Below are 57671 nucleotides of genomic sequence, written 5' to 3'. Positions count from 1 at the left end.
CAGTAGCCTCAAGAAAAAGAAGAAAAAAAATCTTGAAGGCAGCAAAAGGTTACTTTGGACGTAGAAAAAACGTTTATACAGTAGCAAAAAATGCGGTTGAAAAAGGTATGCTTTATGCATATAGAGACCGTAAAAACAATAAGAGAAACTTCCGTTCTTTATGGATTGTACGTATTAACGCCGCAGCTCGTTTAAATGGAATGTCTTACTCTCAGTTTATGGGAAAAGTTAAAGCTAACAACATCGAATTAAACCGTAAGGTTTTAGCTGATTTAGCTGTAAACAGCCCAGACGCTTTTAAGGCAGTTGTAGAAAAGATTAAATAATTATTAATTACTTGCTTATAATTAAAACCCAAACATTTTGTTTGGGTTTTTTTATTATATTTACTATTATAATAAACACACTAAGTAAAACTTAAAAATAACTTTTAACAATCATGAAGTTTAACTTATTCCTTGCCGTTCTTTTACTTATCAAACTTCAACTTTTTGGACAGCTAACTGCAGAAATAAAACAAGATAGTTCTTTAAATGGTCAATTTAATAATATTTATAAAACGTCTACAACTTACCAAAGATATAAAGTAATAAATAAAGAAAAATATCTACAACTTAAACAGAATGTTCTAGATTCCATAAAAACATCAAAAAAAATTATTCTTGAAAAAGAAAACTTATTAAGTATTGAAAAAGAAAACATAAAAAAGACGAAGACAATATTAGCAGAAACACAAAAAGCACTAGCAGAATCTAATTTAAAGGAAGACAACATTTCTCTATTTGGCATACAATTAAGTAAAGTAAGTTACAACTTAATTCTTTGGAGCATTATTTTATTACTGTTTTCAGGTTTCTGTATTTTTATTTCTAAATTTTCTAGAAGTAAAATTTTAACAAAAGAAGCTAAAGAAAATTTAGAACATGTTACTAATGAATTTGAAGAACACCGAAAGAAATCTTTAAAAAGAGAACAAAAATTAAGAAGGCAATTGCAAGATGAGATTAACAAACAAAGAAATGGTTAATTAAAATGAATTAGAATTTTGATTTTTTAGCTAAAACATTGTACTTTGTAAAGCCTGAAGTTCAGAAAGGTTTTAGAGCTTATAAATATTTAACACCCCCAATATATTAATTATGAATATAGTACATATAAGCGCAGAATGTTTTCCTATCGCAAAGGTTGGTGGTTTAGCAGACGTTGTAGGTGCGCTACCTAAGTACCAAAAAGAATTGGGCGTAGAAAGTAGCGTAATAATGCCTTTTTACAACAATAAGTTTACCAATAGTAATTCTTTTGATATTATTTATGAAAATTCCATTGCACTAGGCCATAGTTACCATAATTTTAAAATTTTAAAATTAAAAGATAGCTTAATTGGTTTTGATCTGTTTTGTGTTGATATAGCTGATTTAATTTATAAAGATTACGTTTATTCTTATAATGACACCGAACGCTTTTTAGCTTTTCAAATTGCTGCCTTAGATTGGATTATGACATTTGAATACAAGCCGAATATCATTCATGTGCATGATCATCACACTGGTTTAATCCCTTTTATGACAAAAGAATGTTATCAGTATACTAAACTAAAAGATATTCCTACGGTTTTAACCATACATAACGCACAATATCAGGGTTGGTTTTCACATGATAATATGCATTTAATTCCTCCATTTGACTTTAGTAAGGTAGGTTTACTAGATTGGAGTGGTGAAATAAATCCGCTTGCTGCAGCAATTAAATGTGCTTGGCGTGTTACTACAGTTTCTCCATCTTATATGGAAGAACTAAAACAGAAAGCAAATGGTTTAGAGAGTTTGCTAAGTAACGAAAGCGAAAAGTGTGTTGGTATTTTAAATGGCATTGATTGGAATGTTTGGAATCCTGAAACGGATAAAACATTAGTAAAGAATTTTAACAGTGATAACGTAATATCTGGTAAAAAAGGAAATAAGAAATATTTGTGTGAAAAATTCAATTTAGATATTTCTAAACCTCTTTTTGCATTTATAGGAAGACTGGTTGGCGAAAAAGGAGCTGACTTATTTCCCGAAATATTTGAGAAAGCTTTAGAAGAGAATGAGATATCTATATTATTATTGGGTTCTGGTCATAAAGAGACTGAAGAGCGCCTTTCAAAAATCAATAATAAAAATTACAATTCCTTTATTGGTTATGATGAAAGTTTGGCGCACAAAATATATGCTGGTACAGACTTTTTATTGATGCCTTCTCGTGTAGAACCTTGTGGATTAAACCAAATGTATTCTTTAAGATATGGTACAATACCTGTTGTGAATAGTATTGGCGGTTTAAAAGATACAATTATAGATATTGATAACGAAGGTTTTGGGATTTGTCATGAAGGAGTAACAGTAACACAAGTTACTGAGGCAATTTCTAGAGCTGTAGTATATTACAAGAATAAAAAAGTATTTAAAAAAAATGTGAAAGAAGTAATGAAAATTAATTACTCCTGGGGCAACTCTGCCAAAGTCTATGTAGATTTATATCAATCAATAAGTAAAAAAAAGAAATAATATTATGATTAACGATAACGTATTAGGAATTATTTTAGGAGGAGGACAAGGATCTAGACTTTACCCTTTAACTGCAGATAGATCTAAACCTGCGGTTCCCATAGCTGGTAAGTACAGATTGGTAGATATTCCTATTTCTAATTGTATAAATGCAGACATTAAAAGAATGTATGTGTTAACACAATTTAATTCTGCATCGTTAAATCAGCATATAAAAAACACCTATCATTTTAGTTTTTTTAGTGCTGCCTTTGTAGATGTTTTGGCCGCAGAACAAACTATGAAAAGTGATAAATGGTTTCAAGGAACAGCAGATGCTGTAAGGCAAAGTATGCATCATTTTTTAGAAAATGACTTTAAATATGCACTAATATTATCCGGAGATCAGTTGTATAATATGGATTTTCAAGATATGATAGATAAGCACGAACAAAGTGGTGCAAAAATATCTATTGCTACGTACCCAGTAAATAGCAAAGATGCCACTTCTTTTGGTATTTTAAAGACTGATGATAATAATCAAATTACATCATTTATAGAAAAGCCAGATGCTAGTTTATTACCAGAATGGACTTCTGAGGTGAGTGCAGAAATGAAAAAGGAAGACAGAAACTATTTAGCTTCTATGGGAATTTATATTTTTAATAGAGCGTTATTGGTAGAACTAATGGCCAATCCTGATACCATAGATTTTGGTAAAGAAATTATACCACAAGCCATTAATGACCATAAAACCATGAGCTATCCTTATGAGGGATATTGGACAGATATTGGAACAATAGATTCTTTTTTTGAAGCAAATATTGGGTTAACAGAAGATATTCCAAAATTTAATTTATATGATGCAAACCGGGTTTTTACAAGACCTCGTATCTTACCAACATCTAAATTTAATGGCACTATTTTAAATAAAACAGTTATTGCAGATGGTTGTCTTATTAATGCAGAAAAAATAGAAAAATCTGTAATTGGTATTCGATCTAAAATAGGAGAAAAAGCTATAGTAACCAATACTTATATGATGGGTAATGATAGCTACGAATCTTTAGCAGAAATAGAAAAAAATAATATAGAGATACAACTTGGTATTGGAGACAGATGTGTTATAAACAATTGTATAATCGATAAAAATGTAAGAATTGGAGATGACTGTAAAATTTCTGGCGGATCACATTTAAAAGATATAGAAACAGCTCTTTATCAAGTTAAAAACGGTATCATTGTTATAAAAAAAGGAGCAGTAATTCCAAAAGGAACAGTAATATAAATATCATTTTCTAATTTAAAACTTTTATATGTCTAAAGTAATAGCACATAGTTTATTTTCAGAATTTGATATAAACCTATTTAAAACTGGTAAACACTACAAATTATACGAGAAATTTGGCTCACACATTACTACCATAGATGGTATAGAAGGTACGTATTTTGCAGTTTGGGCACCAAGCGCAAAAGAAGTTTCTGTTGTTGGCGATTTTAATTATTGGAACGATCAAGAACATCCACTAAATGTTAGATGGGATGCTAGTGGAATTTGGGAAGGCTTTATACCTTATGTAGGTAAAGGTAATTTATACAAATACAAAATTTTTAGCAGCAATAATGGCATCGTTACAGAAAAAGCAGATCCTTATGCTCGTAGAAACGAACATCCACCAAAAACTGCTTCTATAGTTTGGGAAGACAATTACAGCTGGAAAGATAAAAAATGGATGAACGAGCGCAAGAAGCACAACGCCTTAGATGCTCCTTACGCCGTTTACGAAGTACATTTAGGCTCTTGGAAACAAAAAATCTCTGAAAACAGATTTATGAGCTATACAGAACTAGCTGATGAATTGGTAAATTATGTTGCAGACATGAATTTTACACACGTAGAATTTATGCCAATTATGGAGTTTCCTTATGACCCAAGTTGGGGATACCAATTAACAGGTTACTTTGCTCCTACTTCTCGTTTTGGTTATCCTGATGAATTTAAATTTTTAGTAGATAAATTTCACGAAAAAGGTATTGGCGTTTTATTAGATTGGGTACCTTCTCACTTTCCTTCAGATGCGCATGGTTTAGGTAATTTTGATGGAACCTGTGTTTATGAACATCCAGATCCTAGAAAAGGGTATCACCAAGATTGGAAAAGTTTAATTTTTAATTATGGAAGAGCAGAAGTTAAATCTTTTTTAATTAGTAATGCTTTATTTTGGTTAGATCAATATCATGCAGATGGCCTAAGGGTAGATGCTGTTGCCTCTATGCTTTTCTTAGATTATTCTAGAGAAGATGGAGAATGGGAAGCAAATGAATTTGGTGGAAGAGAGAATTTAGAAGCCATTAGTTTCTTAAAAGAAATGAATGAAGCTGTTTATAAATTTTATCCAGATGTACAAACCATTGCAGAAGAGTCTACCTCTTTCCCACAAGTTTCTAGTCCCGTTTTTTCTGGCGGATTAGGCTTTGGTATGAAATGGATGATGGGTTGGATGCACGATACTTTAGACTATTTTGCTAAAGAACCTATTTATAGAAAACATCACCAAAACGATTTAACCTTTAGCTTAAATTATGCGTTTACAGAAAATTTTATGCTACCACTTTCTCATGATGAAGTTGTATATGGCAAAAAATCTATTTTAGACAAAATGCCTGGTGATGAATGGCAACGCTTTGCTAATTTGCGCTTATTGTATAGTTTTATGTTTACACACCCAGGAACAAAACTATTGTTTCAAGGAAGTGAATTTGGACAAGTTTCTGAATGGGATTTTGAAAAAAGTTTAGATTGGTTTGTTTTAGAATATGATGTACATAAAGGTGCACAAAACCTTGTAAGAGATTTAAATAAATTTTATGCAACTGAAAAAGCATTGCATCAAAAACAATTTTCTCCAGATGGTTTTGAATGGATAGATCATGGTGACCATGAAAACTCTGTAATGTCTTACATAAGAAAAGGAAAAAACAAGAAAGATGATGTAATTATTGTTTTAAATCTAACACCACAACCAAGAGAAAATTACAGAATAGGTTTACCAAACAAAGGAAACTTAGTAGAAGTTTTTAATACAGATATAGCCAAATATAATGGCACCACCAATTTTAAAAATACTGCACTTACTTCAGAAGAAAAACAATGGAATGGCAGAGCCCATTCAGTAGCACTACAACTACCACCATTAGGAATGATTGCTTTTAAATATAAATAAACTTCAATACATAAGTTCCTTTTTTTTGTTTGACTAAGAAAACAATAAAAAAAAGGAACTTATTTTTATTATTTCTTAATAAATCCGCTTTTTTTTAATCCTTTCAGAATATTAAAAAAAGAAAAAGTAATGACTTCATTTTTAAATAAATAAATAATATTTTAGCTACAGTAATTACCGAAATTAGTTCTGCGGAACAAACCAAACTTTGTAGATTTTTAATAAAAAACAACCGTTTATGATTGTTAATACAGAATTAGAACAAAAAGGAAATTTGTTTCCTACTCACATAATAAATTACAAAAAAGACGTAGATACACTCTATTTTACAACTGCAAATAACGTAGTCTTACAACTAACCGTTGTTAGAGATAGTGTAATTCGTTTTAGATATGCCACTTCAGGTAAATTCGAAAAAGACTTTTCTTACGGTATCACTATTCACGCTAGCAGAGGTTATAGTTTTTTAGAAGTTTCAGAAGATGACACCCATTATATTGTTACTACTTCTAAATTAATTTGTAAAGTAGAAAAGAAAAGTCTGCAAATAAAAATTTATGATGCAGTAGATCTTACACTTATTAATGAAGATGAAATTGGTTTTCATTGGGAAGAAAGTTATGAGTATGGAGGAGACATTGTAAAAATGAGTAAAAATTGCCAAAAAGCAGAAAGTTTTTATGGCTTAGGAGACAAACCCGTAGATGTAAATCTAAAAGGTAAGCGCTTTGAGAATTGGGCTACAGATTCTTACGCATTTGGTAAAAATACAGATCCTATTTATAAAGCTATTCCATTTTACACCGCTATACAAGACAATAAATCTTACGGTATTTTCTTTGACAATACTTTTAAAACACATTTTGATTTTGCGCATGAAAGAAGAAATGTAACTAGTTTTTGGGCACATGGTGGTGAAATGAATTATTATTTTATTTATGGCCCACAAATGGAAGATGTTGTTGCCAACTACACAGATTTAACAGGCAAACCTCATGCTTTACCTCCACTTTGGGCACTAGGGTTTCACCAATGTAAATGGAGTTATTATCCAGAAAGCAACGTAAAAGAAGTAACCAAAACCTTTAGAGATTTACAAATACCATGTGATGCTATATATTTAGATATTGATTATATGGATGGTTTTAGATGCTTTACCTGGGATAAAAATTATTTTCCAGATCCAAAAAGAATGGTTAAAGAGTTAGAAGATGATGGCTTTAAAACTGTTGTAATTATAGATCCAGGAATTAAAATAGACTTAGAATATGATGTTTTTAAAGAAGCATTAGATAAAGATTATTTCTGTAAACGTGCAGATGGCCCATATATGAAAGGGAAAGTTTGGCCAGGAGAATGTTATTTTCCTGATTATACCAAACCAGAAGTTAGAAAATGGTGGTCTACACTTTTTAAAGAACTTATAGAAGATATTGGTGTAAAAGGTGTTTGGAATGACATGAATGAGCCTGCTGTAATGGACGTACCTAATAAATCTTTTCCAGATGATGTACGTCATGATTATGATGGAAACCCTTGTTCACATAGAAAAGCGCATAATATTTATGGTACGCAAATGGCACGTGCAACTTACCATGGACTAAAAAAATATGCATATCCAAAAAGACCTTTTGTAATTACTAGGTCTGCTTACTCTGGGGCACAAAGATATACCTCTACTTGGTTTGGAGATAATGTTGCTACTTGGGAACATTTAGCAGTTGCTAATAACCAAGCGCAAAGAATGGCCATGTCTGGTTTTTCTTTTGCAGGATCTGATATTGGTGGATTTGCAGAACAACCACAAGGCGAATTATTTGCAAGATGGATACAATTAGGCGTTTTTCATGTATTCTGTAGAGTACATTCTTCTGGAGATCATGGAGATCAAGAGCCTTGGGTGTTTGGCAGTGAAATTACAGACATTGTAAGAAAATTTGTAGAATTAAGATACCAACTTTTACCGTATTTATACACCGCATTTTGGGAGCATATAAACAATGGTACACCTATTTTAAAATCTTTGGTTTTATATGATCAAGAAGATACACAAACACATTATAGAAGTGACGAATTTATTTATGGTGAAAAAATACTAGTTTGTCCAATACAAGAACCTAATGCTAAAGGAAGAAGAATGTATGTGCCAAGAGGTATGTGGTACAACTTCTGGACCAATGAAATTGTAGAAGGTGGGAAAGAAGTATGGGTAGATGCTGATTTAGATAGTATGCCAATATTTATAAAAGAAGGTGCTGTTATACCTAAATACCCAGTACAACAATATGTTGGAGAAAAAGATTTTAAAGAAATAACTTTAGATGTTTATTATAAGCAAGGTAAAGAAACGTCTAAATTGTATGATGATGCACATGATGGTTACGATTACAAAAAAGGTAGATTTAGCTTAAGAACATTTAAAGTAACTGGTAAAAAGAAAGAGTTTATTTTACAACAACATAAGGAAGGAGATTACAATGCACCCTACAGCAAATTTAATATTGTAATACATAATTTACCTTTTACAATAACCTCTGTACAGGTAGATAATGTAGAAATCTCTTTAGATGCTATAAATTTAGAAACACAGACAATAACTATAGAAAAAGAGTTTACAGAATTGCACTTTTTTGGCAAGTAATTTCTATTAAAATGGTTTAAACTAAAAAAAGCAAGTATTCATAAATACTTGCTTTTTTTTTATATAAAAACCTCAGAAAATTATAAGGTTTCGTATTTTAAAATTAAAATACTAAATTCCATCTCCCAATTCTTTTAATTTTTCAGTATTTTCTGCCAACATTAATTCATCTATTATTTTTTGAATATCTCCATTCATAATGTTAGGTAAATCATATAAAGACAAACCAATTCTATGGTCTGTAACTCTACCCTGTGCATAATTATATGTTCTAATTTTTGCACTTCTATCTCCAGAAGATACCATAGAACCACGTTTTAATGCATCTTCCGCTTGCTTTTTAGCCAACTCCATATCGTATAAACGAGAACGTAGTACTTTAAATGCTTTCTCTTTATTTTTATGCTGACTCTTTTGATCTTGACATTGTGCCACCAAGCCAGTTGGAATATGCGTTAAACGTACAGCAGAATACGTTGTGTTTACAGACTGACCACCAGGACCAGAAGAACAGAAAAAATCTATTCTTACATCTTTTGGGTTTATTTCTACATCAAATTCTTCTGCTTCTGGAAAAACCATACAAGTAGCTGCAGAAGTATGCACACGTCCTTGTGTTTCTGTTTGTGGTACTCTTTGCACACGATGTACACCAGCTTCAAACTTTAAAATACCGTAAACATCTGCCCCATTTACCTCAAACTGAATTTCTTTAAATCCTCCATTTGTACCTTCAGAATAATCTACTGTAGAAACCTTCCAACCTTTACTTTCACAGTATTTAGAGTACATTCTAAATAAATCTCCTGCAAAAATACTGGCTTCATCACCACCAGTTCCTGCACGTAATTCTACCACAGCATTTTTAGAATCTTCTGGGTCTTTAGGAATTAATAAAAACTTAATTTCGTCTTCTAACTGCGGAATTCTAGTATTGGCTTCATCCAATTGCATTTTAGCCATTTCTGTCATTTCTGCATCAGAACCATCTGCTATTATTTCTTTGGCCTCTTCTATATTTTCGGTAAGCTGTTGATACTCGTCTCCTTTTTTAACAACATCACCTAAATCTTTATATTCTTTCATCAATTGCGCATAACGCTTCTGATCCATAATAATTTCTGGCTGAATAATTAAATCAGAAACCTCATCATAACGTTGCTTAACAATTCTTAACTTATCTATCATTTTTACTTACTATTCTAGATTTGCGAATTTACAATTTTTATCGGAATTATATTTTAAATTCAATAGAGTAAATTTAAACAGGCGCAAATTATACCTGTAATACGAACGTAATAATAGTTGTAATACTTTTTTGTATAGAGTTTAAATAAAGATATCTGACTTTTAAGTTTCTAAAATTAGTTTCGACTAACTATTTTTTAGCGACATTTACTATCTTTTAACGTAAAAAAAGAAAACAATACCTTTTGAAACTAAATTAGATTTTTAAAGTTCAATTCAACATAAAACATAGAAATTAAACAACCAATACCACCATTTACCTTAACTGCTGCAAAACAAAAAATACAAGCTGCAGAAGATGCTTGGAATAATAAAGACCCAGAAAAAGTATCTATGGCCTATACTATAGATAGCGAATGGCGCAATAGAAATCAATTTATAAACGGAAGAGAAGCAATTGTAAAATTTCTAACAGATAAATGGAAATTGGGAATTTAACGCGAACGGATTAATGCAAAAACGTTTTGCGAGTATAAATGATTTAGAAATTCAGGAATCTGAAAGGAAGTTATAGGTATTTTTGAATAACTTAAAAAAAACAAAAACGGTTTTAGCATAAACTAAGACCGTTTTTGTTCTACAAAATTATTTTATCTTTCTAAAAGTTTCACTTTAAAAGTTCAAAAATCACTTTTAATATTCAAAAGTACCAAACTCGCTTTTAATAGTAAGCTTTTTGGTTGATGCCTCTTCTACTCTACCCACAATTTTAGCAGCTACATTAAAAGATTTTGATATTTTAATAATGTCTTCTGCTATTTCTGGTGTAACATAAATTTCCATTCTATGGCCACAGTTAAAAACTTGGTACATCTCTTTCCAATCTGTATTGGATTGTTCTTGAATTAATTTAAATAATGGTGGCACATTAAACATATTGTCTTTTACAATATGCAGATTATCTACAAAATGTAAAATTTTAGTTTGTGCACCTCCAGAACAATGTATCATTCCGTGAACTTTGTCTGAAGTGTAATTATTTAAGATTTCTTTTATAATTGGTGCGTATGTTCTTGTTGGTGATAATACTAATTTACCTGCGTCTATTGGAGAATTTTCTACTTTGTCTGTTAATTTGGTATTTCCAGAATATACCAATTCTTCTGGCACAGCAGCATCAAAACTTTCTGGGTACTTTTCTGCCAAGTATTTATGAAAAACATCATGTCTTGCAGAGGTTAACCCATTAGAACCCATACCTCCATTATATTCAGTTTCGTAAGTGGCTTGCCCAAAAGATTCTAAACCCACAATTACATCTCCTGCTTTTATATTTGCATTATCTATAACATCTGTACGTTTCATTCTGGCTGCTACTGTAGAATCTACAATTATGGTTCTTACCAAATCTCCAACATCTGCAGTTTCGCCACCTGTTGAATGGATGGTTACACCAAAGCCTTTTAAACCTTCTATAAGTTCTTCTGTACCGTTTATAATTGCTGATAAAACTTCTCCTGGAATTTTACTTTTGTTTCTACCAATGGTAGACGATAACATAATATTATCTGTAGCTCCAACACACAAAAGGTCATCAATATTCATGATTAAGGCGTCTTGTGCAATACCTTTCCATACAGAAATGTCTCCGGTTTCTTTCCAATACATGTAAGCCAAAGAAGATTTTGTACCTGCTCCATCTGCATGCATTATTAAACAATAATCATTATCATTGGTTAAATAATCTGGCACAATTTTACAAAATGCTTTGGGAAAAAGGCCTTTGTCTATATTTTTAATGGCGTTATGTACATCTTCTTTTGATGCGGAAACTCCTCTTTGTGCGTATCTTTTAGAAACTTCTTGACTCATAATTATGGTATTGTAAGTTGCAAATTTAATCTTTTGATTAAAACAAACCCTAGAAAATATAATGAATTTAGTTTTAAGAGTATTTAATGCAAAGTAGCACAGGAAATATAGTTTTTGATGTTAAAAAAGACCTCACAAGTTTATTTACTAAATAATGTTTAGTACCAAAATCTGTGAGGTCTGAAATTTCTATCTGTTATTTTGAACAACTAACTTTTTTAACTGGCACTATGCGTTAGGGATTGAACGGCCTGTTTGAGCTCTCACGCTTTTTGGCGTGAAGCGAGTAGTGAAAGCCTGTTAAAACGCCCAAATTTAAACAATTCATATGCACATTTTATTTAGTGAATAACAATTCTCTGTACTTTGTAAGCGGCCATAAATTGTCATCTACCATAGTTTCTAGGGCATCACAATGGTTACGTATCTGGTTAAAAAATGGTTTTACCTTATTGCAATAATGCTCCGCTAATTTTAATCCTTCAAAATCATATGCTTTTTTTCGTGCTTCAATCATTTTTAGGGTTAGCGCATTAATTTGGGTAATATGGTTAGAAATTACCATGATAAGCTCTATCTGTTCTTTGGCAATGTTCTTAAAATCGGCACCAAATATTTCTTTTAAATTTTTAGTGTTTTCTAATAATGTATTTTGATAAATAATAGCGGTTGGCACTACATGATTTCTAGCAATATCGCCTAAAACTCTGCTTTCTATTTGTAGTTTCTTAGTGTACTCTTGCAATTTTATTTCGTAACGCGCTTGTATTTCTACTTCGTTCATTACTTCCATTTCTTTGTACAGCGCTATTACGTTTTTATCTATTTTTATTTTTAAGGCTTCTGGTGTGTTTTTATTGTTACTTAAACCTCTTTTTTTAGCTTCTTTTTCCCAAACTGTTCCATAACTATCGCCTTCAAAACGGATATTTTTACTTTCTTTGATGTATTCTCTTAAAACGTTAAAAATAGCTTCGTCTTTTTTAAGTTTTTTAGTTTCAATTAAATGGTCTACAGCTACTTTAAAATCTTTTAATTGTTTGGCTACAATGGTGTTTAGCGCCGTCATTGCACTTGCGCAATTAGAAAAAGCGCCTACTGCTCTAAACTCGAATTTATTACCTGTAAAAGCAAATGGAGAGGTTCTGTTTCTGTCTGTATTGTCTAATAATATTTCTGGAATTTTACCAATGATATTTAGTTTTAAATCTGTTTTTTCTTGTGGTGATAATTTTCCTATGGTTACATTTTCTAGCTCGTCTAAAACGGCAGATAGTTGTGAGCCAATAAATATAGAAATAATGTTTGGTGGTGCTTCACTTGCGCCCAATCTACAATCGTTACTAGCAGAGGCCACAGCAGATCTTAACAATTCTTCATTTTGATAAACGGCTTTTATTGTGTTTATAAAAAAGGTTAAAAATTGTAAGTTTTTCATTGGTGTTTTACCAGGGCTTAGCAAATTGATTTTATTGTCTAAAGACAGAGACCAATTGTTGTGTTTACCAGAGCCATTGATACCAGAAAAGGGTTTTTCATGAAACAATACTTTAAAATGATGTCTTTTAGATACTTTTTGCATTACATCCATTAACAAAGAATTGTGGTCTACTGCTAAATTTGCTTCTTCAAAAATTGGGGCAATTTCAAACTGATTGGGTGCTACCTCATTATGCCTTGTTTTTACAGGAATGCCTAAAACCATACATTCTTCTTCTAAATCTTGCATAAAAGCCATGGCTCTTGCAGGAATTATCCCAAAATAATGATCATCTAATTGCTGCCCTTTTGCTGGCAAATGCCCTAATAGTGTTCTACCTGTTAATTGTAAATCTGGTCTTGAGTTTGCCAAAGCATCATCAATTAGAAAAAATTCTTGCTCCCAACCTAAGGTTGCTGAAACTTTATTGGCGTTTTTATCAAAATACTTACAAATTGCAGTTGCGTGTGTATCTAAAGCTTGTAAGGCTCTAAGCAAAGGTGTTTTATTATCTAAAGCCTCACCAGTATATGCTACAAAAATTGTAGGTATACATAATGTTGTGTCGTAAATAAAGGCTGGCGATGTTGGGTCCCATGCTGTGTAACCTCTTGCCTCAAAAGTGTTTCTAATTCCGCCGTTTGGAAAACTAGAAGCATCTGGTTCTTGTTGCACTAGTTGCTCACCATCAAATTTTTCCATGGCTAAACTACCGTTTATAGATTCAAAAAAAGCATCATGCTTTTCTGCAGTTGCTCCTGTAAGTGGTTGAAACCAATGTGTATAATGTGTTGCACCTTTAGACATTGCCCAATCTTTCATACTTACTGCCACTTGATCTGCAATTTTACGATCTATTCTTGTACCATGTTCTTTGGCATTCATTACACTCTCATAAGCAGCGCGTGTTAGGTATTGCTGCATTGCATATTTATTAAACACATTCTTTCCAAAAAGAGCAGAGCGTTTTTCGTTCTGTTCTACCTTAAGGGCACTTCTTTTTAAAGTTTCTTGCAAAGCATTAAATCTAATAATTGACATATTGGTAATTTTTACAGTATTTTTTTTTCTTTTAAATAAATGACCCCTAAAAAAATTAGGGATAAAATTATTTTTGCGCAAATTTAGACATTTAACCCCTATTTTTTTTGATATCTAATCAAAAAATTTCATTTTTGTGGAGTAATTATTATTCATTAAACAAAATTATGGCAAAAATTAAATTAGAATACATTTGGTTAGATGGTTACTTTCCAACTCAAAACATGAGAAGTAAAACCAAAGTTGAAGAACATGAAAACTTTCAAGGAACTGTAGAAGAGTTAGGAAATTGGTCTTTTGACGGTTCATCTACAAAACAAGCATCTGGTGGTGCTTCTGATTGTATTTTAAAGCCAGTAGCAATTTATCCAGATCCTGCAAGAATTAATGGATACTTAGTGATGACAGAAGTTTTAAATGCAGATGGTACCCCACACGTATCTAATGGTAGAGCTACAATAGAAGATGATGATAATGATTTCTGGTTTGGTTTTGAGCAAGAATACTTTATTATGGATTCTAAAACACAATTACCTTTAGGTTTCCCTGTTGGTGGTTATCCTGGACCACAAGGTATGTACTACTGTTCCGTAGGTGGTAGAAATACTTTTGGTAGAGATTTTGTTGAAGAGCATGCTGATTTATGTATAGACGCTGGTTTAAACTTTGAAGGTATTAACCAAGAAGTTGCATCTGGACAATGGGAATTCCAATTGTTTGCAAAAGGAGCTAAAAAAGCTGGTGACGAAATTTGGATTGCACGTTACTTATTAGACAGATTAACAGAAAAATATGGTTGGTATATTGAGTATCATCCAAAACCAGTAAAAGGAGATTGGAATGGTTCTGGTATGCACGCTAACTTCTCTAATTCAATCTTAAGAACTTGTGGTTCTAAAGAAAAGTATGCAGAAATTTGTGAAGCTTTTAGACCTTACACTAAAGAACATATTGCTGTTTATGGAGAGTTTAACGACCAACGTTTAACAGGTTTACACGAAACTGCTTCTATTGACGATTTCTCTTGGGGAGTTTCAGATAGAGGTGCATCTATTAGAATACCAATTATAGCTGTAGAAAAAGGTTATAAAGGTTGGTTAGAAGATAGAAGACCTTCTTCTAATGGAGATCCATATAAAATTGCAGCAAGAATTATTAAAACGGTTAAGCCTATTAAATAATTTTAGTTTATAATACATATTTAAAAACCCATTTTCTAGCACAGGAAATGGGTTTTTCTTTTGGATAAACTTTAAAAATTGCCTTAAAAACAGGTGAATTTTTAACAATAAATGTTTAACTTTAGTTCCTAGAATAAAGATAACGAAAATAGAATTACATTGTAATGAAAGTTAAAACTTGGATTGTACTAATTATAAACTCTTTAGTCTTATTTGCTGTTTTAGCCGTTTCTTTTATTTTTTATACTGAATTTTCTAGAGCCTTAGACCAACGTATCTTACTACAGTTAAACTCTATTAGAACCCTAAAACAAAATCAGCTTACAAAATTAATAGAAAAAGAATTTACGTCTTTTAAAGAAAATATCTCGCCAGATACCACAGCTTCTTTTCCAATACCCGCCAACAAATTTTTAACCACAGGTATTTTCGATTTAACCTACCTTAATCCTAAAAAAGAAACAGCGGTTACCTTTATTAAAATAGTAAATGGCCAGCGTTTTATAAAAACATTAGACTATACTAAAATTAAAAATATTCTAACAGAAAGAGCAGGTATGGGTGCTAGTGGCGAATCTTACATTGTAGGTGAAGATTATAGACTGCGTACACCGTCTCGTTTTTATCCTGAAAAAACGCCTTATACTATCATAGCCAAAACAGAAGGTGTTGCCACTAGCATGTTAAACAAAAGTGGCACAAAAGTAATTAAAGATTATAGAAATATACCCGTTTACAGTGCCTTTACTCCTATTCATATAAGAAATTTAAATTGGGTAATACTGTCTGAAATAGATGTGAAAGAAATTACAATACCTTTGCAAAAACTACGCTTAAAACTATGTATACTTACCTTATTTATACTGTCTATATCTGTTACATTATCTTTATTTTTAACTAAAATAATTACAAATCCACTAAAAAAACTAGAACGCCATATAGATTTTATGGCAAAAGGGAATTACACGCAAAGAATTAAACTTAAAAAAAGTCCGAAAGAAATAAAACAAATGAATTTTGCACTAGACAATTTAAGTGCTGCAATTGCTAGTGCTGTTACTTTTTCCAGTGAAATAGGAAATATGAACTTAAAGAGTGCTTACAAACCTAAAAGTAAGGCGGATATTTTAGGCGAAAGTTTACTAAAAATGCGCAATAAACTAGAAGCTTACCGTACTTTAGAAAGTGAGCTAAACACTGCTAACAAGCGTTTTTTAATTCAGAATTTAGAAGCTGAAAGAACCAGGTTGGCTAGAGAATTACACGATGGTTTAGGACCTTTACTAACCACTTTAAAAATTTATATTCAGAATAAAATTACAGACAAAGACAAAAAAGACATCATAAAAACATATATAGATGACGCCATAGCAGAAGTAAGGCAAATGACCAATATTCTAATGCCTACAAGTTTAAGTAAATTTGGTATTGGAACAACGCTAGAAAAATACGTTGCTAACATTAAAAAATCGACGCCAATTCTTATTTGTTTTGATGATGCAACAAAAGAGGAAAACTCTAAAATAAGCGTAGAACAAGCTATTAACCTATACAGAATTACTCAAGAATTAATTAATAACTCTATAAAACACGGGAATCCTTCACAAATAAAAATATCGCTTACAGAGTTTGATGATTTTTTATCTTTATATTATACGGATAATGGCACTGGTTTTAATACGAACGAAACTAGTAAAGGCTTTGGATTGAATAATATAAAAAGTAGAGTAGAAATTTGTAAAGGAATTTTAAAACTACAATCTAAAAAAGGAGAAACTGTTTTTGATATAGAAATGCCGATAAATAAAAATTAAAATGATTAAAATTGTTGTTACAGACGACCACAAACTCTTTAGAATGGGTTTAGCAGAATTGCTTAAAAAACAAGAAGATTTTAATGTAATTGCAACTTTTGAAGATGGAGATTTGTTTTTAGACTTTGTTACTGAAACACAAGATTTTGACATCGTTTTATTAGATATTAACATGCCAAATACAGATGGTTTTGAAGTACTTAGAAAGCTAAATAAAACCAAAAGCACTGTAAAACCTATTGTAATTTCTATGTTTGATGATGGTAATTATATTGCCAAATGTGCTAAAAATGGGGCTTTTGGTTATCTTTTAAAAAATGCAGATGAAGAAGAACTTATAAAAGCTATTAAAATTGTAGCACAAGGTAAAAAGTATTTTACACAAGCTATTGCAGAAAAAATGATAGACTTTATGGCCATAGATAGTACCAGTAAAAATTTGCTTTCTAAAAAAGAAACAGAAGTATTACTATTACTTAGCAAAGGGTTTACTACAAAAGAAATAGCTGCTCAATTATTTGTAAGTACTAGAACTACAGAAACTCATAGGGCTAATATTTTAAAAAAATTAGAAGTAAAAAATACTGCACAACTCATTAAAAAAGCAACAGAACAAAAATTAATTTAAATTAGTTATCCGTATAAATACGGATACAGAATACCAATATTCTTAGAGTGCAAAAACCTAGTTAATATCGTACTTTTATGGTGTATTAGAAATAAATCTAGTATATCTAAAATTATTATTATGAAAAAATATATCGTGTTATTTGCATTCGCATTTATAGTAACTGCAACGTATTCTCAAAAAAGAAACAGCTTAAAAGGGCCAGCTCATAAGAATTACAAGCCTTGGAAAAATAAAGCGAAAGCAGTAACTTTATTTTCTATCAACAAAAAGGTGCTAGAACAAGGTCCAGAATTTAAAAACGCTAAAATTTGGGATTTAAAAGATAACCATTTAGTAGCCTTAAATGTAGAAGAGTGCCCAAGAGTGGAATTGAAAGCTTTTGAGTTAAAAAACTACAAGCCTTGGAAAAGAGCTTCAATTACTAAATAATTACAACATATAATTTTTTAAAAGCTTTCTAAAGAAATTTAGAAAGCTTTTTTATGCGGTAATATTAAAAAAAAACAGAGCTAAACAATACCTCACAATTAATCAAAAAATCATCCGTATAAATACATACACAAAATACCAATATTCTCATAGCTATAAAAACCTAAATACTTATTTACATTTGCACCAGTTTAGAAAAGAATCTAGCCTATCACATTAAAGTATTATGAAAAGATATATATTAATAGTAACATTGGTTTTTGTAGCATCTGTTGCTTACTCTCAGAAAAAAAATACACTAAAAGGCCCTGCACATAAAAACTATAAGCCTTGGCAAAACAAAACGAAGCCAAGTATTATTTTTACAAGCACACAAAAAGTAACTCTTAAGGGCCCAAAATTCAAAAACAGTAAAGTCTGGAAAGCCAAAGACAAAGACTATGCAATTCTAAAAATTACCAAATCAAATAAAAACAAACTACAAGGTCCAGCTTTCAAAAACTACAAACCTTGGAAAAAGAACTAGTTTAATTGATAAAATATTAAAGGCTTTCTAAAGAAATTTAGGAAGCTTTTTTTATGCGGTAGTTTTAAAAACCAAATAGATGAATAGTGCATAAGAGATAAACAAAATGGCTCCTTTAAATCTGCCTAACACATTCTTTTTAGGCAGCAATACCAATGGCAACAATACGATAGCAAAGGCCAACATCCAAAAGATATCTCTAGATAAAATTTGAGGTTCTGTAACAGGAATTTCTTTTATTAAAGAAGTAAACCCTAAAACAGAGGCAATATTAAAAATATTAGACCCTATTAAATTACCTAAAGAAATTGCTTTTTCTCCTTTTACAATAGCTATTAAAGAGGCTGCTAACTCTGGCACACTTGTGCCAATAGCAATCATTGTAATAGAAATTACACCTTCACTAACGCCCATATTCTTAGCAATACTTTTTGCACCGTAAACCAACAATTCTGAACCAAAGAATAACCCAACTCCGCCAATAAGCAGCCAAATAAATATTTTTGTATAGCTCACTTTTTCTAAAGCATCATCTACCTCTTCTACCTCCACTGCTTCACCTTTCGCATTTCTTATTAAAATAAACAAAAATGCTCCTAATGCCAATAAAAGAAAAACCCCTTCTAATACGGTTAACAAATTATCGTTCACCAAAAAATAATACAACACTAAAGAAAACAATAGCATTGCAGGCCAATTTAACTTATAAAAACTTTTATCTACTGCAATAGGACCTATTAATGCAGTAATGCCCAAAACCAAGCCTATATTGGCAATATTAGACCCAATTACATTATTTATTGCAATGGCAGGAGAACCATCTAAAGCCGCTTGTAAACTAACTAACAATTCTGGAGCAGAAGTCGCAAAAGAAACTACTGTCATGCCAATTACCATTTTAGATAAATTTAATTTAAAGGATAGTCCAATAGAAGACTTCACTAAAAATTCGCCACCTAAAACCAATAGAAAAAAACCAACTATTACATAAAAAACATCCATAATAAATCTTTTTTGCGAAGATACAGTTTTATCACTTTAAGAAAATAACAAAAAGTAAAAACACCAAATTTCATCATTTTTGTCACCGTTTTTCCTTTATAAAAAAAATTCCATCAAAAAATTCCCTTTACTTACTTTACAATTTTTACAATTTAGGTTATTCTCATTTCATAATGATACTTAATTGAAGGGTCATTAATAATATATTATAACTTTATTTGTTATTTTAGTTATAATAATAAAATTAAAGTTATAATAATATTACAATTTGTTTGGTAAGCAGAATCTAATAGTTCTATATTGAGAAAACAATTTCGAAATTACCCTATTTAACTAATTTTTACGAACTAAAAACAAATACTATGATAACAATTATTATTACTACTGCTAAAGATCTTACAGACCTTATTTTTACTATTGTTTTCTAGCCTTTTTATTATAACACAGCAAACTTTAAAAGAGTTGAATATTTTTATTAAATTTGAGATAGAATCAGAATTAATGAAAAAACGTTTTTTTAAAGCAATCGCAAAAGTAAATAAAGTAATATTGCCTTCTTTTACAAAAAAAGGGTTGGATATTGCCAAAGCCAACAAATTACAATTAGCTATAATTGGCTGGCGTGCTTTTGTTACAAAAAATTCATTAAACTAAAACAAATACTATTATGACCAAAGAACATATTACCATTTTTTCGGGTTCGTCTATTATTGTAAGAGGCTTACAAAACAGATTAGATGACAACAACATTGATTACGTTATAAAAAACCACACAGAAATGGCAAGACTTTCTGGATTTGTTCCATCAAGAAATGATAAGGAACTACTTATTCTGAATATAGACATTGAAAAAGCACAACCTATTGTAGATGCTTATAAAGCTGAAATTAATTCATAAAAAAGTACAATAGATTTTCTATTTTAAAAAAATGCGTTTATATTTGCACCCGCTTAAAGGCCATGTGGCGCAACTGAATAGCGCACTTGATTACGGCTCAAGAGGTTCTAGGTTTGAATCCTAGCATGGTCACTTTAAAACCAGTACTTTACAACGTTTTTGTAAAGACTGGTTTTTTTTATTCACACTTTTCTCTTTTTAAAGAAATAACTGAACGAGATTAATACCATCTTCATCTTTAAAAAAAAATGAGTTTATTAAACAATACCATTAATAAGCATAAGGTTTTCAATAAAAAACAAACCAAACAGATGCAGTAATAGATGCCTTAGTTTGCGAGTTATATAGTTTTGATGAAAAAATGGAATTGTAGAGAAAATTCTAAAAAAGTCTTCTTACCAGAAAAATCAAACTTGTTGTTATGCGTTAATTTAAAAAGTAACAAAACACTCTCAATTTAAAAACCCCAGGCATTACACCTGGGGTTTTCGTCTAACCAAACTTAGTATATAAAAATACTAACTACTACTACCTTTAACTATTTTTAATGATCCGTAAATAATTGCTGCAATTGCTATTACAAAAGCAAAATTATCTATTGGCAAACCTGGTGGTGGTGGTGGAGGCACAGGAGGTGGTGGCCCTTGTGCAAAACCTAATAACGGAAATACTATTATTATTAAAATTACCACTGCCAACTTTGCAATCTTCATTTTCCTTCTACTAATAAGACCCTTTTTTATTTCTAAGGTCACTACAAATAAAAAAAATATTTGGAATGTAGTATTTTATTTTCGCTGAAGTGCAATTTAATGAAGATATTGCTTCATTATTATACGATGTTCGGGAATACTCTTATCGTAATTCTCTACTAATAGTTCAACTATTACTGGTGGTTTTACTCCTATCTCGTTTTTTTGAGTATATCTGGTAACATATAAATTATAGGTCGCATTTTTTTCTTCAAAAATTAAGAAATGTGTTTCATTTAATGCTGTAAAAGAAATTAAATTCCCATTAAAAGTTTGAGAGTTGTCTTTAAAAAAATCTGAAAACTCGTAATATTTAAAAACGTTTTCCATACAATTATACCAATTCTGCTGAAAGACCTAATTGCAACAACTTAGAGCATCTAGGTTCTAAATCTTTTAACTCTCCAGATTTTACGGTACATTTCCCCTTATAATGTACTAAAGTTGCACATTGTTCTGCTTGCTCTAAACTATGATCGCAAACCGCTACCAAAGAATCTATTACGTGATCAAAAGTGTTTACATCATCATTATGTAAAACAATTTCATGCTGAAACACTTCTTGCTCTAAAAGCGCTACATCTTCTTGTATTTTTTCTTTTGTACTCATACTTACAAAATTAAGATTTATTATATTTTAATGCAACCCAATTGTTACGTTGTATAAAAGTTTCTAACTTTAAATTATACTTGGCAACTTCTGCATCTATAATTGGTATGTCTTCTTTATAAAAACCACTTAATAAAAGCACACCATTTTCTTCTAAACAGTTGGTGTATATTTTCATATCCATCAACAAAATATTTCTATTGATGTTTGCGATGATTACCTGATACTTTTTACCCACTAACAACCCTGAATCTCCTTCATAAACGGAAATGTGTTTGCAATTGTTACGTGAAACGTTTTCTAAAGAGTTTTCGTAACACCAATTATCAATATCTATTGCATCTATAGGTTTTGCGCCTTTCATTTCTGCAAAAATTGCCAAAATACCAGTGCCACAACCCATGTCTAACACTTTTTTATTTTTTAAATCTAATTGCAGTAAGTGTTGCACCATCATATGTGTGGTTTCATGATGGCCAGTACCAAAACTCATTTTAGGTTCTATTACTATATCATATTTTAAATTGGGGTTTTCATGAAATGGTGCGCGTATGCTTACCAAATCATCTACCTGAATAGGCGTAAAATTTTTTTCCCACTCTGCATTCCAATTAGTTTGTGCAACTTCAGTTTGCTGATAAGCAATTGAAAATTCTTCAGAATTTAAAACAAAAATAGTGTCTAAAATAGTTTCTTTCCATTCTTGCTTTTGAATGTAGGCTGTTACTCCGTTTTCTGTTTCTACAAAACTTTCAAAACCAGCATTGCCTAATTCTGCTATTAAAATTTCCGTAGCAGGTTCTTTTGGTGAAATTGTAAAATTATATTCTATATAAATATTGTCCATAAAAATGTGGTAAAAAAAATGCACTAAGATTTTTAAAATCTTAATGCAAATTTATTGGTTTTCTTTTAGAAAATACGATTTTTAGATTGCTTTAATAATTGCAGTAAAGTCTGCTACTTTTAAAGCTGCACCACCAATTAAACCTCCATCTACATCTGGCTTAGAAAAAATTTCTTCTGCATTGGCTGGTTTTACACTACCACCATATAAAATAGATACTTTTTCTGCTACTTCTTTAGTATACTTTTTCTCTATAATACTTCTAATAAATGCATGCATTTCTTGAGCCTGCTCTGGACTAGCAGTTTCTCCTGTACCAATTGCCCAAACTGGTTCATAAGCTAAAATTATGCTTTTGAAGTCTTCTCCTTTTAGGTGAAATAAAGCATTGCTTAACTGACTTTCTACTACTTTAAAATGGTTTTCTGATTTTCTATCTTCTAATAACTCTCCAAAACAGAAAATAGTTTCCATTTTATTCTCTAAAATAGCATCTACTTTTTCTGCTAATGCTGCGTCTGTTTCGTTAAAATATGTTCTTCTTTCAGAGTGTCCTAAAATTACAGTTTCAACACCTATAGCTTTTAGCATATCTGCAGAAATTTCACCTGTAAACGCGCCATTTTTTGCTTGATGCATATTTTGTGCAACTACCTCTATTTTAGACTTTTTAGCTTCTTTAACAGAAGAAGATAAATTAACAAAAGTTGGGGCAACAATTACACGAGTGTCTTTAAGTTTTAGTTTCTTTATAGATTCTTTTAAATCTTTAATTAACTGCTTACTTTCTTTTTTATTGTTATTTAATTTCCAGTTTCCTGCAACAATTTTAGTTCTCATAATTATAAATTTTAGGCGTTAACACGCAATTCTTCTATATTAAAATAAGGTGTAAATTTAAGCAATGGAAAAGTAATTATAAGCCGATAATTAAAATAGTTACTAAAACGATTTATAAACTTGTATTCAGGGCTTTTTCAATGTCAGAATCTGAGGCACTTGTGGCTTTAAAAAGTGCTATTTTTCCACGCTCATTTATAACCATATATCTTGGTATCCAACCTAACTTTATAAAATCTACAAAATCGCCATCCTTCATACCTTTAGGTAAAATAAAATGTGCTCCTTGCATATTAAATCTTTTTACGGCTCTTTTCCAAGAAGTTTTACTTTGGTCTACAGATAAAAATAAGAAAACCACATCTTTGTATTGCTTTTGTAAATTTCTTACCGCAGGTAAACCTCTTACACAGTCTCCGCACCAAGAAGCCCAAACATCTATTACTATTTTTTTACCTTTATATTTGGCCAACATATCTGCAATAGAAAGTTGTTGGTTGTTTAAAGTATATACGCTATCCTTTAGGGCTAAATCAGTAAAAGTTGTGGGTTTCTCAAAATTACAACTCAGTAAAACAAAGGCTAGCATCAAAAATATTTTGCTCATCTTTAATAATTAAATTTAAAAATTTTGTCTTGTTTCCCCGTAAAAACTTACAAAATGACTTATTTTTGTTGCACTTTATTTAGATTATGACTACACAAGAGCTTATTGCCCAAATTAGAGAAAAAAAATCGTTTTTATGCATTGGTTTAGATGTTGATATTAACAAAATACCGAAACACTTATTAGCCGAAGAAGACCCAATCTTTGCGTTTAATAAGGCTATTATAGATGCTACGCATCACCTTTGTGTAGCTTACAAACCTAATACAGCATTTTATGAAGCATATGGCATAAAAGGTTGGCAGTCTTTAGAAAAAACCATAAACTATTTAAATAAAACCTACCCAAAAATTTTTACCATTGCAGATGCCAAACGTGGTGACATTGGCAACACTTCTACCATGTATGCAAAAGCTTTTTTTGAAGACTTAGCTTTTGATTCTGTAACAGTTGCGCCTTACATGGGTAAAGATTCTGTAGAGCCCTTTTTAAACTTTACAAACAAACATACTATTATGTTGGCACTAACCTCTAATAAAGGTGCATTTGATTTTCAGACCAAAGAAATAGACCAAAAAGAATTGTATAAACATGTTTTAGAAACTTCTAAAACTTGGGAAAATTCAGAAAACTTAATGTATGTTGTTGGTGCTACTAAAGCAGATTATTTTAAAGAAATAAGAAAAATAGTACCTCATGCTTTTTTATTAGTACCTGGTGTTGGCGCACAAGGTGGTAGTTTACAGGATGTTTGTAAATATGGTTTAAATGATACTATTGGGTTATTGATAAACTCTTCTCGTGGTATAATTTATGCTTCTAAAGAATTAGATTTTGCAGAAAAAGCTGCTGAAAAGGCTAGAGAATTACAAAAAGAAATGGAAAACCTACTATAATAATGCAAGGCAAAAATACGCTTAGAATTATATCTTTAGTGCCTAGCCTAACAGAATTGTTAGTAGATTTAGGTTTAGAAGATGCAATTGTAGGTGTTACAAAATTTTGCGAGTACCCAAAACATATTAGAAAAGAGAAAACAATTGTTGGTGGCACAAAAACGATTCATTTAGACAAAATAATTGCATTACAACCCACGCACATTCTTTGTAATAAAGAAGAAAACACAAAAGAAATTGTAGAAAATTGTGTGAAAATTACAGCCACTCACGTTTCTGATATTTATAATATTAAAGACACATTACAACTTATTAAATTTTATGGAACCTTATTTTCGAGAGAAAAAGAGGCCTACAAATTAAATACGGCTATTAAAAAGACCCAAGAAGATTTTAGGGTTTTTATTGAAGAAAAACCAATCTTAAAAGTAGCCTATTTTATTTGGAAAGATCCTTGGATGGTAGCTGGAAACACTACGTTTATCAATTATTTATTAGCAGTAAATGGTTTTGACAATGTCTATCAAAATCTTTCTAGATATCCAGAAATTGAACTACAATCTTTAAAAAAAGTAGACCTTATATTATTATCCTCTGAACCTTATCCTTTTAAGAAAAAACACATTGCAGAAATTAAAAAACATGCTGTAAACACCAAAATAATTTTAGTTGATGGAGCTTATTTTTCTTGGTATGGCAGTAGATTGCTAAAGGCATTTAACTACTTTAAAACGCTAAGAAATAGTTTGTAATACAGCTCTACATAACAGTTAACTCTATTTAAACTAATACTTTCATGGCTTTAAAAGCAGCCAAATCGTTTTTAGATTCGTCTATAATCCGATAATCGTTAATTTCTCAAATACACTTCGTTTCATTCAAAAGGACAAACAGACGATTTTCAAATACATAAGAGATATAATTTTGTACCTTTAACTTTAAACAATAGTATATTAAAACGCTTAAACGTAAAAAACCACCTTTAAAAAGGTGGTTTTTATGATATAAAGGAAATTAAAAATTAATTTACGTATCCTAGATTTTGAATCATTAAAGAGTTTGTATCGGTTTCATCTTGATGAAATGGAGTAATATGAATAATTCAATTAGCACTATTTCCCATCCTGTAAAGCAAAAACTTGTTTTAAAAGCGCAGTATTACGTAATGCCGATTTTTGACGAATTCCTTTCTCCTCAATTTCTATCATAGTAAAGACACCTTGTAAAGCTTGGTTGGTAACATAGTCTATTAAGTCTGGATTTACCTGTTTTACAAAAGGAATTGCATTGTATTTTGTAATTAAGTTAGACCATACTTTATCTGCCCCAACTTTAGAAAAAGAATTATTAATTACGGGTGTAAAACTTTGATACAAACTTTGTTTTGTATTGGCCTGTAAATAATTTGTAGCAGCATTATCTTCTCCTAGAAGAATATTTTTAGCATCTGCAAAAGACATGTTTTGCACAGCATTTACAAATATTGGTGTAGCTGTTTTTACAGCATCTGACGCTGCATTATTTAACGCTTTCACGCCTTCATCTGCCAAACCACCTAAACCTATTTTACGTAATGCCCTCTCTACAGATTGCAGTTCACTAGGCATTGCTATTTTAACCAACTCATTGCTTAAAAAGCCATTTTTAGCTGTTAACTTAGATACCTGATTACTAATACCATTGCCTAACGCTTGTTTTAAACCTTTACCAATTTGTTCTTGAGACAAAGCGCCACCGCTAGTTGGTAAATTATTAACTACATTCTGCAATTCTGCACAACTTACCAATTGAATTACCACTAATAAAACTAAAACTTTTTTCATAATTATCTATATTACTATTGCTTTGTATTAAGAACCTTTTTATTTAATGAAGTCACTTATTATTTAAATGAATCTGTTTTTTTATCATAACCATAAGGGCAATGTTTACAACCGCTTTTGCAGCAATGTCCTCTTTTTAGGTGAAATTGCGCTGTAAACACTTTGTATCCCTGTTCATTTGTGTAAAAATCACCTTCTTCTAACGGTAGTTTAGTGTTATACATACTTATTTATTTAGAAAACAAAAATAAACTATAGTCTTAAAAAAAGTGCTTCAAAGAGCGCTTTTTTTTTAGTTTTTATCTTTTCCTGGCGGAAATCTAGCAATAATTTCTTTTACAAATTCTTTAATTCTTTCTTCTCTTTTTTCTCTATTTAATGTTCTTAAAGCGCCTGTGCCAACACCTTGCCAAACCAAAGACTTTTTTTCTTTATCTATAAAATCTATAAATAAAGTACCTTCTGTATATTGAGATACATTTATGTTATTATTCATGCCATTCCACAACCAAGGATTCCAACCCCAACCAAAACCAACTCCAAAATTATTCTGATTCACATTTACCCGTTCTCTACTTTTGGTAAAAATGCTAACCAATATATCTGGATTTGAAGATTTTACAAAACCTTGCAGCTCTAGTTCTGCTGTAATCGTTCTTAATATTCGTTTTTTATCTAAATCAGAAATTGCGGCTTTATCAATTCCTGTTTTGTAAAAAGCGTAGGTTTTGTATGCATTAAAATCTACCTCAGTATCATAATCTGTAATTACTCTAACTGCATTGCAAGAGTTTAATAATAAGGCAGCTATACATAAAAATGGAATAAGTGTTTTCATAATAAATATTTTACTAATTACACCAAAAAACATGCCAACATATTTAAAATCAAAATACGGAATACGTTAAAAAACATCGTATAAATGTTAAAGATTAACTTAATTTTTTAAGAATTCCTTAAATTGCCCTTGCAAAACACAACTATTATTACGAATGAAACAAATACCACCATACAAACCACAACATAAAGTAAGAATTGTAACTGCTGCATCTTTATTTGATGGGCATGATGCTTCTATAAATATTATGCGGAGAATTATACAGGCAACTGGTGTAGAAGTAATTCATTTAGGCCATGATAGATCTGTAGAAGAGGTAGTAAATTGTGCCATACAAGAAGATGCAAATGCTATAGCTATTACTTCTTACCAAGGAGGACATAATGAGTATTTTAAATTCATGTACGATTTACTTAAAGAAAAAGGCGCTGACCACATTAAAATTTTTGGTGGTGGTGGTGGAGTTATTCTTCCTGAAGAAATTAAGGACTTAATGGATTATGGTATTACAAGAATTTATGCTCCTGATGATGGCCGAAAATTAGGATTACAAGGCATGATTAATGATTTGGTGAAATCCTCCCTTAATCCCTCCAAAGGAGGGAAACACTCAAGTGGTAAAGTTTGCAATGAGGATGGAAGTTGGTTATTAGAACTCGGTAGTAAGAAAGTACTAGAAAACTTAAAAAACAAAGATGTTAACACCATTGCAAGATTAATTTCTTTGGCAGAAAACAATCACGCTGATTTTACAAAGATTTTTTCCCCTTTAGGGAAATTAAAAGAAGATACTACTCCTGTTTTAGGAATTACAGGAACTGGTGGTGCAGGTAAATCTTCATTGGTTGATGAATTGGTTCGAAGGTTTTTAATTGATTTTCCAGAGAAAACAATCGGATTAATTTCTGTAGATCCTTCAAAAAGAAAAACAGGTGGTGCATTATTGGGCGATAGAATTAGAATGAATGCTATAAATAATGAGCGTGTTTATATGCGTTCTTTAGCTACACGCCAATCTAATTTAGCCTTGTCTAAACATGTAAATGAAGCCGTACAAGTTTTAAAAACTGCCGAATTTGATTTAATAATACTAGAAACCTCTGGTATTGGACAATCAGATACAGAAATTATAGAACATTCTGATGTTTCTCTATATGTAATGACGCCAGAATTTGGAGCAGCAACACAATTAGAAAAAATAGACATGCTAGATTTTGCAGATTTAGTGGCTATAAATAAGTTTGATAAACGTGGCGCTTTAGACGCCATACGAGATGTAAAAAAACAATACATGCGCAACAATAATTTATGGGATATTCATATGGATGATATGCCAGTCTTTAGCACAATTGCATCTCAATTTAATGATCCTGGTATGAATACACTGTACAAACGTATTATGGATAAATTGGTAGAAAAAACAAATACCAATTTAAAAACGAGCATGGAAATTACTGCTGCAATGTCTGAGAAAATTTATGTAATTCCGCCAAATAGAGTTCGATATTTATCTGAAATAGCAGAAAGCAATAGAGCTTACGATAAAAAAGCGATTACACAAACTGCTGTTGCTCAAAAATTATATGGTATTTTTCAAACCATACTTTCTTTAACAAATGTCATTTCGACTGAAATAGAGAAATCTCTTTTAATAAAAACAGGACTTAATAATGACGAGATCCTTTCTCTCGACTACGCTCGAGATGACAAGGAGTTTTTAAAACTGTTGATAGCTCAATTTGAGAAAGTAAAAATGAACTTAGATCCTTACAATTGGGAAATCATTTTAAACTGGCAAGAAAAAGTGCAGCAATACAAAAACCCTACTTACACCTTTAAAGTTCGTGATAAAGAAATTCATATAGAAACACACAGTGAATCACTTTCACACTCACAAATACCTAAAGTTGCACTACCAAAATACGAAGCTTGGGGAGATATTTTAAAATGGAATTTACAAGAAAATGTTCCTGGAGAATTCCCGTTTACATCAGGGTTATACCCTTTTAAAAGAACAGGCGAAGACCCTACCAGAATGTTTGCTGGCGAAGGCGGCCCAGAAAGAACCAATAGACGTTTTCATTACGTAAGTTTAGGTATGGATGCCAAACGCCTATCTACTGCTTTTGATTCGGTTACATTATATGGAAACGATCCTGGAGAAAGACCAGATATTTATGGTAAAATTGGCAATGCAGGTGTTTCTATTTGTTGTTTAGACGATGCTAAAAAATTATATTCTGGTTTCGATTTAAGTCATAATATGACCTCTGTTTCTATGACTATAAATGGACCAGCACCAATGTTATTAGGTTTCTTTATGAATGCTGCAATTGACCAAAATTGTGAGAAATATATTAAAGAACATAAGCTTGAAAAGCAAGTTGAAGCTAAATTTAAAGAAATTTACGATGATAAAGGCTTAACAAGACCTATTTATCAAGGCAAATTACCTGAAGGAAATAATGGTTTAGGTTTAATGCTATTGGGTTTAACAGGAGATTTAGTATTACCTCCAGATGTCTATCAGCAAATAAAAGCAGCAACCTTAGCGCAAGTTAGAGGAACAGTACAAGCAGACATTTTAAAGGAAGATCAGGCGCAAAATACCTGTATTTTTTCTACGGAATTTGCTTTGCGATTAATGGGAGATGTGCAAGAATATTTTATAGAAAAACAAGTTCGTAATTTTTATTCGGTTTCTATTTCTGGTTATCATATTGCAGAAGCTGGTGCAAACCCAATTACACAATTGGCATTAACACTTTCTAACGGTTTTACTTACGTTGAGTATTACTTGAGTCGTGGCATGGATATTAACAAATTTGGACCAAATTTATCTTTCTTTTTTTCCAACGGAATTGACCCTGAATATGCAGTAATTGGAAGAGTTGCTCGTAAAATTTGGGCAAAAGCCATGAAATATAAATATGGCGCAAATTCAAGGGCTCAAATGCTAAAATATCACATTCAGACTTCTGGGCGCTCTTTACACGCGCAAGAAATAGATTTTAATGATATTAGAACTACGTTACAAGCCTTATATGCAATAAACGACAATTGTAATTCTTTGCATACAAATGCTTATGACGAAGCAATAACTACACCAACAGAAGAATCTGTAAGAAGAGCAATGGCTATACAGTTAATTATTAATAAGGAATTAGGGTTAACCAAAAATGAAAACCCAATACAAGGTTCTTTTATTATTGAAGAATTAACAGATTTAGTTGAAGAAGCTGTTTTAAGAGAATTTGATAGAATTACAGAACGTGGTGGCGTTTTAGGCGCAATGGAAACCATGTATCAACGTTCTAAAATACAAGAAGAAAGTTTGTATTATGAAACTTTAAAGCATAATGGAGAATTCCCAATTATTGGAGTAAACACATTTTTAAGTTCTAAAGGTTCTCCCACAGTACAACCAGCAGAAGTAATTAGAGCCACTGAAGAAGAGAAACGTTTTCAAATTTCTACCAAAGAAAACTTAAACAAAGCAAATTCTGTGGCTGTACAGGAACAATTGGCAATTTTACAAGATGCTGCAATTAACAATGCAAATCTTTTTGAAAAATTAATGGAAGCCTCCAAAGTTTGTTCTCTTGGTCAAATTACAGAAGCTTTATTTAAAGTTGGTGGTCAATACAGAAGAAACATGTAAGCAGAGAACCAAAATTTCGTTAGAAATTTTGTGTGAATCGCTTATGCCGAACTCTTGAAGTATAGCAGAGAACCAAAATTCCCTCAGAAATTCTATGTGAATCGCTTATGCCGAACTTTTTTGAGGTATCACAGAGAACCAAAATTTCATTTCTATAAAAAATTAGCAAATGAATTTACCTAAAAAAAAAAAAGACTTCACAAGAAATTAAAGTTCTTGTAAAGTCTAATTATTAAGCAAAAAAACTTTAATATTTCTCGTAAGTTGTTGTACCAGACTTTAAGTAATTAACCACGTGTGTCATAGTTCTTTCTTTTGCTTTTTGAAATGTTTTTGTAAAATTGAACATAAAAACAGACGCTTCACCTGTAACTGTAAAGTCTAAAATTTCTCTGTCTGTTAATACATCATAAACCTCTACTTTAACCTTCATTACACAGTATTCTACGGAAGCTGGTGCTTGTACACCAATACCATTCACATTAAATCCGCCAGCGGAAGTGAACTCTACTCTATTGTTAATTTCTAAATTTGTAAAAGAAATAATATAATCTTGATTTCCTTTATTTAAATCTTCATAACGCTCAATGCCAGCATCTACAGTAGTAATTTGAAAAAGTGAATTTAAATTTGCCTGTTCTTTAAAAGCGTTTAAAAATTCAGCAACAAACTCGTTTTTATCTTCATAATTTTTATCGAATGTTTTGGTAAATTCATTCACTAAAACATCACCAGAAACAAAAGCCAAAACATTTTTAGAACTTGGTGCAACCAAGTCTTGTTTCTTAGATATATTTTGCACATAGGCTTTAGATACTTTGCAAGAACTAAATGTGACAACAAAACTTGCAAGCATTACTAGTAGTATAGTTGTTTTCTTCATAATTTTTAAATAATACAAATTTTAACCAAATTAAAAAGCAATTTATACATAATAAAGTTATTAGCTAGTTATTTATGTACTATTTTGTTTAATTGCCTTTATTCCATTTAAGAAAAAACATAAATCCGGGCATTACAAAACCTATAAAAACAGAAAAACAACTGTGATTAGATTCAAACTAGACCTTAAGATAAAGCAGAGGTATGTAGTAGAATTTATCTTTTAGAAATCTCTAAAATGTAGGTCCAAAAAAGTGACAGTAGTATTGGAATTAAATCTATACAATAGGCTAAAATCATGCTTTCAATAGCATTTAAATAAACCAAATAGACAAAACCAAATACCAAATAGCTTGCAAAAATAATACTATAAATTTTTACATACTTTTTAACCTCGCTGCCGAGTTTCTTGTAACGAATAACTGAAAACAAAAAAGAAAAAAGCTGAAAAATGCCTAAAGGAAAAGCAATTATATAAGAATATACCATATAATCTGAATCTGAACCAAAAAAAGCAAAAAGCAACGCGCCAACAAAAAGGGTTATTAAAAGCCTGTTAATCCAAAGTGTAATAGAGAGCTTCTTTTTCATGTATTAGATTTTATTATACTGGCTATTATTATCTTTTTGATAGAAACAACCCATCACAAAAAAACAATATATATCTGAGATAAAAGTTATTAAATAAAACAAAAAGTAATATTTTTTACAACATTTAGCTGTAAATCTTAAAGTCAATAACAACCAATCTTAAAAATCTAGGAGACCATATTTCTAAACTTTAAATAATTCTTGAAAAATAAAATAGTTTTAAAAAATTTATACTATCCATATTAAAAACATTCTTTAGATTTCTACATCTTTTTTTTTAGAAACAATTATATTTACAAAAACATTTATCAAATGAAAAAAATACTATTTATACTCGTTTTAGCAATTAGCTTTTCTTGCTCTGAAGAAGACAATACAGATGCAGAAAACATTGCTGAGATTGAAGCATATCTTTTAGAAAACAATTTAGAGGCTAAAAAAACCGCTACAGATTTATATTATATTATTAGTAATTCTGGCAGTGGTAACTCACCTACTTTTAATTCTACAGTTACTGTTGCATACAAAGGTTATTTTTTAAACGGTACAACTTTTGACGGTTCAGATGAAGCGACTTTCAGTTTGCAACGTTTGGTTCCTGGCTTTAGTGAGGCAGTAACATTACTAAAACCAGGTGGTTCTGGTACTTTTATTTTACCATCTAAAATAGCTTATGGCTCTAGAGGTTCTGGCAGCATACAACCTGGAGACGTTATTGCTTTTGACATTACACTACAGAGTATTAATTAAAATGAATTTATTAAGAATAGCCTCTAGAATTAATCATTCTGAATTTGGTTTTGGAGTAGTAACCAATGTAGACAACAAACAATATTGAGTTACTTTTATAGACAATGGTTTAGAAACCCTGCCACTTTATGATACTTTTGAAACCATAGAAGCTGTAAACGATGAAATTGACGCTGTAAGTTTTATGGATGATGAAAGTAACCTAAAAAAATAAGAAAATGGTCTAATGCCACTGAAATTAAACCTATTGCTGACAAATGGAGAAACGGAACATTAGCGTTACAACCAGAAGATGCTAACTTATCTAATAAAGAAATACCAATTCACACGTTTTTTCATAAAATAGTTATGTTACGCGATAGAATTCGTGTAATGGAACAAAAAATTAATGCGAGTAAAACTTTAGAAAATCAAAACAAAATAGATTTACAACAATATATTACTAGAATTTACGGTAGTTTAACCACTTTTAATGTGCTGTTTAAAGGATAATCAGACAATTTTGTGGACTCTAAGTCAAGGTAAATTATTAAGATTTTATTAAAAATAGGCTTTCTAAAAAGTATCTAATTTTTTCATTTTGAGCGAAATGTAATGGAGTCGAAAAATCTAAATTATTAAAATTTAATAGTTTAGATTTCTCCATAAAGTCGAAATGACAGCTAGAAAATACTTTTTAGAAAGCCTCTTTTTATTTTACCGATAAAACTCAAATTATCTTCTTAATTTATTTTTACTCTTTGGTGCTCTGCTTACTTTCTTTTTACGCCTATTAAAAGGTATTGCATCATCAAAAGTATGTTGCGCTGTTTTGTGTTTTGTTTTATTCTTTTTCCAAGAATTATTTTCTGGCAATAACTTCTTTAGTAAATCTGGTCGTCCAACCTTATTTAAGGTATTTCTAATCCAATCTTTGTTTTCTTTTTTATACCAAAAGAAAAATTTGTGCTGGTCTTCTTTCTCCTTTTTTGTTTTAGGCGTTTTGGTTGGTTTTAATGTATATGGATGATAACCTGAATAATAAATTACAGTAGCCACCGTCATTGGCGTTGGTGTAAAACCTTGCACTTGCTCTAACTGAAAGCCCATATCTTTGGTTTCTGCTGCCAAATTTGCCATATCTTCCACTTCAGAAGCTGGGTGACTTGATATAAAGTAAGGAATTAACTGTAAATTCAGTTTTTTCTTAATATTTATGCGATCAAAACGTTCCTTAAACTTATGAAAATACGTAAAAGAAGGTTTACGCATCAATTTTAAAACAGGATCTGAAGTATGTTCTGGAGCAACTTTTAAACGTCCAGACACATGTTTGGTCATTACCTCTTCTGTATACGCATCTAATTCTTTTGGATCTGCGTTTTTGTTGAATTCTGGCACTAACATATCATGTCTAATTCCACTTCCTATAAAAGATTTTTTAATCTTTGGGTGTTTATCAACAGCTTGATATAAATCTGTTAATGGTTTATGAGAAGTATCTAAATTAGAACAAATCACAGGTGAAATACAACTTGGTGCAACACATTTATCACAAATTTCTTGCACTTTACCTTTCATTTGATACATATTTGCTGATGGTCCACCAATATCAGACAAATAGCCTTTAAAGTCTGGCATATTTGCCACCTTGTCAATTTCTTTTAAAACTGATTCCTGACTTCTACTTGCAATAAATTTTCCTTGATGTGCAGAAATTGTACAAAAACTACAACCACCAAAACATCCTCTGTGAATGTTAATGGAAAACTTTATCATTTCATAAGCAGGAATTGGCCCACGCTTATCGTATTTTGGATGCGGTAGACGTGTAAAAGGCAAATCAAAAGAACCATCAATTTCCTTTTCTGTCATTGTTGGAAAAGGCGGATTAATCACTAAAGTTTTATCTGCCACCTTTTGAAAAATACGTCTTGCTTTTAACTTATTAGACTCCTGCTCTATTGTTTTAAAGTTAGACGCAAATGTTTTTTTGTCTTTTAAACAAGCTTCGTGAGAATTGATGGTAACATCTTCCCAACCTTTAACCACTGGTATTTTTTCTTCATTTTCATCAATTAAAACAGCCGTTTGTTTAATGTTTTTTAAACTAGAAAATGGCACTCCTTTTTGCAATAATTCTACAATTTCGCGCAAAGGTTGCTCTCCCATTCCGTAAACTAGCATATCTGCTTTAGAAGTCTCTAAAATGGTTGGCAATAACTTATCAGACCAATAATCGTAATGTGTTACGCGTCTTAAAGAAGCTTCTATACCACCAATTAACACAGGCACGTCAGGAAATTTTTCCTTTAATATTTTAGAGTATACAGAAGTAGCATAATCTGGCCTAAAACCCTTATCACCATTTGGTGTATATGCATCTTTATCTCTTCGTTTTTTGCTGGCTGTATAATTAGAAACCATAGGATCCATACAACCACCTGTACAGCCAAAAAACAAACGTGGTTTTCCTAATTTTTCAAAATCTTGCAAATTGTCATTAACACTTGGTTGTGGCACAATTGCTACACGCAAACCATAACTTTCTAAAATTCTACCAATTACAGCTGGTCCAAAAGATGGGTGATCTACATAAGCGTCTCCGCTAAATAAAATTACGTCCAAATAATCCCAACCTCTAATTTTAACTTCTCTGTTTGTGGTTGGTAACCAATCTGTTAATTGATGTTTTTTAGTTTCTTGCATAGAATGCAAAAATAAGCAGAAAAATAGAGAAGTTTTAGAGTTAAAATTGTTTTTACTAATAAAAATGAAGATAAATATAAGTTCTCCTTATAATCTAGAAGAAAACCATCCTTTTAGCTATAAAACAAGGGGTTAAAAAAGTAATTTCTTTTACAATAGTTTAAGATAATCAATATTTTACAGGTATTACAATAGCTTAAGACACAAAATCAATTGAATAACTAAAACAAATTACACTATTCTTGTAAAGATTATGAAAAGTTAACGTCTATCCTAATAACAAATACAAATAAGATGAAAAAAATATATTTATTAGCCTTACTGGTTTTTACGCTTGCTCAAACAAATGCACAAACAGAAATTTTTAACAACCTATTACAAAAGCATGTCACTTCAGAAGGTATTGTAAATTATAAAGGCTTAAAAGCAGACGAAGCAAAATTAGATACATTTATTTCTTATTTAGAAAAAACTACTCCAGCAAAATCTTGGTCAGATAATAAAAAAAGAGCCTTTTGGATGAATGCCTACAACGCATACACTATTAAAACGATATTAAACAATTACCCTTTAAAAAGCATTATGGATGTTAAGAAAAAAGGGAAAGATGCGTGGAATATTCCAATAGCTAAAGTCGGCGGAAAAAATTATACTTTAAACAATATAGAACATGATATTTTACGTAAAACTTTATTTGATGCAAGAATACATGTGGGTGTAAACTGTGCCTCTGGCTCTTGCCCAAAATTAGGTAATCTGGCATTTACTGAAAATAATGTAGATGCAACTTTAGAAAAATTAATGAAAGAGTTTATTAATGATCCGACTAGAAATAAATTATCAAATAAAAAATTACAACTTTCATCAATTTTTGATTGGTATAAAGGTGATTTCACCAAAAATGGTTCTTTAACAGACTACTTAAACAAATATGCTGATGTAGAAATTAGTAAAAAAGCAAGAACAAGCTATTTGAAATACGATTGGTCTTTAAACGGAAAATAATTTAGTAAATTCGTACTATAATCAAAAAGTAAATAAATGTCTAAACCTTATTATGATGCAGCCGATTTAAGAAAATTCGGTAAAATAACAGAATGGAGCGAAGAACTTGGAAACAAGTTCTTTGATTATTATGGAAAAGTCTTTGAAGAAGGTGCTTTAACCGCACGTGAAAAAAGTTTAATCGCTCTTGCTGTGGCCCACACAGAACAGTGTCCATATTGTATAGATGCATATACTAAAGATGGTTTACAACGCGGAATTACAAAACCAGAAATGATGGAAGCCATTCATGTAGGAGCAGCAATTAAAAGTGGTGCCACTTTGGTGCATGGTGTACAAATGATGAATAAAGTGAATAAATTAGAAATGTAAGCAGAGAACCATTTTTTGCAAAAGCAAAAAATGTATGAATCGCTTATCCCGCTTTTTAGCGGGAACTGTAAACTAAATTCAATCATAATAAAACCAATCTATAATTATTTACGTAAATAAATTATATCAGTAAAACATAAATTCAGAATTTCATCAAAAGATACTGAAAAAAGTTCAGCATAAATATGGCTACAAAATCATTAAAAGCAAGAAATAACGATATTGCAAATACATCTCGCCAAATGGAAATTCTTTCTAGTGGAATTTTTGCCAATGGAGAGTTACCAACATTTGCAGCTAAAATAAAAGAAACCGGTCATTTTCCTTTACGTCCTAAAAAACTAGAAATTCTACAGATTAATTTAGGGTATATGTGTAACCAAGTTTGCGAACATTGCCATGTAGATGCTGGTCCAGACAGAAAAGAAATAATGACTGTAGAAACCATGCAGCAATGTTTAGAAGTCATTAAAAAAACAGAAGCGCATACGTTAGATTTAACTGGTGGTGCTCCAGAAATGAACCCTAATTTTAGATGGTTTGTAGAAGAAGCAGCAAAAGCAGGTATTAAAGATTTTATAGTTCGTTCTAATTTAACCATTATTAGAGCTAATAAAAAATATTACGATTTACCAGAATTCTTTAAAAAACACAATGTGCACGTAGTTTCTTCTATGCCACATTGGACGCGTGGAAAAACGGACAAACAAAGAGGTGATGGTGTTTTTGATAAATCAATTAAAGCGTTACAAGAACTAAACGCTGTTGGTTATGGAATGCCAGGTTCTGATTTAAAATTAGATTTAGTTTACAATCCTTCTGGTGCGTTTTTACCTGGAGATCAAATGGCTTTAGAAGCAGATTTTAAGAAAGCTCTAAAAGCAGATTTTGATATTGATTTTCATAGTCTATTTGCCATTACAAATTTACCTATTAGTCGTTTTTTAGATTACTTAATTGCTTCTGATAATTACGAAGATTATATGCATTCTTTATTAGATGCTTACAATCCTGCAGCTGTTGAAAATGTAATGTGTACCAACACAATTTCTATAAGTTGGGATGGTTGGTTGTATGATTGTGATTTTAATCAAATGTTAAATTTAAAAGTAGCAAGCAAAGTAAAACACGTTTCAGATTATAATGAAGATTTGTTGCAAGACAGAAATATTATTATAAATCAGCATTGTTATGGTTGTACTGCTGGCGCAGGAAGTAGCTGTCAAGGCGTTGTAGCTTAAAAGCACTTTTAAATTCCCCAAAGGGGAAAACCGTTGCTAAAAATTATTACCAAAGAAAGTGTTTTAACACCATGTAACAAAAAGCAACAAGGGAATACGCTCCCTTGCTAAAAATGAATAAAAATACTGCCATATTAATTTTTGCAAATTCTGCTGAAAAAGAAGCGGAAAGGAAATCTTTTCTTTCTTCGGATGTTTTTTCTGCGCTAAATAAACAAACTTTAAAAACGGTAGAAAAATCTGGAATTGAGTATTTTCATTTTTCAGAAAAAAATCAAGTTGGGAACTCTTTTGGAGAACGTTTTTCCAATGCAATTGAAACTATCTTCAAAAAAGGATTTGATAATGTGATTACCATTGGTAATGATACTCCGCATTTAAAAACAAGTCATTTAATTGATACAATTCATCAATTAGAAAAAAACCAGTTAGTTCTAGGGCCTTCTAAAGACGGTGGTTTTTATTTAATGGGAATTAAAAAAGAACATTTTAATAAACAAACGTTCTTAAATTTACCTTGGCAAACGCGTTTTTTAAACAGCTATATTGCTAAAATATCTTCTTCTAAAAATTCTGAAATTAAATTTCTAGAAAGTTTAAATGATTTAGACTCAAAAGAAGATATTAAAAAAATATTGCACAGTTTTAAAGCGATTCCAACATCAATTTTAAAACTTTTAAAAACATTATTTTTTATTGATAAAAGAGTCATTTTTTATCAAAAAAACAATTTTTACAATTCATTTACTTCCTTATATTTTAACAAAGGTTCTCCTTTTGTTTTTTCTATTTAAATTATAAACCATCTTCTTGTAGTTTTTCTGTTCAAAATAGAATTACTTCAAAAAATCATTAATCTATTTTACATAAAATCATCTTAAATGAAATACGTTTTTATGTGGTTCGTTATATTATTTACTAGTACAACCTATTCACAAATTAAAATTACAGGTACAATTACCGATAAAATTACAGGCGATGGAATTCCTGCAGTAGCAATTTCATCTTCAACAACAAACGGAACAACTTCCGACATAAACGGAAATTATACTTTAGAAATTTCCGATAAAAACCAATTTTTAACCTTCTCTTATTTAGGGTATAAAACTCAGAGAATTAAAGTTGGTAATCTAACTATAATCAACATAAAACTAGAAGAATTAGAAACCAATTTAAATGAAGTTGTAGTAACTGCTTTAGGTTTAAATAGAAAAACAAAAGAGCTAGGTTATGTAGTGCAAGAAATAAAAGCAAAAGATGTAACAGAGGTAAAAACAGTTAATTTTCTAGATAATTTAGCAGGAAAGTTAGCAGGTGTAACTGTTTCTCAAGGAGCTACTGGTGTAGGTTCTTCTTCTAAAATTACCATTCGTGGTGAAGCTTCTTTTTCTAATAACAATCCGCTTTTTATAGTAAATGGCACACCAATAAATAACAATTCTGTTTTTAATTTTACAAATGAAGCTGCAGCTGGTTTTCAAGAAGTAGATTTTGGAAATGGCGCTATGGAAGTTAATGCAGATGATATTGCCTCTGTTACCGTTTTAAAAGGTCCAAGTGCTGCTGCCTTGTATGGAACAAGAGCTTCAAATGGAGTTATTGTTATTAAAACCAAAGATGGTAGCAAGAAAAAAGGATTGGGCATTAGCATCAATTCTTCTGTTACTTTTGATAGTGCTTTTCGTTTGCCAGATTTTCAAAATGAATATGGACAAGGACAAGGTGGTGTTTTTGAATTTGTTGATGGTTTAGGTGGCGGAATTAGCGATAATATTACATATTCTTGGGGACCACGTTTAGATGCTGGGAATTTTATTCCTCAATTTGATTCTCCTGTAACTTTAGCAGACGGCACTGTTGTAAGAGGTGGAGATACTTCTTTGTATTCTGGCAATGCAATTACGCCTACTTTATTTCAATCGAATCCAGACAATTTAAAAGATTTTTATCAAACAGGCATTACAACCATAAACAACATTTCTATTAACGATAGTTTTAATAGAGGTTCTTACAGATTATCGCTTACAGATTTAGATAGCGAATCTATAATTCCTGGAGTAAATTTAGATAGAAAAACGGCAGCGTTAAAACTAAATTTTAATCCTACAAAAAAAACAAGAATTACAAGTGCTGTAAATTATGTAAATTCTAGTAGTGATAATAGACCTTCTAGTGGTTATGGTAGTGAAAATGTAAATTACTCTTTAGTTGCTTGGGGACCAAGATCTTTAAATATAGATAATTTAAGAGACTATTGGCAACCTGGTTTAGAAGATGTACAACAGTATTCTTTTAATTACACTTTTTTCGACAATCCGTTTTTTATTTTGGAAGAAAACACCAACTCATTTAATAGAGATCGTGTTTTTGGAAACATTGCTGTAAACCATAAATTTACAGATAAATTAAGTTTTTCTTTACGTTCTGGAATGGATTATTCTTCTGAAATTAGAGAATTTAGACGTAATTTTAGTAGCAACCGTTTTAAAAATGGGGCGTATGCAGAACACGATGTTTTTTACAGAGAAATTAACACAGATTTCTTAGTAAATTACAAAGATAATTTTGGTGATTTTTCTTTTGATGCCTCTTTTGGAGGAAACAGATTAGACCAAACTGCGTCTACAAAACAAACCCAAACTACCAATTTAGCACAACCTGGTATTTTTAGTTTAAACAATGCAGCTTCTCCTTTAGAAGTTTTTCAATTTGAATCTAAAAAGAGAATTAATTCTTTATACGGAATTGCAAAATTTGGTTACAAAGATTATTTATTTGTAGATATTACTGGTAGAAATGATTGGTCTAGTGCTTTAGCTACACCATTTTCTGTAGACGGAACTTCATTTTTCTATCCTTCTATTTCTTCTAGTTTTGTACTATCTAATTTTACAAAATTACCTGAAAATATTTCGTTTGCTAAATTAAGAGCAAGTGTTGCACAGGTTGGTAATGATACCAATGCTTTTCAAACTTCTGGTGCTTTTGTGTCTCAAACACCATTTAATGGGCAACCTACTTTTAGCAATCAAGATTTTATACCCAATGCTAATCTAAGACCAGAAATTACAACTTCTTACGAGTTTGGTGCCGATTTACGTTTCTTTAAAGACCGTTTAAATGTAGATTTTACGTATTATAACAACACTACTAAAGATCAAATTATTTCTCTTCCAATTCCTATTTCTTCTGGTTTTAATCAGCAAGTAATTAATGGTGGTAAAGTAAATACAACTGGTGTAGAAATTATTTTAGGAGCAACACCAATTAGAAATAAAAACTTTAGTTGGAATACTACGTTTAATTTTGCCACTTACAAATCTGTAATTAAAGATTTACCACAAGAAGAAGGACGTTTAACCTTGGCTTATAGTAGAATTTACGATAGTGCCAATCAAACGGTTTGGTTTCAAGTAGAAGAAGGTGGAGAAATTGGAGATTTATACGGAACAGGATATTCTAAAAATGAAGAAGGACAATTTCTTTTAGACGATAATGGAAGATATATTGCCAATAACGAGTTGATTAAAATTGGAAATTACAATCCTGATTTTACATTAGGTTGGAACAATACTTTTAGATATAAAGATTGGAATGCTAGCTTTTTATTCGATTGGAGACAAGGTGGAGAAATTGTATCTAGAACAAGAGCTTTAGGTAATGTTGGTGGCCAATTAGCAGAAACTGCTTTTAGACCAGAAGCTGGTATTGTTGCAGAAGGTGTTAATGTAAATACAGGGCAACCCAACACAGTTGCTGTTTCTGCAGAAAGTTTTTACAGACAATTTTATGATAGAAATCACGAAGAAAATAATGTATACGACGCTTCATTTTTAAAACTGCGTCAGTTTTCCATTGGTTATACTTTAAATTTAAATGAAGGTTTCTTAGGTTTAAAAGACAGCTCTACAATGAACTTTTCTTTTATTGGAAACAATTTATTTGTAATTACAGAAAATCCACATTTTGATCCAGAACAATTGGCTGTGCAAGGCAATGGCTTTGTAAGTGGTGTAGAAGATATGAGTTATGCAACCACTAGAAGTTTAGGTTTTAAAGTAGGATTTGATTTTTAAAATAAATTTGTCATTTCGATCTTGTGGAGAAATCTCATTAAATATTTCATGGAGATTTTTAGACATCGTTCAGAATTAAAGAAAATACAAAAAATGAAAAAAATTATATATACAATCGCAATTTTTGCCATTACACTGGCAAGTTGCACAAAAGATTTTGAAGAAATAAACACCAACCCTAATGCCCCAGTTGCAGTGCAACCAAGTTTGTTATTAAGACAGGTTATTTATGATTTTGGCGAACAAATGAGTTACGAAGGTTTTGTAGCTGGAGATTTGTTAGCACAACACAGAACTGCTTTAGATTTTAATTTATTTGACAGACACGATTTGAAAAGTCCACAATTGGGTGGAAATCCTTGGCCAATTTTCTACACCAATTTACGTGATAACGAAATTATTTTAAAGCAATCTCAACAAACGCCTGCTTTTGGGGTTTATGAAGGGCCCGCTTTAATTTTAAAAGCTTTTATGGCTGCTGGTTTAACAGATTTATTTGGTGATGTGCCTTATTTTGAAGCGTTTGACGGTGTAGAAGGCATTGTTACTCCAAAATACGATTTACAGGAAGATATTTATCAAAATGAAAACGGAATTTTAGAAAATTTAGACAAAGGTATTGCTGCAATTAATGCGTATACAGGTTCTATTCCTTTAGAAGGAGACATTTTATATAATGGAAATCTAGACAATTGGGTACAGTTTGCAAACTCTTTAAAAATTAAATATTTAATTAGAATTTCTGGTAAAGTTGATGTTGCCGCTCAATTACAAGCTATTTTTGATGAAGGAAATTACATCACTACAAATAATGAAAATGCAGTTTTCGATTTTACAAATTCTGAACCCAACAGTTTTAGATTGGCACAATTAAGAATTGGAGATTTCAACAACTTTGTGCTTTCTGAAACTATGGAAGAAATTTTAACGGATTTAGACGACAATAGAATTACTACCTTTTTTAGACCTTTTGCAAACGCTAATACTAACGAATTTAATGGTTTATTAAATGGTATAGATGCCTCTTCTACAGCTGTTGCTTTAGCAGATTTCTCTTTAGCAGGAACTGCCTTTAGAGAAGACACTTCTAGCTTAGATGCTAATTTTATGACGGCTTGGGAAACTAGCTTTCTGTTAGCAGAAGCCGCAGAAAAAGGTTTGATTACAACCAATAGTGAGTCTTTATACAATTTAGGTGTAACACAAGCTTTCGCCTATTGGAACACAACTTTACCCACAAATTATTTGGCAGGAAATGCTAATTTTAATGCAATTGGTAAAACACCTTTAGAGCAAATAATCACTCAAAAATGGATTGCTTCTATTATAAATGGTTACGAAGGTTGGGTAGAATTTAGAAGAACAGGTTTTCCTGCATTTAAAAATATTTCTGCAAGTTTAAATAATGGTTTAATTCCAGTAAGAATGCCTTATCCTGCAGAAGCAGCAACTTTAAATCAAGAAAATTACAAAGTAGCAGAAAGTGCTACAAATGGAAATAGTTTAGATGTTAGAGTTTGGTGGAATGAATAGGTCTCCCTTTATCCCTTCAAAGGAGGGAATTATTGTGGAAATCCTATCCCTAACCCTTTCCTAAGGAAAGGGAACTGTTGTGGAATTTTTGCGAATATTAAATGATAATATTCTTTTTATTCAACCGAGTAAAAACCCCTTCCCTTTGGGAAGGTTGGGATGGGATTTTTTCCAAAGGAAAGGGAACTGTTGTGGAATTATGCGGATATTAAATAATAATAATATCCCTTGAATTCAACCGAGTAAGAACCCCTTCCCTTTGGGAAGGTTGGGATGGAATTTTATCCTAAGAAAAGGGAACTGTTGCGAAATTATGCGAATATTAAATAATAATATCCTTTGAATTCAATTGAGTAAGCCCCCCCTTCCCTTTGGGAAGGTTGAGATGGGATTTTTTCCAAAGGAAAGGGAATTGTTACGGAATTATACGGATATTAAATAATAATAATATCCCTTGAATTCAACCGAGTAAGAACCCCTTCCCTTTGGGAAGATTGGGATGGGATGAGAGGAAACTATAGTGTAAATTATTACCAAATAAAATTTAAAAAGAAATATGATAACATCCTTTTTTATTCAATTGAGTGAGAGTTCCTTCCCTTTGGGAGGGTTAGGATGGGCTCAATGGTTATTAATAATAACCTCAAGTTTAATTTTGTTCTTTTTATCACCATTAGCAAAAACAACAGATCAGTTTTTTAAGGCTGTAAACCAAAAAAAAGCGCCCAATACTTTGGTGTTGACTGGGAGTTTAATCATTTCTTGGATTTTTGCAAAGAGCATTACAAATGCCGCAAATCTTGGTTTAGATTTTGGTTTAGTTGGTGGTGTTGCTTATGCAGGCTATTATTTATCTTTTGCAGTGGCTGGTATTATTATTTATCAATTAAGAACAAAAGGAAATTTTAAAAGTATTCATCAATTTTTAATTGCCAAGTTTGGTAAAAAGGCAATGGCTGTTTTTTCAATTTTAATTGCTTTTCGACTTTTTAATGAAGTTTGGAGCAACACCATGGTTATTGGTAGTTATTTTGGTGAAATGGGAAGTTCCTCTTATTATTGGGCAATAATTATCTTTACTTTATTAACACTTTCCTACGCAATTAAAGGTGGTTTAAGTAGTTCTATATTTACAGATGTAATTCAAATGGTGTTATTTTCTGTTTTATTAATCATTATTTTAGGAACCATTTTCACAACAGATGATTTTTCATCAACACAAATAATTACTTCTGGTACTTGGAGTTTTGAGTTGGGTTTAAATCTGTTTTTTGCAGCTTTATTACAATCGTTTAGTTATCCGTTTCACGATCCTGTTTTAACAGATAGAGGTTTTATTTCTTCACCAAAAATTACCCGTAAAAGTTTTTTATGGGCAAGTATTTTAGGCGCAATTTGTATTGTATTATTTAGTTTAATTGGTGTGTACGCACAAACTAAAGGTATGCAAGGGCAAGCAGCTGTAGAAGTTGGTAAAGCTTTTGGTGTGGTTATTTTATTAGTGATTAATTTTATTATGATCACCTCTGCAGCTTCTACTTTAGATTCTACATTTTCGTCCTTTTCTAAATTAATTGCTGTAGATTTAAACATCAAAAAAACAATTTCTTTTGGAAGATTAACTATGATAAGTGTTGCTGTTTTAGGTACCATTCCTGTTTTTTTAAATGCAGAAATTTTATCTGCCACCACCATTTCTGGTACTATGGTTATTGGTTTAACTCCTATCTTTATCTTTTGGAATATTAAGGTACCAAAAATTAGTTTCTATTTTAGTGTAATTTGCGGCTTGGTTTTTGGACTATTATTAGTATTAGACTGGCTTCCAAAACAATTTATTTTTACAGATGGAAAATATGCCAGTTTACTTTGGGTGAATCTATGGGGAATTTTAAGTTGTATCATTTTATATTTTATACCTAAATGGATCAAAAAATAGAAAATTTGCGCAAATTATCTGGAAAAACACTTCTTTTTGGTGGTGTTTATAGCAATTTACAAGCTTTAGAAGCTTTAAAACAAATTGCCGAAAAAGAACAGATTCCTCCAGAAAATTGCATTTGTACTGGCGATATTGTGGGGTATTGTGCTCAACCAGAAGAAACAGTGCAGCTTTTTAAACTTTGGGGTGCAAAAAGCATTGTTGGTAATGTAGAAATTCAATTAAGAGAAAATGCAGCAGATTGTGGTTGCGATTTTAGAGAAGGTTCTAGATGTGATGATTTTTCGCAACAATGGTATCCCTATGCACAAAGTAAATTATCGAAAAACTCGTTAGATTTTTTAAAAACATTACCCAATCATATCAACTTTACATACGCCAATAAAAGGGTAAGTGTTGTGCACGGTTCGTATTTTAATATTTCTGAATTTATTTTTAAATCAACGGATTGGAACATCAAAAAACCAAATTTTGAAGCTACAAAAAGTGATGTAATTATAGCAGGCCATTGTGGTTTGCCATTTCATCATTTACAAGAAAATAAAATATGGCTAAATCCTGGTGTTATTGGTATGCCCGCTAATGATGGAAACTCAGATGTTTGGTATGTAATTTTAGATGATGAAAAAGATACATTTAATTTTACGCATAAAACCTTAACTTACAACTACAAATTAACTAGTAAGTTAATGCAAAATGGGGTGTTACCAGAAGAATATTCTAGAACAATTGTAACAGGCATCTGGGATAATACCGAAATTTTACCAGCCATAGAATCTGGTTTACAAGGATTTGGAATTCAATTATAAAAACAATAAAAATGAAAAAAATATGTATCCTTTTTTTGCTAATAACCTCAACAGTTACCGCTCAAAAAAAATTAGACAAATTATTAAATACCTGGAACACTAGAAATGTACCTTACATTTCTGTACAAACTTTAGCATTACCAAAAACAGAGGCTATTTTATTAGATGCAAGAGAACCAAAAGAGTACGAAGTAAGCCATTTAAAAGATGCAATTTATGTAGGCTACAATAAATTTAAACTTAAAGAAACTGTTGCCAAACTACCAAAAGATAAAGATGCAAAAATTGTGGTGTATTGCTCTTTAGGTGTAAGATCAGAAACTGTAGCGCATAAATTAATAGAGGCAGGTTATACCAATGTTTACAATTTATATGGGGGTATTTTTAAATGGAAAAACAACAATTTTAAAGTTGTAGATACTTTAGGTAATACCACAGAAAAAGTACATGCTTTTGATAAAAAATGGGGTAAATATTTAAAAGAAGGCAAGAAGGTATATTAGTGATTAGTGATTAGTGATTAGTGATTAGTGATTAGTGATTAGAAAAAACGAAAAAATATTTTGATTTCAAAAAAGAATTCCAAAAACTTATTATTAGTATTTACAAGAAACCCAGAATTAGGAAAAGCAAAAACGCGTTTGGCTAAAACTGTTGGAGATGAAACTGCTTTAGAAATCTATAAATTTTTACTAGAAAGAACTAGAAATATTTCTTCGGAAGTTAAAAATGCCGACAAAGCGGTTTATTATTCTGTAAAAATTAGAGAGAATGATATTTGGGATGCATCAACCTTTCAAAAACACCAACAAGTTGGAGAAGATTTAGGCGTTAGAATGTTAAACGCATTTAAAAACGGATTTAATGCTGGTTACCAAAAAGTAATGATAATTGGTAGTGATTTATACGATTTATCATCAAAAAATATAGAAAAAGCTTTTGAGGAATTAGATTCAAATGATGTAGTTATTGGTCCAGCAGAAGATGGTGGCTATTATCTTTTAGGGATGAATACTTTACAAGAAAACGTATTTAAAAATAAAGATTGGGGCACAGCAACTGTTAGAAAAGAGACTTTAACAGCTTTAATTGATAAAAAAGTGAAATTATTAGCGTTTAAAAACGACATAGATATATATGAGGATATTGTGGATATCCCAGAAATTATGCAAACGTTTATAAACCCTAAATAATATCAAATGAAAACAACATTACTTTCTTTATTTTTAGTATTATTGAGTACTTTTATAAGTGCCCAATGCACAGAAAATGCAGCTAATTTTGGAAATAACACTTCTATAAGGTCTTACAATGTTTCTGGAGACATCTCTGTAACTTTAAACACAAACAATACAATAACTGTAGATTTTGCGAGCAATTACCAAACCGCTTCTGGGCCAGATGTAAGATTATATTTAATAAAATCTGAAGGAAAATCTATTGCTGAATTAAAAAACACAAATCCAGAAAATTTAGAAAATATTTCTTTTGGCTTGGTAGGTTTTTCAGGAGCGTTAAGCTATACTGAAAGCATTCCAGAAAATATTGACATTACAAAATATGACACCGTTTTCTTTTACTGCTTGCAATTTAATCAGTTTTGGGATTTTGGCACCTATAACTCATTTACATCCAATAATTGCACGGTTTTAGATGTGGACTCTTTTTCAGTTGATAAAATTTCGGTGTATCCAAACCCAGCAAAAAACCAAATACAAATTTCAAATATTGATAGTAGTTCTGCAGAAATTCGTATTTTTAATGTTTTAGGAAAACAAGTTTTATATCAAAGAAAAATAACAGCAAATTCTGTAGACATTTCAAATTTAGAAAGTGGTATTTATTTACTTAATATTACTGTAGATAGTAAATCTAAAACTCAAAAATTAGTTGTACAATAAATTGGTTTTTGCTTATTTTCACTAAAATAAAAAACAAATTATAACATTTACTTTACAACCTTTTTTATTGAAAAATGAAACAAAAACAACTAAACGAAAGCATAGAGTTTTTAAAGCTTAAAGGAATTTTAAACCCTGAAATTGGTATTGTTTTAGGAACAGGTCTTGGAAAACTTGTAGACGAAATAATCATTGAAAAAGAGATTTCGTATAAAGATATTCCTAATTTTCCGACGGCAACTGTAGAGTTTCATTCTGGTAAATTAATTTACGGAGAATTATCTGGTAAAAAAGTTGTGGTAATGTCTGGTCGTTTTCATTTATATGAAGGCTACAATGCTTGGGAAGTTACCTATGGCATTAGAACAATGCATGGTTTAGGAATTAGAAATTTATTAATTTCTAATGCGGCAGGTGCAATTAATCTAAATTACAAAAAAGGGGATTTAATGTTAATTGAAGATCATATCAATTTGCAAGGCACTTCTCCCCTTGCTTTTAATAGCGCAAATACTTTTGGTAATATTTTTGCTGATATGTTAGAGCCCTATTCCAATACAATTAACACAAAATTAAACACAATAGCGAAAACGCAAAACATAAAATTACACAATGGCGTTTATGCTAGCGTATTAGGGCCACAATTAGAAACTAGAGCAGAATATAGAATGTTGCAAATTTTAGAAACAGATGCTGTTGGTATGAGTACTGTGCCAGAAGTTATTGTTGCCAAACAATTAAATTTGCCTTGTGCAGCCATTTCTGTTTTAACCGACGAATGTGATCCTAAAAATTTACAACCTGTAGATATTGCAGAAATTATAGCTATTGCTGGTGAAGCAGAACCTAAAATGATAACACTTTTTAAAGAAGTGGTAAAAGTTTTATAAAAACAGATGAATAAGTATTTAGAAATTATAAAAAACTCCTATTCCGACTACTGGAATTATCTAAAAAACTCGGTTTTACTAGAACTGAATTTGGAGAATTATTTTTATGGTTTACTTATAATTTCTCTTGTAGTTTGGGGTTTAGAAATTGTTTTTCCTTGGCGTAAAAATCAATCTTTGTTTAGAAAAGATTTTTGGTTAGACACTTTTTATATGTTTTTCAATTTCTTTTTACTGAATTTAATTGTGCTAATTGCGCTATCTAATTCTGCAGCTGCTGTTTTTAATGATGGCTTGGCTTTAGTAGGTTTATCCATAGAAAGTTTTCAGCTAATTGCTTTAAACGAACTTTCTTTTCCTTTAAGAATATTTATCTTTTTTATAGTGGTAGATTTTACACAATGGTGGACACACAGATTGCTGCATAATTATACTTTTTTATGGAATTTTCATAAAGTACACCACTCTGTAAAACAAATGGGGTTTGCTGCACACCTCCGTTATCATTGGATGGAACCTGTAGTTTATAATTCTCTAAAATACATTCCTTTAGCAATAATTGGAGGTTTTTCTGCAAAAGATGTGGCATTTGTACATTTTTTTAACATTACTATTGGTCACTTAAATCATGCAAATATTAATTGGGATTATGGTTGGTTAAAATATATTTTTAACAATCCTAAAATGCACATTTGGCACCATGCAAAAGAACTACCAGAAGATCGTAAAAAAGGTGTTAATTTTGGAATTACCTTAAGTGTTTGGGATTATATTTTTAAAACCAATTATATACCTTATTCTGGCAGAGATATTGAATTGGGTTTTAGTGATGATGATCAATTTCCTAAAGATTTTATACAACAAGAACTGTATCCTTTTAACAAAAAAAAGTAGTTTATTAGGTTCTACGTTTACTATAGTTACTGGCTTTTTTTTTTAAAAAATATCCTAAGATTTTTCGACTTCACTTTGTTTCGCTCAAAATGACAAACAGTAATTTTATTGAGTCTTGGTTTTAACTAAAAGTTTCTTTCAGTCCGTATAAAGCAAAACACTATACTTTCAGTAAAAATTACTGACTATTATTTAGTTCCTAGATTCATTATAATATCTAATCGTAATTAAAAAACATTATAAGATTTTTCGGCTTCACTTTGTTTTGCTTTAAATGAAGATTGGTAATTAATTTCGTCCTTTTTCATTTGGGTACAAAGCTGGTAAATTATCACTTTGAAAAAAGGCTTTTGTATCAATATTCATGGCTGTAATTTTCCCTTTAAAAGCGGCACCTGTATCTACATTCCAAATATTTACAGCATTCATTGGTTCTGTTTCACCAAAATTTGTAGTTGGTGTGTGCCCAATATAAATTTCATTATAATGCTTTAGTCTTTTAGGGAAGTTTTTATGGTTTGTATTGATATTTTTATCCATTACCAAAGCCATTTCCCACAACGTTCTGTCTGTACAAAATTTATGTGTGTAGGTTTCTTTAGTTACACCATGCATAGATGTAAAACCTGCATGCAAAAACAGCCTGTTCTCTGTATCTAAATAATACATTTGCATGTTTTTAAAAAAGGTAAAATGCTGCTCTTTCTCTGCTAAAGTATAACCTACATAGCTTTCTATAGTTTCTTTACCACCATGCATAAACCAAGTTGGATTTACATCATTGCCGTTTTTTAACCAGTTTTCGCACCAAACATCATGATTTCCTTTAATAAAAATACAGTTTATTTTTTCTGATAAATCTATTAAAAACTGAATAACTTGTGCAGACTCACTCCAACCATCTACATAATCTCCCATAAAAATTAGCGTATCTTCTTCTGTAACTTCTATTTGATTTAAAACTTGTAAAAGTGCTTTTAAACCTCCATGGATATCGCCAATTGCAAATGTGCTCATTCTCTTAATATATTTAGAAAAACAAAGCTATGCGTTTTTAAAGAGACTAAAAATAATTTGTAAGACTATTATTGGTAAATATGCCTTTGCGTTAGGGATTGGAATGGCATCCTTTTTATTTTTTTTCAGAAATAAAAAGATATAATGGAAAGCCTGTTAAAACCTGCCTACCGCAGGCAGGCGCCCAAATAAAAAGTTGTTTAAAAATATTGTCCGATTCCGAAAACTAAACCTCCGTAGGCGTTATTGTTTCCATCGAAAACTTTAAAACCGTAATCTAATCTAAATGTGGCGTTGTATACTTTTTTGCTGATAAAACGCAAACCAAACCCAGAAAAAATACGAACACTTTCTGATTTTAGAAAATCGCTTAGCTCTCCTCCTGGGTTTCTCCAAGAACCAAAATCTGTAAAAACATTGGTTTGTATGGCCAGCCATTTTTTGTCGTAAACGGTATGTCTGTATTCTGTATTTAAAACAAAAGTACCTGTACCTCTGTCTATTAAAATACCTACACCACGTAAATTTACGTTGTTATCTAAGGCAAAAGGTGCAAAAGGAGTATCGTCATTAGAGGCCAAACCTAGGCGCAATCTGTTTGCCCAATTGCCTTTTTGGCCTACTCGTTTGTAATAGAAAAAATCGTTCCAGGCAATTAAAAAAGGGTTTTGAAAATCGTTTGTGGTAGTTACATATTGTGCATAAAGTGTACTTTTAAAACCACTAACGTATTGATAAAAATAGTTTAGGTTGTTGTAATTGTATACTAGCTTTAAAAGTGTTTTATCTAAATCTAGTTCTAATGGCACATTAGAACTTACTGCTCCTGAAAGATATTTGTATTTCTCTGAAAAAATGGTAACACCAAAGTCTATTTTGTGCTTTAAATTTATTTGATATAAACCTAAAACTTCAAAAGATATGTTATTGTATAAATAATTGGCAGTGTTGTTTCCAAAAAAAAGTGGTTCTTTACTTTTCCAGTTTTGAAAATTAAAAGCCATACCCCATTTTTTAGAAAACAAATTGGGTGCTCTAAAATTTAATCCATAAGAATCGAAAATATTTTTTTGATAAAAACCACCAAAAGTATTGTTTGCTCCTAAAAAATTATAATCATACAGGCCAATTTTATAGGCAAGTTCTTGGTTTGTGGTAGTCCATAAATTGATATCTGGTATTACTGTAAAATTTTCTTCTAAATTAAGGACTAACGTAACACTATTCTTTTTCTGGTCTTTTTTTACAACATAATTTACATTTCTAATAGCTGGTAATCTTTTTAAAAAAATAATATCTTCTTGTACGATTAAAGAGTCTAAATAATCTCCTTTTTTAAATGATACTATTTTTTCTAAATAGGCTGTTTTTGTTTTTTTTGCACCTTTAATTATTACTTTAGAAATTGTATTTTTTTGAGCAAAAGATGTTCCAAAGTAGAACAATAGAAATCCAAAAAACAGTTTTTTAATCATGTTTATTGTGCTGCTATAAATGTTTTTTGAATAATTAAATTTGTCCAATTATCTGCATTTAGACCAAATAAGGAAAAATTATATTCATTATCTAATATTAAATCTGGTGGAGTTTCTGTATGAATGTTATCGTCAATAGTAATATTAGCTTCATTATAATATTGAAAAGTTTGTTCTTGTGTAAATGTACCTGATAAAAAAGCATTTGAATCTGTTGTAAAAATTTGCAGGTATCTTTCTGTTTCTGCAGCCCTTTCGTCCATCCATGTAAAAATAGGACTTAAACTTTCTGGGTTTGGGTAGTTAATAAGAACATCTGTAGTCCATTTTGTAGCTTTACTAAGGTTTTGCGTTTTTATAGGTGCAGAAATATGTAAATTATCTGGTGTTGAAAACGTTACAACACACCATACTTCTTTTGAGGTATTGTTGGTAAATCTACCAAATCTATTTCCTAAACGCGGTGAACTACTTAGATTTTTTCTTCTATAATTAGAAAAATCGTTTTTATCTACAGCTGTATTTTCTGTTTCGTAATATCTAAAATCAAAAGCATCTGTTATAGGTAAATAATAGATGTACGTATTTTCTATATTCCCGTTTGCAGAAGCTGCAAAAGCAAACAAATCTGCCAATGTTTTTTCTTGATTAAACGCTACAAATTCTTCTAAATTTCTTGGTATAAACTGTTCTTCTATAATGTTGGTTACCCAATTGTCTTTACCAATATCCATCATCGTAAAGTTGTAAACCTCATCTTCTTCTAACGCCTTTGGTGTTTCTGTATTTATGGTTGTTGTTACGTTGTCTTCGTCATAAAATTGAAAAAAAGTTTCTTTCGTAAATGTACCCGAGAGAAAATTATTTTCTTCATTAGAAATTACTTGAAAATAACGTTCGTGATCTGCAGAGCTACTCTCTTCCCAAGTAAAATTGGGTTCTATTCTTGTTTTATAATTGATAACTACATTATCTGAGTAGGTTGTTGTTTTACTTTGGCTTTGTAATTTTATAGGTGAAGAAATTTTGAGTTCTCCATCTAAAAAATAAGTAACTAAACAATAACTTTCTAAAGCACTAGCGCGCACAAATCTTGCTAATTTACCTCCAAAAACAGTTTGACTATTTAAACTTTGTCTTCTATAATTGGCAAAATTATTTTCATCTAAACTAGGGTCTGTTAACTCATAATACCGCACATTTGTAGCGCCTTCTTCTGGAAAATAAAATATATGAACCAAGTTTGTATTCGCATTTGCATTTGCCGCAAAAGCAGTAACACCGTCTTCTATAATTGTATTATTTTCATCTAAAAACTGTTGTAAATTTCTAGATACTAAAACATCATTATCTTGTGAGCAAGCAACCAAAAAAGGAAGCATCACTAAGAAAAAAAGAAGATTTTTAAATTTCATTTAGTTTATTTACAATTTAAACGTCATTATTGGTAATGCAGAGTGATTTGATAAATCTTCTGAAATGCTACCTGAAAAAATATGAGACAATCCTTTTCTACCATGTGTAACCGTAGTTATTAAATCTGCACCAAGCGCATTTGAAAAATCTAAAATTCCGCTTTCTATAGATTTTGCACAAACAAAATTAACGTTTATAAGTCTGTCTATATTACCTTCTGCTTTCATTAAAAAATTATGAGCTAAGGCATCCATTTCTGGAGTTGTCTTAAAGTTTTCGTTTGGTAAATTTACGTACAATAAGTGTTTTTTTGCGTTAAAAAGGTCTACTATTTTCAACATTTTTTTAAACGCTGGTATCGTATTTTCAGAGAAATCTGTAGCGTATACAATTTCGTTAAAATTAACATCTGTAAGTTTATTTTTAATAACCAAAACAGGTGTTTCAGAAAAACGAATTACTTTTTCTGTATTAGATCCCATAAAAAACTCTTTTAATCCGCTTGCGCCATGAGATCCCATTAAAATTAAATCTGCTTCAATTTCTTTGGCAATATCATTTATTTCGCTAAAAACTTTATAATGTTTAATTAAAGGAACTACTTCTAAGTCTTTTAAGTAGTCTTTTTGCAAAAATTCTTGCATTTCTTTTTCTGCTAATTTTAAAAGAAAAAGTGCTTTTTCTTGCTGATAACTTGGGCTTTCTGATAAATTGACTTCTTTTATGTCTAACATATGTAAAACATAAATAGAGGCATCTACTTTTTTTGCTAATAAAGCTGCTGTTTCTAGAGCATTTTCTGAATGTTTAGAAAAATCAATAGGTACAATAATTTTTTTCATGATGTTATTTTTTGTGTGCTACCCAAAATTAAAAACATTTTATCAAAAAAAATAAGACATTTATCATGTTTACTGTTTGTGTAATATACGTAACAGTTTTTCTGCGGGTTTATTTTGTGGGGTAAATCTATTATTACTTGCACCACCAACTTTATTGTGTCTATGAAACCATTTCCAAATAAAACCACCTGCAAACCATTCTTCTTGCCAAAACTGATTGTGTATTGCTTGCAACGCATTGCTTTGAGCTTGTAAATTTACATTGCCTTGTACCCTATTTGCCTGCCAAGGCTCTTTGCCATTAAAATCTATACTTCTATAGCCATATTCTGTAAACAAAATTGGCTTATTAAATTTCTGTTGAATCCTTTTTATTTCGTCTTTATGCCTTTTCCAACCCAATTCGTACTCTGCAATAGTAGGCGATTTTTTATCACTCAAAGGAAAATAGGCATCTATACCAATATAATCTAATTCGCTCCAAAAAGTAACCCTTTTATATTCGTCCCAATTTGCAGCATAGGTAAGTTTACCTTTATAAATACCACGAATTTCTTTTATTAAATTTAGCCAATAATCAGGTCTTTCTTTAACAAATTCTTCTAACTCTGTACCAATGCATAAAATTGATGCGTTTAAGTTTTGGGCAGCTTTAGCGTAAGTTATTATATATCTTTTATAGGATGTTTCTAAAAGGCGCCAATTCTCTTCTGTAGTTGGTTTTAAATCTCCTGTAAAACCTCCTCTTCTTAACCATAAATGAGGTTTTATCATTATTTGTATGCCTACCTTTTTAAACTCTTTGCCATATTGCAGCAAACCATTTTCAGTTTCGCCAAACCACTCTCTATGTGTATTAAATTCTATCTTAGGTATTGCTATATTTCTTATATAACTATAAGGCATCAAAGCAACAAAATTGCCTTGTGCCTTTTGCACTGGTATTATATGTTTTTTACTGATAGAATCTCTAGCTGCAACAAAACTAATTCCGTTAATTTTTTTGGTTTGGCTGTTACAAGCAAAACAAAAAGTGAGCAGAAAAAATAAGAGGCCTTTAAAAATATTCATAAGACCTCTAAATTAATTCTTTTTACTAAAACAAGGCTCTTAAACCAATGTTAAAACTCTGCCCTAAACCGGTTGCAGTACCTCTAACAAATTTACTGTATAAAATCTCTAAGTTATATACATCTGTTAATTGGTATTTTGCACCAAGTCCTAAACTTGTAAAATCTTGTGTAAAAGCTTCATCATTTAAACCTAAACGTTGGAAGTGTTGTGCAAATGCTAATATTGTAGATTTATTACTAGGAAAGTAACTCATAAATACACCTGGTGCTAAAACAAAGGTATCATTTGCAAAACTTGTTTCTTCTCCAAAATTATACTCTGTATTTAGTTCTGTAAACAATTGCCAATCTCCACCTGGCAAAGTATAATCATAAAAGAATCTATTTTGAAATTGATATGCTGTTTGGTCTAAAAAAACACCGTTTGCATCTGTTTCTTCGCTTATTAAAGGGATATGAAAAGCAGATTGAACAGAAAAGTTACCAACACCATTAATTGGCTGCCATTTTATTGCTGGTGCAAAAGATGATAAACCATTTCTTGATTGATTATTATCGGCAAAATTAAATACAGATGTTGCACTTTGGCCACCTATTGTGTTTGTTCTGTATTCTATCAATACCCCTAAATTCAATCTATCACTATCTGAAACACCTGTAAATATATCTAAAGTAGAAGTAAAAAAGTTTTGTCTAAGTATGTCTTGTTCTGCACCATTTGGCCCAAATAAATCTTTAGTTTCTGTATATAAATTATTAAAAAATTTAATATCCCATTGCCCTTTGGCCATTAATTTAGATGGTGTAAAAATTTGAATGTTACTCGCTCCACTATTATCATCTTGATTATTGTCTTGAGCTACAGCTGTAAAACTTAAAATTAGAATTAAAGTAAAAGCTATTTTTGAAATTATATTTCTCATGATTAATTGATTTGTTATTATTAAT

51 protein-coding genes, 1 tRNA gene and 2 pseudogenes (1 of these 54 only partly in view) are annotated in these 57671 nt (G+C 30.8%); 33 read left to right on the top strand and 21 right to left on the bottom strand.

The annotated features are described in order from the left end of the window. From rplT to Q0684_RS04940, 6 genes are all read left to right on the top strand, one after another. A protein-coding gene (rplT, locus tag Q0684_RS04965) for a 50S ribosomal protein L20 (RefSeq protein ID WP_299013303.1) crosses the window boundary here: on the top strand, positions 1-326 show its 3' portion. 19 nt of this gene lie to the left of the window's left edge; the window shows 326 of its 345 coding nt (coding positions 20-345); the start codon falls outside the window, past its left edge; the stop codon is at positions 324-326. 113 nt (positions 327-439) lie between these two features. Then, positions 440-1027 (top strand): hypothetical protein, encoded by a 588-nt coding sequence (locus Q0684_RS04960; protein ID WP_299013299.1) that lies wholly within the window; start codon positions 440-442, stop codon positions 1025-1027. A 112-nt stretch (positions 1028-1139) separates the two neighbouring features. Continuing rightward, positions 1140-2546: a glycogen/starch synthase gene (locus tag Q0684_RS04955; RefSeq protein ID WP_299013296.1), complete on the top strand. Its 1407-nt coding sequence runs from the start codon at positions 1140-1142 to the stop codon at positions 2544-2546. Positions 2547-2550: 4 nt separating this feature from the next. Beyond that, positions 2551-3813, top strand: coding sequence for a glucose-1-phosphate adenylyltransferase (locus Q0684_RS04950; protein ID WP_299013293.1), 1263 nt, complete (start codon positions 2551-2553; stop codon positions 3811-3813). Between the two features lie 28 nt (positions 3814-3841). Continuing rightward, positions 3842-5749, top strand: coding sequence for a 1,4-alpha-glucan branching protein GlgB (gene glgB / locus Q0684_RS04945; protein ID WP_299013289.1), 1908 nt, complete (start codon positions 3842-3844; stop codon positions 5747-5749). Positions 5750-5987: 238 nt separating this feature from the next. Further along, positions 5988-8390: a glycoside hydrolase family 31 protein gene (locus tag Q0684_RS04940; RefSeq protein ID WP_299013285.1), complete on the top strand. Its 2403-nt coding sequence runs from the start codon at positions 5988-5990 to the stop codon at positions 8388-8390. 111 nt (positions 8391-8501) lie between these two features. Here the strand turns inward: Q0684_RS04940 and prfA are convergent, their stop codons facing one another. After that, a complete protein-coding gene (gene prfA, locus Q0684_RS04935; RefSeq protein ID WP_299013281.1) occupies positions 8502-9578 on the bottom strand; it encodes a peptide chain release factor 1 in 1077 nt (358 codons plus the stop codon). Positions 9579-9866: 288 nt separating this feature from the next. Here prfA and Q0684_RS04930 point away from each other — a divergent pair. After that, positions 9867-10152, top strand: a pseudogene (locus Q0684_RS04930) (DUF1348 family protein). 119 nt (positions 10153-10271) lie between these two features. Here Q0684_RS04930 and Q0684_RS04925 read toward each other — a convergent pair. Together Q0684_RS04925 and Q0684_RS04920 are read right to left on the bottom strand one after the other, a co-directional pair. Then, the gene (locus Q0684_RS04925) at positions 10272-11450 is read right to left on the bottom strand and encodes an AIR synthase related protein (RefSeq protein WP_299013277.1); all 1179 of its coding nucleotides are present in this window, start codon (positions 11448-11450) and stop codon (positions 10272-10274) included. A gap of 337 nt (positions 11451-11787) precedes the next feature. Beyond that, positions 11788-13971: a glutamine synthetase III gene (locus Q0684_RS04920; RefSeq protein ID WP_299013275.1), complete on the bottom strand. Its 2184-nt coding sequence runs from the start codon at positions 13969-13971 to the stop codon at positions 11788-11790. A gap of 167 nt (positions 13972-14138) precedes the next feature. Here Q0684_RS04920 and Q0684_RS04915 point away from each other — a divergent pair, with 167 nt between their 5' ends. The 5 genes from Q0684_RS04915 to Q0684_RS04895 all read left to right on the top strand — a co-directional run bounded on the left by Q0684_RS04915 (position 14139) and on the right by Q0684_RS04895 (position 18552). Then, the gene (locus Q0684_RS04915) at positions 14139-15152 is read left to right on the top strand and encodes a glutamine synthetase beta-grasp domain-containing protein (RefSeq protein ID WP_299013273.1); all 1014 of its coding nucleotides are present in this window, start codon (positions 14139-14141) and stop codon (positions 15150-15152) included. Positions 15153-15316: 164 nt separating this feature from the next. Further along, a complete protein-coding gene (locus Q0684_RS04910) occupies positions 15317-16966 on the top strand; it encodes an ATP-binding protein (protein WP_299013271.1) in 1650 nt (549 codons plus the stop codon). A 1-nt stretch (position 16967) separates the two neighbouring features. Next, entirely contained in the window at positions 16968-17594 is a 627-nt protein-coding gene (locus Q0684_RS04905) for a response regulator transcription factor (protein WP_299013269.1), read from the top strand. Positions 17595-17714: 120 nt separating this feature from the next. Next, entirely contained in the window at positions 17715-18026 is a 312-nt protein-coding gene (locus tag Q0684_RS04900) for a hypothetical protein (protein ID WP_299013267.1), read from the top strand. 226 nt (positions 18027-18252) lie between these two features. After that, positions 18253-18552: a hypothetical protein gene (locus Q0684_RS04895; protein WP_299013266.1), complete on the top strand. Its 300-nt coding sequence runs from the start codon at positions 18253-18255 to the stop codon at positions 18550-18552. 51 nt (positions 18553-18603) lie between these two features. On the opposite strand, the gene Q0684_RS04890 is transcribed toward Q0684_RS04895, so the two are convergent. Next, entirely contained in the window at positions 18604-19554 is a 951-nt protein-coding gene (locus Q0684_RS04890) for a calcium/sodium antiporter (RefSeq protein WP_299013263.1), read from the bottom strand. A gap of 501 nt (positions 19555-20055) precedes the next feature. Here Q0684_RS04890 and Q0684_RS04885 point away from each other — a divergent pair. From Q0684_RS04885 to Q0684_RS04875, 3 genes are all read left to right on the top strand, one after another. After that, positions 20056-20208 (top strand): SsrA-binding protein, encoded by a 153-nt coding sequence (locus Q0684_RS04885; protein WP_299013262.1) that lies wholly within the window; start codon positions 20056-20058, stop codon positions 20206-20208. Positions 20209-20221: 13 nt separating this feature from the next. Next, a complete protein-coding gene (locus Q0684_RS04880) occupies positions 20222-20452 on the top strand; it encodes a DUF2007 domain-containing protein (protein WP_299013261.1) in 231 nt (76 codons plus the stop codon). A gap of 58 nt (positions 20453-20510) precedes the next feature. Further along, a tRNA-Arg gene (locus Q0684_RS04875) sits at positions 20511-20584 on the top strand. Positions 20585-20970: 386 nt separating this feature from the next. Here Q0684_RS04875 and Q0684_RS04870 read toward each other — a convergent pair. From Q0684_RS04870 to Q0684_RS04850, 5 genes are all read right to left on the bottom strand, one after another. Next, entirely contained in the window at positions 20971-21165 is a 195-nt protein-coding gene (locus Q0684_RS04870) for a hypothetical protein (protein WP_299013260.1), read from the bottom strand. A gap of 373 nt (positions 21166-21538) precedes the next feature. Further along, the gene (locus Q0684_RS04865) at positions 21539-21814 is read right to left on the bottom strand and encodes an ATP-dependent Clp protease adaptor ClpS (protein WP_299013259.1); all 276 of its coding nucleotides are present in this window, start codon (positions 21812-21814) and stop codon (positions 21539-21541) included. Positions 21815-21824: 10 nt separating this feature from the next. Further along, on the bottom strand, positions 21825-22661 hold the full coding sequence (prmA, locus tag Q0684_RS04860) for a 50S ribosomal protein L11 methyltransferase (protein WP_299013255.1): 837 nt from the start codon (positions 22659-22661) through the stop codon (positions 21825-21827). Positions 22662-22742: 81 nt separating this feature from the next. Then, positions 22743-23501 carry a triose-phosphate isomerase gene (tpiA, locus tag Q0684_RS04855; RefSeq protein WP_299013251.1) on the bottom strand — a complete coding sequence of 253 codons (759 nt, stop codon included), beginning with the start codon at positions 23499-23501 and terminating at the stop codon, positions 22743-22745. 112 nt (positions 23502-23613) lie between these two features. Further along, entirely contained in the window at positions 23614-24108 is a 495-nt protein-coding gene (locus tag Q0684_RS04850; protein ID WP_299013249.1) for a TlpA disulfide reductase family protein, read from the bottom strand. An 86-nt stretch (positions 24109-24194) separates the two neighbouring features. On the opposite strand from Q0684_RS04850, the gene pyrF reads away from it, so the two are divergent. Both pyrF and Q0684_RS04840 read left to right on the top strand, forming a co-directional pair. After that, positions 24195-25004 (top strand): orotidine-5'-phosphate decarboxylase, encoded by an 810-nt coding sequence (gene pyrF / locus Q0684_RS04845; protein ID WP_299013246.1) that lies wholly within the window; start codon positions 24195-24197, stop codon positions 25002-25004. Positions 25005-25006: 2 nt separating this feature from the next. Then, entirely contained in the window at positions 25007-25756 is a 750-nt protein-coding gene (locus tag Q0684_RS04840; protein WP_299013241.1) for a helical backbone metal receptor, read from the top strand. Positions 25757-26116: 360 nt separating this feature from the next. On the opposite strand, the gene Q0684_RS04835 is transcribed toward Q0684_RS04840, so the two are convergent. From Q0684_RS04835 to Q0684_RS04825, 3 genes are all read right to left on the bottom strand, one after another. Beyond that, complete coding sequence (locus Q0684_RS04835; RefSeq protein WP_299013236.1) at positions 26117-26827, bottom strand: DUF4197 domain-containing protein; 711 nt, start codon at positions 26825-26827, stop codon at positions 26117-26119. A gap of 59 nt (positions 26828-26886) precedes the next feature. Beyond that, complete coding sequence (locus tag Q0684_RS04830; protein WP_299013231.1) at positions 26887-27051, bottom strand: DUF5522 domain-containing protein; 165 nt, start codon at positions 27049-27051, stop codon at positions 26887-26889. Between the two features lie 68 nt (positions 27052-27119). Then, positions 27120-27665, bottom strand: a complete 546-nt coding sequence (locus Q0684_RS04825) for a DUF4136 domain-containing protein (protein WP_299013219.1) — start codon at positions 27663-27665, stop codon at positions 27120-27122. Between the two features lie 154 nt (positions 27666-27819). Here Q0684_RS04825 and Q0684_RS04820 point away from each other — a divergent pair, with 154 nt between their 5' ends. Continuing rightward, complete coding sequence (locus Q0684_RS04820) at positions 27820-31326, top strand: methylmalonyl-CoA mutase family protein (protein WP_299013215.1); 3507 nt, start codon at positions 27820-27822, stop codon at positions 31324-31326. Positions 31327-31573: 247 nt separating this feature from the next. Here the strand turns inward: Q0684_RS04820 and Q0684_RS04815 are convergent, their stop codons facing one another. Then, complete coding sequence (locus tag Q0684_RS04815) at positions 31574-32209, bottom strand: hypothetical protein (RefSeq protein ID WP_299013212.1); 636 nt, start codon at positions 32207-32209, stop codon at positions 31574-31576. Between the two features lie 215 nt (positions 32210-32424). Further along, positions 32425-32799 carry a hypothetical protein gene (locus Q0684_RS04810; protein WP_299013210.1) on the bottom strand — a complete coding sequence of 125 codons (375 nt, stop codon included), beginning with the start codon at positions 32797-32799 and terminating at the stop codon, positions 32425-32427. Between the two features lie 312 nt (positions 32800-33111). Here Q0684_RS04810 and Q0684_RS04805 point away from each other — a divergent pair, with 312 nt between their 5' ends. Continuing rightward, complete coding sequence (locus tag Q0684_RS04805) at positions 33112-33549, top strand: FKBP-type peptidyl-prolyl cis-trans isomerase (RefSeq protein ID WP_299013206.1); 438 nt, start codon at positions 33112-33114, stop codon at positions 33547-33549. A 1-nt stretch (position 33550) separates the two neighbouring features. Next, a pseudogene (locus Q0684_RS04800) lies at positions 33551-34041 on the top strand (hypothetical protein). A gap of 222 nt (positions 34042-34263) precedes the next feature. On the opposite strand, the gene Q0684_RS04795 reads toward Q0684_RS04800, so the two are convergent. Next, positions 34264-36237, bottom strand: a complete 1974-nt coding sequence (locus Q0684_RS04795; RefSeq protein WP_299013203.1) for a YgiQ family radical SAM protein — start codon at positions 36235-36237, stop codon at positions 34264-34266. A 294-nt stretch (positions 36238-36531) separates the two neighbouring features. Here Q0684_RS04795 and Q0684_RS04790 point away from each other — a divergent pair, with 294 nt between their 5' ends. From Q0684_RS04790 to Q0684_RS04730, 13 genes are all read left to right on the top strand, one after another. Continuing rightward, a complete protein-coding gene (locus tag Q0684_RS04790) occupies positions 36532-37242 on the top strand; it encodes a DUF547 domain-containing protein (RefSeq protein WP_299013201.1) in 711 nt (236 codons plus the stop codon). 36 nt (positions 37243-37278) lie between these two features. After that, positions 37279-37614, top strand: coding sequence for an arsenosugar biosynthesis-associated peroxidase-like protein (locus Q0684_RS04785; protein ID WP_068356349.1), 336 nt, complete (start codon positions 37279-37281; stop codon positions 37612-37614). 185 nt (positions 37615-37799) lie between these two features. Continuing rightward, a complete protein-coding gene (gene arsS / locus Q0684_RS04780) occupies positions 37800-38855 on the top strand; it encodes an arsenosugar biosynthesis radical SAM (seleno)protein ArsS (protein ID WP_299013193.1) in 1056 nt (351 codons plus the stop codon). A 113-nt stretch (positions 38856-38968) separates the two neighbouring features. Next, complete coding sequence (locus Q0684_RS04775; RefSeq protein ID WP_299013190.1) at positions 38969-39649, top strand: DUF2064 domain-containing protein; 681 nt, start codon at positions 38969-38971, stop codon at positions 39647-39649. A gap of 87 nt (positions 39650-39736) precedes the next feature. Next, positions 39737-42931 carry a SusC/RagA family TonB-linked outer membrane protein gene (locus Q0684_RS04770; RefSeq protein ID WP_299013186.1) on the top strand — a complete coding sequence of 1065 codons (3195 nt, stop codon included), beginning with the start codon at positions 39737-39739 and terminating at the stop codon, positions 42929-42931. A 93-nt stretch (positions 42932-43024) separates the two neighbouring features. After that, positions 43025-44464: a SusD/RagB family nutrient-binding outer membrane lipoprotein gene (locus Q0684_RS04765; protein ID WP_299013183.1), complete on the top strand. Its 1440-nt coding sequence runs from the start codon at positions 43025-43027 to the stop codon at positions 44462-44464. 556 nt (positions 44465-45020) lie between these two features. Beyond that, the gene (locus Q0684_RS04760; RefSeq protein WP_299013180.1) at positions 45021-46403 is read left to right on the top strand and encodes a sodium:solute symporter; all 1383 of its coding nucleotides are present in this window, start codon (positions 45021-45023) and stop codon (positions 46401-46403) included. Further along, positions 46388-47215 (top strand): metallophosphoesterase family protein, encoded by an 828-nt coding sequence (locus Q0684_RS04755; RefSeq protein WP_299013179.1) that lies wholly within the window; start codon positions 46388-46390, stop codon positions 47213-47215. Before Q0684_RS04760 ends, Q0684_RS04755 begins: the two co-directional genes overlap by 16 nt. Positions 47216-47226: 11 nt before the next feature. After that, entirely contained in the window at positions 47227-47718 is a 492-nt protein-coding gene (locus Q0684_RS04750; protein WP_299013174.1) for a rhodanese-like domain-containing protein, read from the top strand. A 63-nt stretch (positions 47719-47781) separates the two neighbouring features. Continuing rightward, the gene (locus tag Q0684_RS04745) at positions 47782-48408 is read left to right on the top strand and encodes a TIGR04282 family arsenosugar biosynthesis glycosyltransferase (RefSeq protein WP_299013346.1); all 627 of its coding nucleotides are present in this window, start codon (positions 47782-47784) and stop codon (positions 48406-48408) included. 6 nt (positions 48409-48414) lie between these two features. Further along, entirely contained in the window at positions 48415-49116 is a 702-nt protein-coding gene (locus Q0684_RS04740) for a DM13 domain-containing protein (RefSeq protein WP_299013171.1), read from the top strand. Between the two features lie 74 nt (positions 49117-49190). Further along, complete coding sequence (locus Q0684_RS04735) at positions 49191-50006, top strand: purine-nucleoside phosphorylase (protein ID WP_299013167.1); 816 nt, start codon at positions 49191-49193, stop codon at positions 50004-50006. A gap of 6 nt (positions 50007-50012) precedes the next feature. Then, positions 50013-50900: a sterol desaturase family protein gene (locus Q0684_RS04730; protein ID WP_299013163.1), complete on the top strand. Its 888-nt coding sequence runs from the start codon at positions 50013-50015 to the stop codon at positions 50898-50900. Between the two features lie 288 nt (positions 50901-51188). Here Q0684_RS04730 and Q0684_RS04725 read toward each other — a convergent pair whose 3' ends face one another. The 6 genes from Q0684_RS04725 to Q0684_RS04700 form a co-directional block, all read right to left on the bottom strand. Then, entirely contained in the window at positions 51189-51917 is a 729-nt protein-coding gene (locus tag Q0684_RS04725; protein ID WP_299013161.1) for a metallophosphoesterase family protein, read from the bottom strand. A 200-nt stretch (positions 51918-52117) separates the two neighbouring features. Beyond that, on the bottom strand, positions 52118-53392 hold the full coding sequence (locus Q0684_RS04720) for a POTRA domain-containing protein (RefSeq protein ID WP_299013158.1): 1275 nt from the start codon (positions 53390-53392) through the stop codon (positions 52118-52120). A gap of 2 nt (positions 53393-53394) precedes the next feature. Next, positions 53395-54807 (bottom strand): hypothetical protein, encoded by a 1413-nt coding sequence (locus Q0684_RS04715; protein ID WP_299013156.1) that lies wholly within the window; start codon positions 54805-54807, stop codon positions 53395-53397. Between the two features lie 9 nt (positions 54808-54816). After that, entirely contained in the window at positions 54817-55650 is an 834-nt protein-coding gene (locus Q0684_RS04710; RefSeq protein WP_299013153.1) for a universal stress protein, read from the bottom strand. Positions 55651-55719: 69 nt separating this feature from the next. Beyond that, complete coding sequence (locus Q0684_RS04705) at positions 55720-56721, bottom strand: glycoside hydrolase (protein ID WP_299013150.1); 1002 nt, start codon at positions 56719-56721, stop codon at positions 55720-55722. Positions 56722-56746: 25 nt separating this feature from the next. Further along, positions 56747-57646 (bottom strand): hypothetical protein, encoded by a 900-nt coding sequence (locus tag Q0684_RS04700; RefSeq protein WP_299013146.1) that lies wholly within the window; start codon positions 57644-57646, stop codon positions 56747-56749. Positions 57647-57671 lie beyond the last annotated feature (25 nt).

It is taken from the genome of uncultured Polaribacter sp. (genome assembly GCF_947503875.1).
In the GTDB taxonomy this organism is placed as follows: domain Bacteria; phylum Bacteroidota; class Bacteroidia; order Flavobacteriales; family Flavobacteriaceae; genus Polaribacter.
This window is presented reverse-complemented; position numbering and strand designations above follow the sequence as displayed.

Excerpts from the sequence above, each read along its gene's own strand:
- Q0684_RS04960 (WP_299013299.1), top strand. The coding sequence starts at position 440 with ATGAAGTTTAACTTATTCCTTGCCGTTCTTTTACTTATCAAACTTCAA.
- Q0684_RS04955 (WP_299013296.1), top strand. The coding sequence starts at position 1,140 with ATGAATATAGTACATATAAGCGCAGAATGTTTTCCTATCGCAAAGGTT.
- Q0684_RS04950 (WP_299013293.1), top strand. The coding sequence starts at position 2,551 with ATGATTAACGATAACGTATTAGGAATTATTTTAGGAGGAGGACAAGGA.
- glgB (WP_299013289.1), top strand. The coding sequence starts at position 3,842 with ATGTCTAAAGTAATAGCACATAGTTTATTTTCAGAATTTGATATAAAC.
- Q0684_RS04940 (WP_299013285.1), top strand. The coding sequence starts at position 5,988 with ATGATTGTTAATACAGAATTAGAACAAAAAGGAAATTTGTTTCCTACT.
- prfA (WP_299013281.1), bottom strand. The coding sequence starts at position 9,578 with ATGATAGATAAGTTAAGAATTGTTAAGCAACGTTATGATGAGGTTTCT.
- Q0684_RS04925 (WP_299013277.1), bottom strand. The coding sequence starts at position 11,450 with ATGAGTCAAGAAGTTTCTAAAAGATACGCACAAAGAGGAGTTTCCGCA.
- Q0684_RS04920 (WP_299013275.1), bottom strand. The coding sequence starts at position 13,971 with ATGTCAATTATTAGATTTAATGCTTTGCAAGAAACTTTAAAAAGAAGT.
- Q0684_RS04915 (WP_299013273.1), top strand. The coding sequence starts at position 14,139 with ATGGCAAAAATTAAATTAGAATACATTTGGTTAGATGGTTACTTTCCA.
- Q0684_RS04910 (WP_299013271.1), top strand. The coding sequence starts at position 15,317 with ATGAAAGTTAAAACTTGGATTGTACTAATTATAAACTCTTTAGTCTTA.
- Q0684_RS04905 (WP_299013269.1), top strand. The coding sequence starts at position 16,968 with ATGATTAAAATTGTTGTTACAGACGACCACAAACTCTTTAGAATGGGT.
- Q0684_RS04900 (WP_299013267.1), top strand. The coding sequence starts at position 17,715 with ATGAAAAAATATATCGTGTTATTTGCATTCGCATTTATAGTAACTGCA.
- Q0684_RS04895 (WP_299013266.1), top strand. The coding sequence starts at position 18,253 with ATGAAAAGATATATATTAATAGTAACATTGGTTTTTGTAGCATCTGTT.
- Q0684_RS04890 (WP_299013263.1), bottom strand. The coding sequence starts at position 19,554 with ATGGATGTTTTTTATGTAATAGTTGGTTTTTTTCTATTGGTTTTAGGT.
- Q0684_RS04885 (WP_299013262.1), top strand. The coding sequence starts at position 20,056 with ATGAAAAAACGTTTTTTTAAAGCAATCGCAAAAGTAAATAAAGTAATA.
- Q0684_RS04880 (WP_299013261.1), top strand. The coding sequence starts at position 20,222 with ATGACCAAAGAACATATTACCATTTTTTCGGGTTCGTCTATTATTGTA.
- Q0684_RS04870 (WP_299013260.1), bottom strand. The coding sequence starts at position 21,165 with ATGAAGATTGCAAAGTTGGCAGTGGTAATTTTAATAATAATAGTATTT.
- Q0684_RS04865 (WP_299013259.1), bottom strand. The coding sequence starts at position 21,814 with ATGAGTACAAAAGAAAAAATACAAGAAGATGTAGCGCTTTTAGAGCAA.
- prmA (WP_299013255.1), bottom strand. The coding sequence starts at position 22,661 with ATGGACAATATTTATATAGAATATAATTTTACAATTTCACCAAAAGAA.
- tpiA (WP_299013251.1), bottom strand. The coding sequence starts at position 23,501 with ATGAGAACTAAAATTGTTGCAGGAAACTGGAAATTAAATAACAATAAA.
- Q0684_RS04850 (WP_299013249.1), bottom strand. The coding sequence starts at position 24,108 with ATGAGCAAAATATTTTTGATGCTAGCCTTTGTTTTACTGAGTTGTAAT.
- pyrF (WP_299013246.1), top strand. The coding sequence starts at position 24,195 with ATGACTACACAAGAGCTTATTGCCCAAATTAGAGAAAAAAAATCGTTT.
- Q0684_RS04840 (WP_299013241.1), top strand. The coding sequence starts at position 25,007 with ATGCAAGGCAAAAATACGCTTAGAATTATATCTTTAGTGCCTAGCCTA.
- Q0684_RS04835 (WP_299013236.1), bottom strand. The coding sequence starts at position 26,827 with ATGAAAAAAGTTTTAGTTTTATTAGTGGTAATTCAATTGGTAAGTTGT.
- Q0684_RS04830 (WP_299013231.1), bottom strand. The coding sequence starts at position 27,051 with ATGTATAACACTAAACTACCGTTAGAAGAAGGTGATTTTTACACAAAT.
- Q0684_RS04825 (WP_299013219.1), bottom strand. The coding sequence starts at position 27,665 with ATGAAAACACTTATTCCATTTTTATGTATAGCTGCCTTATTATTAAAC.
- Q0684_RS04820 (WP_299013215.1), top strand. The coding sequence starts at position 27,820 with ATGAAACAAATACCACCATACAAACCACAACATAAAGTAAGAATTGTA.
- Q0684_RS04815 (WP_299013212.1), bottom strand. The coding sequence starts at position 32,209 with ATGAAGAAAACAACTATACTACTAGTAATGCTTGCAAGTTTTGTTGTC.
- Q0684_RS04810 (WP_299013210.1), bottom strand. The coding sequence starts at position 32,799 with ATGAAAAAGAAGCTCTCTATTACACTTTGGATTAACAGGCTTTTAATA.
- Q0684_RS04805 (WP_299013206.1), top strand. The coding sequence starts at position 33,112 with ATGAAAAAAATACTATTTATACTCGTTTTAGCAATTAGCTTTTCTTGC.
- Q0684_RS04795 (WP_299013203.1), bottom strand. The coding sequence starts at position 36,237 with ATGCAAGAAACTAAAAAACATCAATTAACAGATTGGTTACCAACCACA.
- Q0684_RS04790 (WP_299013201.1), top strand. The coding sequence starts at position 36,532 with ATGAAAAAAATATATTTATTAGCCTTACTGGTTTTTACGCTTGCTCAA.
- Q0684_RS04785 (WP_068356349.1), top strand. The coding sequence starts at position 37,279 with ATGTCTAAACCTTATTATGATGCAGCCGATTTAAGAAAATTCGGTAAA.
- arsS (WP_299013193.1), top strand. The coding sequence starts at position 37,800 with ATGGCTACAAAATCATTAAAAGCAAGAAATAACGATATTGCAAATACA.
- Q0684_RS04775 (WP_299013190.1), top strand. The coding sequence starts at position 38,969 with ATGAATAAAAATACTGCCATATTAATTTTTGCAAATTCTGCTGAAAAA.
- Q0684_RS04770 (WP_299013186.1), top strand. The coding sequence starts at position 39,737 with ATGAAATACGTTTTTATGTGGTTCGTTATATTATTTACTAGTACAACC.
- Q0684_RS04765 (WP_299013183.1), top strand. The coding sequence starts at position 43,025 with ATGAAAAAAATTATATATACAATCGCAATTTTTGCCATTACACTGGCA.
- Q0684_RS04760 (WP_299013180.1), top strand. The coding sequence starts at position 45,021 with ATGATAACATCCTTTTTTATTCAATTGAGTGAGAGTTCCTTCCCTTTG.
- Q0684_RS04755 (WP_299013179.1), top strand. The coding sequence starts at position 46,388 with ATGGATCAAAAAATAGAAAATTTGCGCAAATTATCTGGAAAAACACTT.
- Q0684_RS04750 (WP_299013174.1), top strand. The coding sequence starts at position 47,227 with ATGAAAAAAATATGTATCCTTTTTTTGCTAATAACCTCAACAGTTACC.
- Q0684_RS04740 (WP_299013171.1), top strand. The coding sequence starts at position 48,415 with ATGAAAACAACATTACTTTCTTTATTTTTAGTATTATTGAGTACTTTT.
- Q0684_RS04735 (WP_299013167.1), top strand. The coding sequence starts at position 49,191 with ATGAAACAAAAACAACTAAACGAAAGCATAGAGTTTTTAAAGCTTAAA.
- Q0684_RS04730 (WP_299013163.1), top strand. The coding sequence starts at position 50,013 with ATGAATAAGTATTTAGAAATTATAAAAAACTCCTATTCCGACTACTGG.
- Q0684_RS04725 (WP_299013161.1), bottom strand. The coding sequence starts at position 51,917 with ATGAGCACATTTGCAATTGGCGATATCCATGGAGGTTTAAAAGCACTT.
- Q0684_RS04720 (WP_299013158.1), bottom strand. The coding sequence starts at position 53,392 with ATGATTAAAAAACTGTTTTTTGGATTTCTATTGTTCTACTTTGGAACA.
- Q0684_RS04715 (WP_299013156.1), bottom strand. The coding sequence starts at position 54,807 with ATGAAATTTAAAAATCTTCTTTTTTTCTTAGTGATGCTTCCTTTTTTG.
- Q0684_RS04710 (WP_299013153.1), bottom strand. The coding sequence starts at position 55,650 with ATGAAAAAAATTATTGTACCTATTGATTTTTCTAAACATTCAGAAAAT.
- Q0684_RS04705 (WP_299013150.1), bottom strand. The coding sequence starts at position 56,721 with ATGAATATTTTTAAAGGCCTCTTATTTTTTCTGCTCACTTTTTGTTTT.
- Q0684_RS04700 (WP_299013146.1), bottom strand. The coding sequence starts at position 57,646 with ATGAGAAATATAATTTCAAAAATAGCTTTTACTTTAATTCTAATTTTA.